45 protein-coding genes are annotated in these 48,946 nt (G+C 55.7%); 30 read left to right on the forward strand and 15 right to left on the reverse strand.

What is annotated here, in order from left to right; all coding sequences use genetic code 11:
• Window positions 1-206: 206 nt before the first annotated feature.
• Window positions 207-956 (forward strand): alpha/beta hydrolase, encoded by a 750-nt coding sequence (locus tag AS89_RS16710; RefSeq protein ID WP_010130677.1) that lies wholly within the window; start codon window positions 207-209, stop codon window positions 954-956.
• A 153-nt stretch (window positions 957-1,109) separates the two neighbouring features.
• Here AS89_RS16710 and AS89_RS0102305 read toward each other — a convergent pair whose 3' ends face one another.
• Complete coding sequence (locus tag AS89_RS0102305; protein ID WP_010130678.1) at window positions 1,110-2,444, reverse strand: MFS transporter; 1,335 nt, start codon at window positions 2,442-2,444, stop codon at window positions 1,110-1,112.
• 288 nt (window positions 2,445-2,732) lie between these two features.
• On the opposite strand from AS89_RS0102305, the gene AS89_RS0102310 reads away from it, so the two are divergent.
• The 13 genes from AS89_RS0102310 to AS89_RS18085 all read left to right on the forward strand — a co-directional run bounded on the left by AS89_RS0102310 (window position 2,733) and on the right by AS89_RS18085 (window position 16,723).
• Window positions 2,733-4,445 (forward strand): nitrilase-related carbon-nitrogen hydrolase, encoded by a 1,713-nt coding sequence (locus AS89_RS0102310; protein ID WP_010130679.1) that lies wholly within the window; start codon window positions 2,733-2,735, stop codon window positions 4,443-4,445.
• Window positions 4,446-4,550: 105 nt separating this feature from the next.
• Entirely contained in the window at window positions 4,551-5,297 is a 747-nt protein-coding gene (locus AS89_RS0102315) for a hypothetical protein (RefSeq protein WP_010130680.1), read from the forward strand.
• Between the two features lie 113 nt (window positions 5,298-5,410).
• Window positions 5,411-6,694, forward strand: coding sequence for an acyl-CoA dehydrogenase family protein (locus tag AS89_RS0102320; protein ID WP_010130681.1), 1,284 nt, complete (start codon window positions 5,411-5,413; stop codon window positions 6,692-6,694).
• Between the two features lie 11 nt (window positions 6,695-6,705).
• Window positions 6,706-8,148, forward strand: a complete 1,443-nt coding sequence (locus AS89_RS0102325; RefSeq protein ID WP_029249724.1) for an aldehyde dehydrogenase family protein — start codon at window positions 6,706-6,708, stop codon at window positions 8,146-8,148.
• Window positions 8,148-8,966: an alpha/beta fold hydrolase gene (locus AS89_RS18080; RefSeq protein WP_010130684.1), complete on the forward strand. Its 819-nt coding sequence runs from the start codon at window positions 8,148-8,150 to the stop codon at window positions 8,964-8,966. The genes AS89_RS0102325 and AS89_RS18080 overlap by 1 nt, the downstream gene beginning before the upstream one ends.
• 44 nt (window positions 8,967-9,010) lie before the next feature.
• Window positions 9,011-9,625 carry an isochorismatase family protein gene (locus AS89_RS0102335; protein WP_010130686.1) on the forward strand — a complete coding sequence of 205 codons (615 nt, stop codon included), beginning with the start codon at window positions 9,011-9,013 and terminating at the stop codon, window positions 9,623-9,625.
• A gap of 66 nt (window positions 9,626-9,691) precedes the next feature.
• The gene (locus tag AS89_RS0102340; RefSeq protein WP_010130688.1) at window positions 9,692-10,906 is read left to right on the forward strand and encodes an FAD-dependent oxidoreductase; all 1,215 of its coding nucleotides are present in this window, start codon (window positions 9,692-9,694) and stop codon (window positions 10,904-10,906) included.
• A gap of 20 nt (window positions 10,907-10,926) precedes the next feature.
• Entirely contained in the window at window positions 10,927-11,760 is an 834-nt protein-coding gene (locus AS89_RS0102345) for a maleate cis-trans isomerase family protein (protein ID WP_010130690.1), read from the forward strand.
• Window positions 11,761-11,828: 68 nt separating this feature from the next.
• Window positions 11,829-13,040: an MFS transporter gene (locus AS89_RS0102350; RefSeq protein ID WP_010130691.1), complete on the forward strand. Its 1,212-nt coding sequence runs from the start codon at window positions 11,829-11,831 to the stop codon at window positions 13,038-13,040.
• A 64-nt stretch (window positions 13,041-13,104) separates the two neighbouring features.
• On the forward strand, window positions 13,105-13,881 hold the full coding sequence (locus tag AS89_RS0102355; protein ID WP_010130692.1) for a maleate cis-trans isomerase family protein: 777 nt from the start codon (window positions 13,105-13,107) through the stop codon (window positions 13,879-13,881).
• Between the two features lie 65 nt (window positions 13,882-13,946).
• Window positions 13,947-15,146, forward strand: coding sequence for a CaiB/BaiF CoA transferase family protein (locus tag AS89_RS0102360; protein WP_010130693.1), 1,200 nt, complete (start codon window positions 13,947-13,949; stop codon window positions 15,144-15,146).
• A gap of 23 nt (window positions 15,147-15,169) precedes the next feature.
• Window positions 15,170-16,087 (forward strand): hydroxymethylglutaryl-CoA lyase, encoded by a 918-nt coding sequence (locus AS89_RS0102365; RefSeq protein WP_010130694.1) that lies wholly within the window; start codon window positions 15,170-15,172, stop codon window positions 16,085-16,087.
• A 105-nt stretch (window positions 16,088-16,192) separates the two neighbouring features.
• Window positions 16,193-16,723 carry a DUF2141 domain-containing protein gene (locus tag AS89_RS18085; RefSeq protein WP_010130695.1) on the forward strand — a complete coding sequence of 177 codons (531 nt, stop codon included), beginning with the start codon at window positions 16,193-16,195 and terminating at the stop codon, window positions 16,721-16,723.
• A 14-nt stretch (window positions 16,724-16,737) separates the two neighbouring features.
• On the opposite strand, the gene AS89_RS0102375 is transcribed toward AS89_RS18085, so the two are convergent.
• The 4 genes from AS89_RS0102375 to AS89_RS0102390 are packed head-to-tail and all read right to left on the reverse strand — an operon-like array spanning window position 16,738 to window position 21,330.
• Window positions 16,738-18,210 carry an aldehyde dehydrogenase family protein gene (locus AS89_RS0102375; protein WP_010130696.1) on the reverse strand — a complete coding sequence of 491 codons (1,473 nt, stop codon included), beginning with the start codon at window positions 18,208-18,210 and terminating at the stop codon, window positions 16,738-16,740.
• Between the two features lie 17 nt (window positions 18,211-18,227).
• A complete protein-coding gene (locus AS89_RS0102380) occupies window positions 18,228-19,094 on the reverse strand; it encodes an isocitrate lyase/PEP mutase family protein (protein ID WP_010130698.1) in 867 nt (288 codons plus the stop codon).
• Between the two features lie 46 nt (window positions 19,095-19,140).
• On the reverse strand, window positions 19,141-19,956 hold the full coding sequence (locus AS89_RS0102385; protein WP_010130699.1) for a red chlorophyll catabolite reductase: 816 nt from the start codon (window positions 19,954-19,956) through the stop codon (window positions 19,141-19,143).
• Window positions 19,957-19,968: 12 nt separating this feature from the next.
• Window positions 19,969-21,330 carry an MFS transporter gene (locus AS89_RS0102390; protein ID WP_010130700.1) on the reverse strand — a complete coding sequence of 454 codons (1,362 nt, stop codon included), beginning with the start codon at window positions 21,328-21,330 and terminating at the stop codon, window positions 19,969-19,971.
• 222 nt (window positions 21,331-21,552) lie between these two features.
• Between AS89_RS0102390 and AS89_RS0102395 the strand changes: the two genes are divergently transcribed.
• A complete protein-coding gene (locus AS89_RS0102395) occupies window positions 21,553-23,268 on the forward strand; it encodes a carbon-nitrogen hydrolase family protein (protein WP_010130701.1) in 1,716 nt (571 codons plus the stop codon).
• Window positions 23,265-24,002 (forward strand): hypothetical protein, encoded by a 738-nt coding sequence (locus AS89_RS0102400; RefSeq protein ID WP_010130702.1) that lies wholly within the window; start codon window positions 23,265-23,267, stop codon window positions 24,000-24,002. Before AS89_RS0102395 ends, AS89_RS0102400 begins: the two co-directional genes overlap by 4 nt.
• Before the next feature lie 50 nt (window positions 24,003-24,052).
• Here the strand turns inward: AS89_RS0102400 and AS89_RS0102405 are convergent, their stop codons facing one another.
• From AS89_RS0102405 to AS89_RS0102420, 4 genes are all read right to left on the reverse strand, one after another.
• On the reverse strand, window positions 24,053-24,835 hold the full coding sequence (locus tag AS89_RS0102405) for a GntR family transcriptional regulator (RefSeq protein WP_010130703.1): 783 nt from the start codon (window positions 24,833-24,835) through the stop codon (window positions 24,053-24,055).
• Window positions 24,836-24,905: 70 nt separating this feature from the next.
• Complete coding sequence (locus AS89_RS0102410; RefSeq protein WP_010130705.1) at window positions 24,906-25,904, reverse strand: polysaccharide deacetylase family protein; 999 nt, start codon at window positions 25,902-25,904, stop codon at window positions 24,906-24,908.
• Window positions 25,901-26,860, reverse strand: a complete 960-nt coding sequence (locus AS89_RS0102415; protein ID WP_010130706.1) for a polysaccharide deacetylase family protein — start codon at window positions 26,858-26,860, stop codon at window positions 25,901-25,903. Before AS89_RS0102415 ends, AS89_RS0102410 begins: the two co-directional genes overlap by 4 nt.
• 18 nt (window positions 26,861-26,878) lie before the next feature.
• Window positions 26,879-27,550, reverse strand: coding sequence for an isochorismatase family protein (locus AS89_RS0102420; RefSeq protein ID WP_029249727.1), 672 nt, complete (start codon window positions 27,548-27,550; stop codon window positions 26,879-26,881).
• A 187-nt stretch (window positions 27,551-27,737) separates the two neighbouring features.
• Between AS89_RS0102420 and AS89_RS0102425 the strand changes: the two genes are divergently transcribed.
• The 11 genes from AS89_RS0102425 (at window position 27,738) to AS89_RS0102475 (ending at window position 37,674) form a co-directional block, all read left to right on the forward strand.
• A complete protein-coding gene (locus tag AS89_RS0102425; RefSeq protein ID WP_010130708.1) occupies window positions 27,738-28,403 on the forward strand; it encodes a hypothetical protein in 666 nt (221 codons plus the stop codon).
• A gap of 45 nt (window positions 28,404-28,448) precedes the next feature.
• Window positions 28,449-29,120 carry a glutathione S-transferase family protein gene (locus AS89_RS16725; RefSeq protein WP_010130709.1) on the forward strand — a complete coding sequence of 224 codons (672 nt, stop codon included), beginning with the start codon at window positions 28,449-28,451 and terminating at the stop codon, window positions 29,118-29,120.
• A 244-nt stretch (window positions 29,121-29,364) separates the two neighbouring features.
• On the forward strand, window positions 29,365-29,676 hold the full coding sequence (locus AS89_RS0102435) for a hypothetical protein (protein WP_010130710.1): 312 nt from the start codon (window positions 29,365-29,367) through the stop codon (window positions 29,674-29,676).
• A gap of 25 nt (window positions 29,677-29,701) precedes the next feature.
• Complete coding sequence (locus AS89_RS0102440) at window positions 29,702-30,553, forward strand: SDR family NAD(P)-dependent oxidoreductase (RefSeq protein WP_010130712.1); 852 nt, start codon at window positions 29,702-29,704, stop codon at window positions 30,551-30,553.
• Window positions 30,554-30,577: 24 nt separating this feature from the next.
• Complete coding sequence (locus AS89_RS0102445) at window positions 30,578-31,477, forward strand: polysaccharide deacetylase family protein (protein WP_010130713.1); 900 nt, start codon at window positions 30,578-30,580, stop codon at window positions 31,475-31,477.
• Complete coding sequence (locus tag AS89_RS0102450) at window positions 31,477-32,310, forward strand: HpcH/HpaI aldolase/citrate lyase family protein (protein WP_010130714.1); 834 nt, start codon at window positions 31,477-31,479, stop codon at window positions 32,308-32,310. Before AS89_RS0102445 ends, AS89_RS0102450 begins: the two co-directional genes overlap by 1 nt.
• 20 nt (window positions 32,311-32,330) lie before the next feature.
• Window positions 32,331-32,849 (forward strand): MaoC family dehydratase, encoded by a 519-nt coding sequence (locus AS89_RS0102455; protein ID WP_010130715.1) that lies wholly within the window; start codon window positions 32,331-32,333, stop codon window positions 32,847-32,849.
• Between the two features lie 25 nt (window positions 32,850-32,874).
• Window positions 32,875-34,044, forward strand: a complete 1,170-nt coding sequence (locus AS89_RS0102460) for an acyl-CoA dehydrogenase family protein (protein ID WP_010130716.1) — start codon at window positions 32,875-32,877, stop codon at window positions 34,042-34,044.
• Complete coding sequence (locus tag AS89_RS0102465) at window positions 34,044-35,240, forward strand: CaiB/BaiF CoA transferase family protein (RefSeq protein WP_010130718.1); 1,197 nt, start codon at window positions 34,044-34,046, stop codon at window positions 35,238-35,240. The genes AS89_RS0102460 and AS89_RS0102465 overlap by 1 nt, the downstream gene beginning before the upstream one ends.
• Window positions 35,241-35,279: 39 nt before the next feature.
• Complete coding sequence (locus AS89_RS0102470; protein WP_029249729.1) at window positions 35,280-36,395, forward strand: CaiB/BaiF CoA transferase family protein; 1,116 nt, start codon at window positions 35,280-35,282, stop codon at window positions 36,393-36,395.
• A 106-nt stretch (window positions 36,396-36,501) separates the two neighbouring features.
• Window positions 36,502-37,674, forward strand: coding sequence for an aromatic ring-hydroxylating dioxygenase subunit alpha (locus tag AS89_RS0102475; protein WP_010130722.1), 1,173 nt, complete (start codon window positions 36,502-36,504; stop codon window positions 37,672-37,674).
• A 178-nt stretch (window positions 37,675-37,852) separates the two neighbouring features.
• Here the strand turns inward: AS89_RS0102475 and AS89_RS0102480 are convergent, their stop codons facing one another.
• Window positions 37,853-39,298 carry a sodium/proline symporter gene (locus AS89_RS0102480; RefSeq protein WP_010130723.1) on the reverse strand — a complete coding sequence of 482 codons (1,446 nt, stop codon included), beginning with the start codon at window positions 39,296-39,298 and terminating at the stop codon, window positions 37,853-37,855.
• A gap of 231 nt (window positions 39,299-39,529) precedes the next feature.
• On the opposite strand from AS89_RS0102480, the gene metK reads away from it, so the two are divergent.
• From metK to AS89_RS0102495, 3 genes are all read left to right on the forward strand, one after another.
• A complete protein-coding gene (metK, locus tag AS89_RS0102485) occupies window positions 39,530-40,747 on the forward strand; it encodes a methionine adenosyltransferase (protein ID WP_010130725.1) in 1,218 nt (405 codons plus the stop codon).
• A gap of 114 nt (window positions 40,748-40,861) precedes the next feature.
• Window positions 40,862-42,244 (forward strand): adenosylhomocysteinase, encoded by a 1,383-nt coding sequence (gene ahcY / locus AS89_RS0102490; RefSeq protein WP_010130726.1) that lies wholly within the window; start codon window positions 40,862-40,864, stop codon window positions 42,242-42,244.
• A 421-nt stretch (window positions 42,245-42,665) separates the two neighbouring features.
• The gene (locus tag AS89_RS0102495) at window positions 42,666-45,245 is read left to right on the forward strand and encodes a TonB-dependent receptor (protein ID WP_010130727.1); all 2,580 of its coding nucleotides are present in this window, start codon (window positions 42,666-42,668) and stop codon (window positions 45,243-45,245) included.
• Window positions 45,246-45,541: 296 nt separating this feature from the next.
• Here AS89_RS0102495 and AS89_RS0102500 read toward each other — a convergent pair whose 3' ends face one another.
• The 5 genes from AS89_RS0102500 to AS89_RS18745 form a co-directional block, all read right to left on the reverse strand.
• Window positions 45,542-46,543, reverse strand: a complete 1,002-nt coding sequence (locus AS89_RS0102500) for an adenosine kinase (RefSeq protein ID WP_010130728.1) — start codon at window positions 46,541-46,543, stop codon at window positions 45,542-45,544.
• Entirely contained in the window at window positions 46,536-47,207 is a 672-nt protein-coding gene (locus AS89_RS0102505; RefSeq protein WP_158217335.1) for a hypothetical protein, read from the reverse strand. The genes AS89_RS0102500 and AS89_RS0102505 overlap by 8 nt, the downstream gene beginning before the upstream one ends.
• Window positions 47,200-48,312 (reverse strand): cobalamin-independent methionine synthase II family protein, encoded by a 1,113-nt coding sequence (locus tag AS89_RS0102510; RefSeq protein WP_010130730.1) that lies wholly within the window; start codon window positions 48,310-48,312, stop codon window positions 47,200-47,202. Before AS89_RS0102510 ends, AS89_RS0102505 begins: the two co-directional genes overlap by 8 nt.
• Before the next feature lie 131 nt (window positions 48,313-48,443).
• On the reverse strand, window positions 48,444-48,683 hold the full coding sequence (locus tag AS89_RS16730; protein WP_010130731.1) for a Trm112 family protein: 240 nt from the start codon (window positions 48,681-48,683) through the stop codon (window positions 48,444-48,446).
• A gap of 37 nt (window positions 48,684-48,720) precedes the next feature.
• The coding region (locus AS89_RS18745; protein WP_029249731.1) for a hypothetical protein at window positions 48,721-48,946 on the reverse strand (226 nt) is incomplete at its 5' end.

Consider the following 48,946-nt stretch of genomic DNA (forward strand, 5'->3'; position numbering starts at 1 on the left):
CGACTCCGCGATATAAGAAAAATTATAAAGATATAACGATATGCTGTTATGTCTTTATTTGGTGGTCTGGCTGTTGTTTCGGTGCTTTGCCGGCGTTACGCGAGGCGAATTTTCGTGGGGTGGGTGTTGTATACGAAATACACCGAGGGGCCAGAGGGTCGAGGTTGAGTTGCCAATATTCAATAAAATCTAAAAGGGAGATAGCCATGAGGCTGACCAAACTTGTCAGAGGTTTCGCGCTGATCGTCGCGATTTTTACTTATCAGGTGCCCGCGTTTGCGGATGCACAGGCCGAAGTCGATGCAGCGATGACTTCGTCACCTACCGTTAAGGTATTTCAGAAGCGCGATTGGGTCGGCGTTTCACTGTTTTTTGGCTTTGAGCCCGCGCAGCCCGTTTCTTCCAAGGGGATCATCATTTATCCCGGCGGCTTTGTTGATCCTCGTGCTTATGCCCCGTTGGCCCGTCACTTTGCGGAGCAGGGGTATCATGCCGCCGTACTGACTCTGCCATTTAACCTCGGCATACTTGGCACTCACTATGCGAATTATCCAAAACATTACTGGAAGGATGAGGTCAGCGGTTGGGTGATCGGTGGTCACTCTCTGGGTGGTGTTGTTGCCGCCGATTATGTCAATGTCAACCGCGCTTCCTGGGATCGTGTCGATTCACTTTTCCTTCTTGCTGCCTATTCCAGTGACCTGGCTTATCTCAACACTCTGGAAATTCCGGTAGTCTCCATCTGGGGCTCTGAAGATGGTCTGACCACTGCGCAGGATATCGAAGGCAGCAAGGCTCGTCTGCCGGCCAACACCAAGTATGTGCGCATCGACGGCGGTAATCATACGCAGTTCTATTACAGTGATACGCTGCAGGATGGCGATAACCCGGCGCAAATCTCCCGTGAACAGCAGCAGGCAATGGTTCAGCAAGAGCTTGGCTTACTGTTGAATTAATCACTCTATCAGCGTTTGACTCTCGCAACCATTCAGCCTTGATGCGGTGAGAATCTTCGATTTTGGGTGGCTGCTGAATTGATATTTGAGTTACAAAAAGCCCGCTGAACGCGGGCTTTTTTTGGTAATTCAACATTGCAGCAAGGGTGGTGGCTATACCGGGGCGTCACCTGCTAACTGGGATGGCTGCTCGGTATTCGCCAGGCGCTTTTCCAAGACGATGGCCCAGCACAAGACGAGTAGGGCTACGCCGGCGAAGAACACAAACGGCCCGGAAGCGCGCCAGGCATCGAACAGGTAACCACCAGCCACGCTCGCAACCAGAATACCCACCGCACCGGAGAGGGTGAAGAAGCCAATTACCGCACCTCGATGCGACTGCGGCGCCTGCTGCGCAACCAATACACCGCTGGTAATGATGCAGCCAATTTCACCCAGGCCAATCAATGCGGCACAGATAATCATGCCAGTGGTAAAGGGGTCGGTAATGAAAATGGTTGAGCCGTAGCCGATTGCGGAAATCAGCAGTGCGATGATCAGTGCGCGAATGCGCGATATCTTGTCGGCGAGTATGCCGAATACCGGTGCGGTCAGTAATGCGCAGCCCTGGGCGATGCCCACAATCATACCCGCACGCGCAAGTGCTTCGGCCCGGCTCATGCCCAGTTCCGCGGTGCCGTAGTTGGTGACCCACAGTGTGAAAAAGGTGCCGACAATCATCAGGTTGCCGCGCGCTACAAACGAGGCGCCGTAGGCCAGCGCGATGCTCGGATCACGCGCCGCACGCAAGCCGTTGCGGGTGATGCTGATCAGGCTTTCACTGTGTTCACTTGGTTCGGCCTGGCTGCTGCCAGGCTTCAGTCCAATTAACATCAGAACGCCGGTGACAAACGAGACGATGGCTACAAGGCCGTAGGTCTGAATGCCGGCTTCCTGCGCAGTCGCACCGTTGTTTTGCAGGATCGCCGGCAGTTGCAGCAGCAAAAACACACAGATCATTGCGCCCACACCATTCATTACGCCTTGCAGGCCGGTCGCACGGCCGCGGCTTTCGTTGCGTACATAGTCTGCAATGAGGGCAACGATAGTGGTGGTCACTGCGGCCAGTCCCACGGAATAGCCCAGTCGAACGGCCAGCAACTCGGTGACATTCTCTGCGTGGGGGTAAAGCGCGATGCCTGCAGACATCACCAGGAAGCCGAACCCGGTGATAGGGCGGCGGCCGAAGCGGTCGGACAGTGGGCCGAATATGGCGACCGAGATGATAATCACAATCTCCGCCCAGAAATTGAGCAATCCACTCACCATGCCGTGGCGTTCTGGCGGAATATTGAGAAACTCTGTGAGCAGGAAGGGTTGGCTCTGGGGAATGAAGGAGGCGAACATGATGGTCGCCAGACACGCGAAGTAGAAGGTGAGCACATTGGAGCGGGAGACATCACTCTCCAGATCGAGCCCTAAAAACCGGAGTTCCTGCTGGTTAGCCATGGCGGCGCCTCGTTATAACGGTTTGATCAACATTGGTACTGATGCGAACGGTGTTGTCTTGTCAGACCTGTCGATCTTATTCGGGTTTGGTTCGAAATGATATAATGATAGAGTTTTATAACAATTGGTAGTAGGTTAGTAGCAGTTTGCTAGTAGATTCTTTCCGGTAGCCTACTACGAGTCCTACCGCACGTAACTACTGAACAGATCTACTGCAAGTCGCTGATTGATTGGTAACCAGACTCCCGTCCAGTCGGGAGGAGAGCATTCGCAAAGGCAGGTCGTAAAATGAACAATAAATCCATTCGTGTCGCAGCCGCACAGTTCCATGTAGGGACTGATGTCAGTGAGAACCTAAAAACGGTATTGCGGATGCTGGATCAGGCTGCGGAAGTTCGCCCGGATTTGGTGGTGCTGCCCGAGTTCTGTAACCACCTGTCGTGGTATGACGGCCAGGAGCATTGTGCAGAGGTATCCGTCACTCTGGACGGTGACTTTTTGCAGGCGGTAGCCGCCAAGGCGCGCACTCTGAAGGTCTATGTTGTGGTTAATTGCACCGTGCGCCGGGAGGGTGGCACGGTAACCGGATCGAGCTTGATGTACTCGCCGGCGGGCGAGCTGATTGCCGACAATACCAAGCAGATCTATATCGGCCATGAAAATGATTTTCTCGAGCCCGCCAAAGAGCCGGGCCCTGTAGTTGAGACACCGCTGGGGCGTTTTGGTCTTTACTCCTGTATGGATGGTGTTATCAACGAACCACCGCGCACCTTGGCATTGCGTGGGGCGCAGGTGCTTTGCAATAGCCTGAATTCGTTTGCCAGCGATGAGGGATCTTTGCATGTCCCAGTGCGCGCGCCAGAGAATCATGTGTTTATTGTTGCAGCGAACAAAGTGGGCCCACTCGTGCCCGAAGCCATCCTGGTACCGGTGAGTGAAGCTACAGGTATTCCGCAGAAGTTCCTGCACGGCGCCGGTGAGAGTCAAATCGTAGCGCCCGATGGCACCGTCCTGGCCTGTGCATCCCTCGACAAGGAAGAGGTGATCTACGCGGACATTCAGCCCGCACAGGCGGATGACAAACGTCGCCCGGACGGAACAGATATTTTTTCCAGTCGCCGCCCAGCTTTGTACCAGTCCATTGGCGAAAACCCGAGTGCGCAAACGTACCCGGAATGGTCGGGGGCTGAGTCCGTGCAAGCTGCGGTCATCAGTCTTGCTACCGATGGGCGCGACGGCCTGCGAGAAGCGGCGGATTTGGCACGCAAAGCGATTGAAGATGGTGCCAATCTGGTGACGGTGCCGCCATTAATGGGTGCGGCTGCGATTGCGGCAGATCTTCCTGCGGCGCTGGATTTTTCTGGTGAAGTGATCGAGACGTTGCGCTTGTGTTGCAGTGAAGAAAGTTATATCTCCACCGCGTTACCAATGCGTTGCGAAGACGGGCAAGATCGCTATTGTGCCGTTGTGATTGGTGCGGGCGGTGTTGTGTTCAGCCAGGGCCAGGTGCATCGCAGTGCGCGTTTCGAATGGTCTGCGCCCGTTGATCGTTTTGACAATATTGTTTTGCCATTTGGTCGGTTGGCGGCGGTTACGTCTGATGACAGCCTGTATCCAGAGACCTTCCGCTTGTTGGCGATGGCCGGTGTCGATACAGCTGTGGTTTCGCTGGAGCCTCTCGGTGCTTGGGAATTGCGTACCGGGCTGCTGGAGCGCTCGGCAGAAAACCGGATTAATTTGCTGGCGGCTGCCATTGCTTCACCGCTGGGATCCGGGTTTGCAACAGCGTTGCAGCGAGATTTTACTGTGCTCACGCCGTGGCAAGAACGTGCCTTTGACGGTTTGTTGAGCCAGCCCGAGCTTTATCGTGTGGCAGGTCAGCAGCCAATTTTAGCGGTGACCTTGTATCCAGCGGCCGCAGAAAATAAAGAGGTTTCCCGAAATACCGATCTTGTGGTCAATCGACCCTGGAATTTGTGTGGCCCAATTACTGCACATTAATCACTTCTTTATGGCGCGGTGTCTTATTGAGAAATATCAATGTGACACCGTGCCGGCTTGCCCAAAATCTTATCCTATCAACGGCATCTTTCTTCGGAGTCACCTATGAGCGCAACGTCTTTGCCTGAGTCTCTGGCCAATAATACACGCGACCGACTAATCGAAACGCTCGGCCTTAAGGAAGTTTATGGCGCCGATAACGGCCCATATCTGACGCTGGAAAGTCACATGCCGATGGCCCAGGGCAAGGTTGGCGAGGTGCGCCTCTACGAGGGCGGTCCGCTACAAAAAGTGGTGACCTGTGCCTTGGTTGTTCCGCAGATCGGTCTCGACTCCCATATGCTGTTCGCCTTCACTCCGAGCGAGAGTGCGGTACCGCATTTCACTTTGGATTCCGTCGGTGCTGGTGAGCATTGCGCATTCCATCTGGATCTTGTGCCGCGTCTGGATCTCGGTGCAAACCTTGCCTACATGGATGAGGTTTATGCCCCGCTGACAGAAACCTGTACCGCTACCCGCAATATGGAAGGCATGAGTGCTGCGCACCTGGATATTCGCCAGCTGGCGATTATGTCTCCATGGATGCTGGTACAGCGTGCCACCAAGGAAGCGTTTGCCAAAATTGACGGTGCTGTCGATGCCTATCTGGACCACTGGTTTGCCGTGCTGGAGAAAGGCGTTAGTGAGAAGGCTCTGGAGGCGGTAGACAGCGCGGCGCTCGCTGAGCGCGACCGCCGCAATCGCGAAATTGTTTTCGATCCAGACGTAGACAAGGTTTGGAATCAGATCAGCGGATTGATTGGCGCCGAAAGTAGTGAAGCACTGCGCGGATTGCTGAAGGCTGTCGATTAATTGCCTGATCGAATAATCGAAAGCCGGGTTTTGTATTAAGAGGGCAGCGTGCGCACTTTCATTTGGGTGCGCATGTGTTGAGTGAATAAGAATAATTGGGGTAGGGAATGTCGATGAAACTGACGGGTGAAATTCTGCTGGAAGGTATGACTGAGGCAGAGCGTGCGCGTGCCGAAGTGGTCGAGTCTGTGTTGCCCGCGGTACGCGAGGCCGCACGTGAAGTCGACGCCAACGCCCAATTTCATATGCCGCACGTCAAGCAGTTCAGCGAAGCCGGATTGCTGGGGTTAATCATTCCCACCGAGTACGGCGGTCTGGGTGGCGGGTTGCGCGATATGGCTGCGGCCTGCTTTGCGCTAGGTTCTGCCTGCCCATCAACTGCGCTGGCATTCTTTTTTCACTGCAGTGCTGCTTCCCGCGGACTCCTCGCCATCGAGGCGCTGGAAGCGGGCCTGTTTAACGAAGAGGAATCTGTACAGGTTCGCAACTTTGCCGAGCAGGTATTGCACGGAATGGGGCGGGACGGATTCTGGTTCGCAAATTTCGCCAGCGAATCCGTTAAGTCGGAAAAGGCTGCTGTTACCATCAGCACCAAGGCGCGCAAGGTGGAAGGCGGCTATCTGCTGAATGGGGTCAAGTCCTTCGGTACCGGCACCGGAGTAGCGGATAAATACCTGGTGACCGCGAGTCTGGAAGGTTACGACACCGCAGAGGGCCTGTGTACATTTTTTGTGGATCGCGATGGTGAAGGCGTACGTCCGCGTGCACCCTGGGACGCAATCGGCATGCGCGGCACCAGCTCCGGCGGTATTGTTCTGGAAGATTACTTTGTGCCAGATGAAAAATCCCTTGCTATTCCCGGCGCTTTTACCCGCTGTATGCAAATGAGCCGCGGTAGTTTTGTAGGCAACCAGATGGCAGCGGTATGCGGTTATGCCGGTTCCGCGCATTCCGCGTATCAGAATGTACTGAAGCACCTGACCGAGAAAAAATTTGCCGATACCGGCAAGCCAATAGGCACTGCGCCATATCAGCAAGAGCTGATCGGCAAAATGATGGTCGATGTGCAAACCTCACTGTTGTGGCTGCGCCGCCAGTTAGAGCTTGAAACCAGTGAGCCACCGATCGCCGATAAGCATGAAGTTGTGAAGCAGTGGCGACTGTGTAAGGGCGTTGTTGCGGAGGCGGGCTTCCAGGTGGCAGCCAATGCACTCAAGGCCAGCGGCACCTCCGGAACCATGGGTGATCCGGCGCGCTATCTGCGTGAAATGACGATGGGTATTGTGCAGGCATTCCCTGCGGAACGCGGCCGCTTGATGGCGGCACAGATGGAAGTAGAAGGCGCTGAGCAGAGTCTGTTCGGTGTCGGCGAAAAGTCTTCCGCGCAGCCAGCCTGAGCGGGGCCACTATGCAGAATTACGACATGCTGATCGGCGGGGCAGAAGTTCCCTCCGCGAATGGCACCACCTTTGCGGTAACCGCGCCCGCCAGCGATGAAGTCTTGGGCTATGTGCCGCGCGCAGGGGCCAAGGACGTGGATGATGCGGTCGCGGCCGCCGCGCGCGGGTTCGATGTCTGGTTCCGCCTGCGGCCAGCCCAGCGAGAGGCCGCCCTGTTACGCGCGGCGGAACTCGTCGCCGCGGAAGGCGAGACGCGCTTTCTGGATACACTGATTGACGAAAGCGGCTCGACGATTACCAAGGCTCGCGGTGAAATTTCCTATACCGTCGACTTGTTGCGTACCGCCGCAGGTGAGGCGCGCCGCCTTTATGGTGAAACTTTCCCGAATGATGATCCGCACCGAATCTCCATGGTTTTTCGCGAGCCACTGGGGGTGGTCGGTGTGGTGTCTCCGTATAACGCACCTCTGTCGTTGCTGACAAAAATGTGTGCCTTTCCGCTGGCGGCGGGCAACAGCCTGGTTGTTAAGCCCTCGGAAGAAACCCCATTAACGGCACTCGCCTTTGGTCGCCTGCTGTGGGATGCCGGCGTGCCATCAGAAGCAGTGAATATCGTTACCGGGTTTGGTGCGGAATGTGGTTCCGAGCTGGTGAATCACCCCGGCGTACGCTGTATTGCGCTTACCGGTTCGACCAATACCGGCATTGCAGTAGGGCAGGCCGGGCTGAAACAAATGCGACGCATGCAGCTGGAACTCGGGGGCAAAAGTGCGCTGCTGGTGTTGCGAGACGCTGACCCCGCAGAGGCCGCGAAGATCGCCGCGCAGGGTATTTTTACCCATAGTGGCCAAATTTGCATGGCCAACTCGCGCATTGTGGTGGCCAAAGAAGTTTATGAGCCATTTATCGCCGCGTTAAAGGCCGAGGCAGAATCGCTGCATCTTGGCGACTTGCGTGATGAAAAAACTGTATACGGGCCGCTGATCAACGGTCGCGCGGTGGAAAAAGTACTCGAGCACGTTAAGGAAGCCATCGATGGAGGCGCGGGCTTGTTGACTGGTGGTGAGGTGCTGCAGGGGCTGGTGGTGAAGCCCACGGTACTGCTGGATCCCCCGCGTACCAGTCGTGCCTGGCGCGAGGAAAGTTTCGGTCCGGTTGCCAGCGTGGTGCAGGCCGAAGACCTGGAGCAGGCGATCGTCATTGCAAACGACTGTGACTATGGGCTCTCCGCAGCAGTGCTGACGAATAACCTGCAGTGGGGACTGCATGCCGCGCGGCGGATTGCTTCCGGTGCGGTACACATCGGCATGCACGCATTCCAGAGTAATGCACTGGCGCCTATTGGTGGTGTCGGTCTTTCAGGTGTTGGACGCAGTGGTGGCCACTACAGCACTGAGGAATTCACCGAGATGAAATGGATCAGTGCGGATGTTGGGAGTCTGCCGCGCTAATGGTGGATTTCACAGGGACAGTGCGCAGAGGCTATCTCGACCACGCGGCGGGGCAAATCCATTATCGCTATTGCGGCAGTGCGCATTTGCCGCTGTTGCTGCTGCTACATCAGACCCCCAGCTCATCGGCAATGTACGAGCGCTTGATGCCGCTACTGTCGGACACATTTTTTGTGGTTGCAGTGGATACTCCCGGGTTTGGGGAAAGTGACGGACTGGCAGGGAGTATTTCGATCGCGGCGTTTGCGAAAGCGATCTATCAGGCGGTGAGCACAACCTTTGATCGCCCCGCGCTGGTATTTGGACATCACACTGGCGCCGCTATTGCGGTGCAGTTGGCCTTTCAATATCCGGAATTTGTGCGCGCGATGGCGCTGAGTGGGCCGACGCTGTTATCCGAGGTCCAGAAGCAGGCGCTGCCGCTGGCAGCCAAGACCATTGCAGCAGACGAAGAGGGCAATCACTGGCAGGCGATGTGGCAGCGGCTGCGCGCCAAGGACCCACAGGCGGATTTGGCACTGAGTATGCGCGAAACACTTTCCGCGTTTGCGTGTGGTGAGTATTACCTGGCCTCCTACAAGGCGGTCACCGAACAGGCGTTAGCTGAGCAGCTGGCGGCCATTGATTGTCCTGCTGTGGTGTTTGCAGGTGGGCAAGATCAACTGCGTTCGGCGGTGGTGCCCACCGTGAAGCTGTTGCCACGCGGCATGGCATCGGCCTTGCCACAAGATGCCGGTACCTACGTATGCGAGCAGCAGCCTGCTGCGGTGGCGACATTACTTCGCCGATTTTTTATGGAAGTGGTCGAAGAACACTGAACGACCGATTTTACTTCCGCCAACTTTGTCAAGGGGGCTTGCAAGTGGATCTTGAGCGAAAAAATCTCGGTCTGGGCGCCAGGCCTGCACTGTTACTGGTCGATATGATCGTCGGTTTCACCAGTGCCCGTTGCCCCCTCGGTACCGATTGCCCGGATGTGGTACAGGCGAACTCTCAACTGCTCGAGCGTTTTCGCGCACTTGGCTTGCCGGTGGTGTTTACCACCGTGGTGTATCACCACGAGCAACAGGCGCGCGTATTTCGCGATCGCATTAATCACTTGAATGTGTTGACGCCTGATTCTGAATGGGTGCAGGTCGATCCACGGCTGCAGCCACAAGATGATGAACCGGTGATCGCCAAGCAATGGGCCAGTAGCTTCTTCAAGACTTCTCTGGACACCTGGCTACGAGCGCAAGGAGCGGACTCCCTGGTGGTGACCGGTCTTACTACCAGTGGCTGTGTGCGCGCGACGGTGGTCGACGGTTTGCAGTACGACTATCCGGTAGTGGTACCTCGCGAAGCGGTGGGGGATCGCAACCCGGAAGCTCACGAGGCCAACCTGTTTGATATGCATGCAAAATATGCCGATGTCATGACTTTGGAGGACGTTTTGCAGTCGCTGCCCACTCTGCAGCAGGCGGAACAGCAAACCTAGATGCCTGAGATCGGCAGCGTTTTACTGCGAATCATCGATAACAATAATTGAATTTGGCGAGTCATTATGTCGAATCAGTCTCCAGTAATTATTGCTGGCGCCGGCCCGAGCGGCGGCGTGCTGGCGCTGTCCCTGGCGAAGCAGGGCATCCCTGTCCTGCTACTGGAAAAGTGCGACAAGTTGCCCGTCGATTTGCGTGCGTCCACCTTTCATCCACCATCGTTGGAAATGATTGCCGATCTGGATGAAGGAGTGATTGGGAAAATGCTGGAGCGCGGCCTGCGTGCGGATCGCTACCAGTATCGCGATCGTGCCACCGGTGAAGTGGCCACCTTCGATATGTCCATGATCGAGGAAGATACGCGTTTTCCGTTTCGCCTGCAGTTGGAGCAGTATGAACTGACCGGGTTTATTTGCGAGGCGCTAAAAGAATACGCCTGCGCAGAAGTACGCTTTGGTTGCGAGCTGGTGGACTACGAGCAGGACAATGGTGGCGTGACGGCGGTTGTACGCACGGCCCAGGGTGAGCAGCGTTTGGCTGGCTCCTATCTTATCGGTGCCGAAGGTGCGCGCAGTGTGGTACGCAAGCGCTCGGAGATCGGCTACTCCGGTTTCACCTACGATGAGAAGTTTCTCGTGGTTAGTACTAGCTTTCCCTTCGAAGAGGTCTTTGATGACTTCTCCTATGTGAATTACGTATCTGATCCGGAAGAGTGGTGTGTAATCCTGCGTACCGACAAGTTGTGGCGGGTACTGGTACCGGTATTCCCTGCCAATGAGGCAGAAGAAAATTACTATCTTTCCGATGAGTTTGTGCAGTCGCGCCTCAAGCGTCTGCATCCCCGCGAGGAAGATTACGATGTGCATCATCGCAGTATCTATGCGGTAAACCAGCGTGTAGCCGAAACCTACTTTCAAGGACGCGCGCTACTCGTGGGCGATGCCTGCCATATCAATAATCCTCTGGGTGGTATGGGAATGAATGGTGGTCTGCACGATGCCTTCAATCTGGCGGAAAAACTCCAGAAGGTCATTCAGGAAGGTGCTGACGCGGACGCGGCCTTCTCCCTGTACGATCGCCAGCGCCGTGAGTTGGCGGTGCAGTTTGTGCAGCGCCACACCATCGAGAATAAAAAACTGATGGAAGCCCGCGATCCGAATATCCAGCGCAAGCGCCAGCAGATGCTGATGGAAACCGCCGCCGATCCGGACAAGGCCAAGGCCTTTTTGCTGGAGCGTTCCATGATCAATTGCGTGCGCGATAGTTTGGCCGTCCAATAAAGCATACGAGGCTTAGTCTGATGACATTCCCTGAGAAAATAGACCTGTCCAAAACCCGGGAGAGATCCCAGCTGAGCAATGGCCACCGCGATAACTACATCGGGCATCGCGCGAAAATTGGCGTGGTGATTCCCTCGACCAATACCTCGGTGGAATACGACTGCCAGCGCCTGTTGCCGCGGGGTGTTACCTGGCATACCACACGCTTTATGATCGACCACCCGGATCTTAGTGATGATGCCAACTTCATGCGCTTCCTTGAGCGTTTGCGTGAAACCATTGGTGACTCCATTGAGAGCTTGATGACCTGCAAGCCTGATCACGTGATGATGGGTATGTCGGCGGAGACCTTCTGGGGTGGCATTAAGGGTAATGACGGCTTCGTTGATCGTATTCAGGAGCTGGTGGGTGAAGACACGGGCCTCACTACCGGAGCGAACGCGGTTATCTCGGCGCTGGAGGCGCTGGGCTTGCCGGAAGACAAAGGCAAGACCTTGTCGATCATTACTCCGTATCAGCCGGTGGGCGACAAGAACGTTCGCCTGTTCTTTGAAGACGCAGGTTATCGAATTAAACACCTCGTGGGCCTGCGCTGTGCCAATGCCCACGATGCCATTGCACTGGTACCGGAGCCGCACGTTTTGGATATCGTGCGCGAAATTGATGGCGACGATGTGGATGCCATCGTACAGGTGGGGACCAATCTATCGACCGTAGGTGTGTTCCCGGCCATGGAGAAAATGCTGCAAAAGCCGGTACTTCCGATCAACGTGGCCACCTGCTGGCATGCGCTGCGCAGCTGCGGTATTCACGATAAGTTCGACAATATGGGCTGGCTGCTCGAAGAACACTGATCGCAACACCGATAGCAATACAAGTAGTAACAAAAGTAGTATCTAGGTTTTCGGGGAGACAAGGCGGCATGTATATCGCGGTAGCTATTGTGTTATTGGACATGATTGGCTTTGCCATCATGTTGCCCATCCTCGCGTACTATGCGCTACAGCTCGGCGCCACACCGGGTATTGCCACACTGTGCATGGCGTTATACGTAGTGGGTATGTTTTTCTCCACTCCCATATGGGGGCGCTTGAGCGATCGCTTTGGACGCAAGCCCATTCTGGTGTTCAGCCTTGCCGGTGCGGTTTTGGGTTACGTGCTGCTGGGCTTTGCCACAACTGTCTGGATGGTTGCCATATCGCGACTGTTTAGCGGGCTGATGGCAGGGAACCTGTCTGTGGCCCAGGCCTACGTTGCGGATGTCACGACCGATCAGGATCGCGCGAAAGCCATGGGTATGCTCGGGGCAGCGTTTGGTATCAGCTTTATCGTGGGCCCAGCCTTGGGCGGCTTTTTAGCCGGCGATAGCTTTGAAGATGCCAACTTGCAGCTTCCGGCCATGGTGTCTGCGGGGTTGTCGCTGTCCGCGTTACTGGTGGTGATATTTTTCCTCAAGGAAAGCCTGTCTGGCACTGCAAAATCAAATACGCAGTCACAGTCCTTTTCCCAGCTACTGGGCTGGGTGGCCGAGCGGCGCGGTTTGTGCCTGCTGCTGGGCGCGGTGACCGTGTACAACCTGGCGGCGGGGTTCGTTGAGTCCATCTTCCCGATTTGGGCGGACGCCACGGATATTGCCCATGGCCCCAAAGATCTGGTGCCGGTATTGATCGCAGCGGGCATTGCCATGGTGATTGTGCAGGGCGGGCTTATCGGGCCTCTGTCCCGGCGTTTTGGCGAGCGTCGCCTGATGCGTGCCGGAGCTATTCTGTTCGGTGTCTCTGCCATTCTGGTTACCGTGGCTGGCGGCTACGCCAGCGTCCCTGGAGTCGCCGCTGCGCTGGTGGGGCAGGGGATTGGTGCGGCGTTTGTGCTGACCTCAATGCAGTCACTCACCTCAAAAGAGGCGCAGGCGGATAACCGGGGCGCTGTCATGGGGCTATACAACGCCTTGGGTACACTTGGCCGCGGTATGGGTACCGCGATTACCGGCACTGCCTTCGCTGGTATCGGTATTCACGCCCCTTACTACATTGGCACCGCCTTGATGGGGCTGCTGCTCCTGCTCGCCATAGCGCTGCGCGCACCACGAGCCAAAGAACCTGTACCGCTAGCGGCAGTCGCAGAAGGTTCTTGATAATTATCATGCCGGTCAGCACGGGTGGCCGGTATAACTCCGTTAAGTATTTTCCGGAGTCGTTATGGATAATTATCAGATCGCCCGCCGCGCCCAAATCGGCGTCATCATTCCTTCCACCAATACCGGCGTCGAATACGACCTGCAGCAGCTCAGGCTGGATGGCGTAACCTGGCATCCATCGCGGTTCTGGATCGAGTTGCGTAATTGGTCTGATGAAATGAGCCGCAGTGGTGATGATGAGAATACGGTGTTTGAGCGTTTTCTCGATATTATGCGCGGCGAAATTCCGGTCTCGATTCGCAATGTGCTGTCCGCAAAGGTCTCCCACATCATGTTGGGCATGTCTGCGGAAACCTTCTGGGGTGGCCTTGAGGGGAATATCGCGTTTGAGCGTGAGATCCGCGATCAGATCGGCGATCTCGGCCTGACCACCGGTGCAGGTGCCACCAAAGACGCGCTCAATTGCTTTGGTGCCAAACGCATTTCTGTGATTACGCCGTACCCACAGGTGGGTGACGACAATGTGCGCCGCTTTTTCTCCGACATCGGCTTTGAAGTGGTGAACGTCAAGGGGATGAATCGCCCTTCGGCGACTGCGATCGCCGAAACGCCTATCCAGCAGGTGCTTGACGCTGTGCGCAAAGTGGATGGTGATGATGTCGACGCAATCATCCAGTGTGGTACCAATCTCTCAACGCTGGATCTTTTCCCCACCCTTGAGCATGTGCTGCAGAAACCCCTGATCCCGATCAACATTGCGACGGTCTGGCACGCGCTGCGCGCCTGCGGCATCGAAGATCGAATTATCGGGAAAGGTCGCTTGCTCGAAGAGTTTTGAGCAATGCCCGCACTGAGTAATAAGTTTCAACGATTGATGATGGATATTTTCGGGAGGTTTCACCAATGAATAAAGCACTAAACGGTATACGCATACTGGACCTGACACACATGCTGTCTGGCCCCTATGGCGCGATGCTTCTCGCCGATTTGGGTGCGGACATGATCAAGGTGGAACCTCTGGCTGGTGAGGGTACCCGCAAGCTATTGGCGAAGGATCCGGAAAACTCTATCGACGGATTTGGCGCTTACTATCTGACCCTGAACCGCAACAAGCGCAGTGTGGCGCTGAACCTTAAGAGCGAGCGCGGTCGTCAGGTTTTTTATGATCTGGTGAAGCAGGCGGATGTGGTTATCAGCAATTTTGGCCCCGGTGTTCCGGAGCGCCTGGGGATCGATTACGCCTCACTCAATGCAATTAATCCGCGCATCATCACCTGTTGTGTGTCGGGCTTTGGATCTGACGGCCCGGGGGCCAAGCGTCCGGCGTTTGACCAGGTGGCGCAGGCGTACGGTGGCGGTATGTCGATTACCGGCGAAGATCCGGCCAACCCGGTGCGTGCTGGTATCCCCATCGGGGACCTGGGTGGTGGCATGTTCGCGGTGATGGGTATTCTGGCGGCGATTGCCGAGCGGGCAACGAGCGGCAAGGGCCAGCATGTAGATATTTCCATGGTGGATTGCCAGATATCTATGCTGAACTATATGGCCACCATGCATTTCCTGAGCGGCAAAAATCCATACCCGATCGGCAACGCGCATTTTGTGCATGTGCCGTACAACAGTTACGCCACGTCCGATGGCTTCGTGATTATCGCAGTGATTACCGATAATTTCTGGCAGAACCTCAAGCCGGTGGTACAGGTTCCTGAGTTTGACGATCCAAAATACGATGGGCAGCCGGGACGCTTTGCCGACAAGACGTTTATTGATGAAAAGCTCGCGGAAATTTTTGCCACTGGCACTACGGATGCATGGCTGGAAAAACTGGAAGCTCAGCGCATACCGTGTGCACCTATTAATAATCTGGAGCGAGCACTGAACGATCCGCAGGTATTGCATCGCAATATGGTGGTGGATATCGCGCACCCCAATGGCAAGAAAACCAAGGCGCCAGGTAACCCGATCAAACTGTCCCGAACCCATGAGGACTCCTTCTCGCCGGCACCACATATTGGTGAGCACACGGATCAGATCCTGAGTGAACTATGTGGCTATACCCAGGCCGATATCGATGCACTGAAAGATGATGGCGATGCGGCTTGAGTCGGATACAACGGAGCTGACCGATGCGTGAAAAGGTACTGATCAACGACGTGGGCCCGCGGGACGGATTGCAAAATCAGCAGCGGGTTCTGCGGGTTGAGCAACGGGTGCAAATAATCCGAGGCTTGCTAAATGCCGGCGTCCGCTCGGTGGAAGCAGGGGCATTTGTGTCGCCAAAGGCAGTACCGGCGATGGCCAATACCGATCAGGTGCTCGCCGGAATTGCCGGCGACTCCAGTGTCGATCGTCAGGTGCTGATTCCCAATGCCAAGGGTTATGAGTTGGCCCGGGATGCCGGTGCAAACACGGTGGTGCTGGTGATCTGCGCCACTGAGACCATGAATCAGCGCAATGTGCGCATGTCCGTTGAGGATTCACTGGCGCAAGCACAGGGGATTTTCCAGGCAGCACAGGCGGACGGTATTCGCGCAGTGGGATGTATTGCTGTGGGTTGGCAGTGTCCGTTCGAGGGCGCTACGGATCCGGGTAAGGTAATGGATCTTGCCGGGCGGCTATTCGAGTTTGGTGCGGACGATGTGAATATCGCAGACACCATTGGTGCAGCCAACCCGATGGCTGTGCGCAGCTTGATGGGCGCGCTGGCACGTGAATACGGGCCGCAGCGTCTGGCCTGTCATTTCCACGATACCCGGGCGTTAGCGCTTGGAAATATTTGCGCTGCACTGGATGCGGGTGTGCGCAAGTTTGACAGCGCCATCGGTGGAATCGGCGGTTGTCCATTCGCCCCGGGCGCCACCGGCAATGCCGCCAGCGAAGATGTGGTTATGCTGCTTGAGCAGATGGGATTCGATACGGGAATCGACCTGACTGCGTTGATGGAAGTCGGCAGCATGGTAGGATCAATGCTTGATGTGCCCACCGGTGGCAGGGCGGATACCTGGCGCCGGTTGCAAGTTGAAAAAGGCGCGCCATTGACCTGAGGTTGGTTGATGTGTGTTGGTTTTATCGGCGTGTGAATGACAAACTGTGTGTGGCTGATGTAACCCCTGAATCGATATTCCTTTTACACCAAGGAGAGCTCTGTAATGATCAATCGAATCCTATGTGGTTGTTTTGCCGGGCTTGTCGCCCTCTACGGCGGCGCGGTTGTTGCTGAAACGACAGAAGCCGCTGAAGACGTTTCTGCTGAGGTATCTGGTGGTGAAGAATCTGGTGCTGAAGTTTCTGGTGAGTCTTTTGCAGAGAATACCGCAGCCGTAAAGCTCACCATCGCCAATATCCAGTCCCAAGTCGGGAAGCTGTATATCTCCGTATACGATTCCAAAGACACGTTTCTTGGCGATACCAAGGTTTATGCCCAAGAAACCGGCCTGGAAAACCTGCAAGACGGTCAGCTTGAAGTGTTATTGACACTGCCGTATGGCGCCTTCGCAATTAGTGTGCACCATGACGATAATGCAAACGGTGAAATGGACCGGAATTTTATCGGCATTCCGAAAGAGCCGGTGGGCCTGTCTAATGGGCATGTGCCGAGATTTGGCCCGCCCAAATTCTCCAAGGCAGTGATCGAGATTTCACAGCCCGAGCAGCAGACATTTATTGCGCTGGTCGATTAATGCTGTTGGGCGCATTAGCGCCCACCCAGTGGATCCTGTGGAGAAAGGCCAACCACCCGGGCTCCAGTAAAGAACTCGATGGATTGCCCATGCCCCTCTTCACCAAGCCCTGACAGCCCCCAGGCGCCACGCGGTGTACCTTCACCGATACTCAACAGGCTGTAGCCGTTAATCTTGACCCCACCGGTACGCATCTTGCGCGCAAACGCAAAGGCCTTTTCTTCATTCTCGCTATAGACATAGCCGGCAAGACCAAGGTCGGTGCCGTTGGCCAGGGCGAGTGCCTCGTTGTCATCACGGAACGTGTGGATCGTGGCAACGGGGCCAAAAATTTCCTCGCGGGTATCCTCGGGGCGACAACCGTCGATCAGGGTTGGGGCAATAAAGTTACCTTCCAGCTGTGGTAGTGGAGTCGCCGTCAGGATTTGTCCACCGCAACTCCGCAAACGCTCGATGTCCGATTGCACTTGCTCAAAGTGACCGCGGTGTACCAGCGGCCCCATATCACTTTCCTCATCGAGGGAGTGGCCGATACGAATATTCGCCAGCTGGCTCATAACCTTATCCAGCAGGCGATCTTTTACTGATTCGTGTACCAGAAGGCGCCCAAGCGCGCGGCACCACTGTCCATTGAGATTTGTCATCCCGTAAACGATGCCGGTAGCGGCGAGATCCAGGTCGGCATCGGCAAATACAACCAGCTGGTTGTTGCCGCCGAGTTCCAGTTGCGTTGGTACGAAGTCGTCTGCACATGCACGCGCGATTGCGCGTCCACCGGCAAGTCCACCAGTAAACGACACGGCCTTGATGCGCGGGTCTTCCACCAGCTGAGCGCCGACGGATCGATCTCCCAGTGTCAGCTGAAATACACCTTTGGGCAGTCCTGCCCGATCTGCAGCGCGCGCCATCATAATGGCCGAGTGCGGAGTAAATTCAGAAGGTTTGAGAATACATGGCGCACCCGCGGCGAGTGCGCTGGCTACTTTGTGAGAGCCGATCGCGGTCGGGCCATTCCATGGGGCAATTAGCAGTGCGGGGCCCCAAGGGCGGCGCAGGTAGTCTACCGAGCCGTGCGGGCCGGGGACTTGTTTGTCCAGATGTCCTTCGCGCAGATAAGCAGCCGCGCCGCGGAATACGAACGGTAGCATCTGCGCCATTTTTCGGGTGGTGCGTACTATCGCGCCCGAGGTGAGACTGTCGGCGATACTGATGGTTTCTGCGTATTCTGCACTGCTCAGTTCTACCGCGATCGCTTCCAGGTGCTCTGCGCGCTCCTCTGCAGGCGTATCTTCCCAGGTGCCTGCCTGATAAATGCGGTCGGTGGTGGCAAGTGCGGCCTGAATCTGCTCCCGGTTGGAGTTGCGGCGTCCCTGAATGGGTTTGTCCGTATTGGCGTCGTGCAAGCTGCGCTCGCGGTCGATAGCCGGTGTGGAAAATGCACCGTCGATGTAGTTTGCAAGTTCCGGAAGCGAGTGGTCACGGCTCATAATTGCGTACCGTCTTTTTATTCGTATTGATATTTTTTGCCCGCCGCCAGCAGCTCGTCGGCGCCGAGCAGGTCGTTCACTGTGGCCAGGTCAATCATCTGATTGCGCAGTTCGTTCAGGTGGCCGCTATGAGCTAATTGCGCGAGTAATTTCTGTGCGGCAGGAATGAACAGGTGGAGCAGTGACGCTGGGAACAGTGCGATGCGGTAGTTCAGCGCTTGCAGTTCATCCGCGGACTGGACAGGGGATTGGCCACCTTCAACCAGGTTATGGATAAGGGGCGTTCGGCTGCCCAGACGCTCGCCAATAATCTGCATTTGTTCGAGGTTTGCCGGTGCCTCAACAAAGATTGCATCGGCACCAGCCTCCAGATAGTGCTCGGCGCGCTCCAGCGCGTCGTCAAACCCATTGACCCCAAGGGCATCGGTTCGGGCAAAAACCAGAGTCTCGTCGCTATGTCGCGCGTCCAGCGCTGCGTGAATCTTGCCCACCATTTCCTGTCGGCTGATAACCTGTTTGCCACGCATATGGCCGCAGCGCTTTGGCATCAGCTGGTCTTCCATTTGCAATGCAGAGGCGCCGGCGCGCTCAAAGGTCGTCACGGTACGCTGTACATTCAACGCATTGCCAAAACCGGTATCGATATCCACGATCAGCGGCATAGGCGTGCGTTCGCGAATCACCGCTACCGATTCTGCCACCTCGGCGGCGCTGACAATGCCCATATCCGGACGACCGAAACGGGCGAAAGACAAGCATGCCCCGGACAGGAAGGCCGCCTTGAATCCGGCTTGTTCCACCAGTCGGGCGCTCAGGCCATCGTAGATACCGGGTACGGAAAGTACCTGATCTCCGGCCAGTAACTGCCTCAATGAATCCGACATACTTGCCTCTTGCTCTTGCTCTTGCTTCTGCTCTTGGCGAGGAAAGTTATTCGCTGCGTTCTTCGGCACACAGAATGCGGACCAGGCGATCTGCCAGTGGCTTGCCGACCAGGCGCTCGGCGATCGGGTTGGCCGGGTCAAGGTGCACGATATTGCGGCGGATCAATTCGTCGCGCTGTTTCAGTTGCGCGCGTGCTTCCGCATCCTGCACCGCCTTAGCTTCGTGAACCAGTTTCAGCCAGTGGTCTACGTAAGCGAAAACTTTCGGTTCCACTTTTTCGCGGTAGAAGTCCAGTGGAACGATACCGGCCAGTGCCACAGGCGACAGGGAACCGCGGATAAATGGCATTGCGGCGTTAAATGGCTTTACACCGGCCTCGAAAAGTTCTGCCTGCAGGCTCATGTAAATGTCATTCAGGGGCGTCAGGTATTTCTGCAAATGCTCCGGGTAGCTCAGCGGCTCGTAGCGCGGCATCGGGTCAATGTAGAAAAACGCATCGGGCAGGGTGCCAAACGCCATACCCAGATGGGGTACATCCACAGATTCATCCAGATAGATAGTTAGGTGAATATTGGTAAACGTATTTTTCGGTGTGCCGATATTGGAGTGAATGATCCAGTCCACCGGGGATTGGTCGCCGGTGAAGGTACGCATGCGGCCAATGTGTTCGCCATTCAGATTGTCGAAGTTGTGCAGGTCCGCGCACCGCAGGTCCTCTTTCAGCGACAGGCTATTCTGAATCTTTTCCCAAATCCGATCGCGGGTCGTCATTACCGCGTCAAAAGTTTCACTGGTGTCGATCTTTACATCGCCGGCGAGATGGGCGACAAATTCTTCTGTCAAATTTTCAGTGTTTTCCATATCAATAGCTCTCTATTGGCTGGTTGCAACGGCAGAGACGGTCGACGACTCAGGTGTTGTGGTTTGACGAGTTAGCCGCTTGCTGAGCCAAATACTCCAGGCGCAAACGGCAAAATTGAGAAAACCGAACAGCACGAAGGGCGCGCTGGGTGAAACTTTTGCGAACAAGACACCGCCGCCAGAGGTGCCGAGTAAAATACCAAATGCACCGGCAACGCCGAAGAAGCCGATGGTCGCACCGCGGTAGGCTTCCGGTGCCTGCTGGCCCACCAGTGCCTGACTGCTGACGAAAGCACTGATTTCAGCAATACCCATCACAAACAGCAGGCCGATCACCCAGTTGGCGGTCGGGTCCTGGATCAGGAATACCGCGCTGTACACAATCGCGGCGAGCCCGGACGCCAGGGCGACAGCGTTTACGCGCGAGGTGCGGTCCGCAATGTGCCCCATGATCACCGAGCCCAGCAGGGCACCGGCGACGGTTGCCAGTACCCGCGGTACCGCCAGTTGAAACATTGCTTCACTGGCGGTCATGCCGAGTTCGCGCGTGCCGTATTGCACCAGCCAAAGGGAGATAAAGGCTCCGGTTACCGCAAGGTCGCCGCGGGAAATAAAAGCCGCACCGTAGGAAAGGGCAGTCTGAGGGTCGCGCGCGGCCTTGAGGCCGCCGAGCAGAGTTTTTGCAAGAGACTCTCTGGCCGCAGAGGCAGTCTGAATAACTCTCGGTGCCAGCCCGATCAGCGCCACAACCGCAGCGACGATTCCGAGGGCGCCGCCTACGGCAAATGTCAGTTGCTGCGCTGCCAGTTCATCCATGCCGCGCCCACTGAAGGCTTGTGGAAAGCTGGCGAGAATAGGGGGGATAAAGGCACCCAGTGTCGCGGCCAGGGCCTGCAGGCCATTGGCGCGGCCGCGGGAAAATTCGCTCGCGTAGTCGGCAACCACCGTCACCATCATTCCGATCATCGCGGCACTGCCAACGGCGACCAGCAGGCGGTAGGCGAAAAGCTGGGTGATCGAACTGGCGTGGGGGTAGAGGACAAAGCCAATTCCGGTGAGGGCAAGACCGAACACGTAGACCGGACGGCGGCCGATACGATCCGACAGTGCTCCCGCAGAGCCAAGCAGCAGAATGAACACGAGCTCCTGCATGGCACTGAGGTAACCAGTCACCATGGCCTGGGTGTCCTGGGCAATGCCCATTACGTGGAGTAGCCCGGGCTGCAACACCGCCAGGGCTCCCGCATATCCGGAGGAAATAAATACGGCGAACAGGTAGGTGGCAAAGTTGCCGCGGGAAATGCCCGCTGCCAATTGGGCACCAAGCCAGGAACGGGAAGCCTGGTAGTTCGGGGTCAGGTTATTTGTATCCATTGTGCAGCGCCTCGCTGTTGACGGATTTTCCCAGCTGTTTTCTTTTTATTACGAGACCGTCCATGAGTGTACATGGCTACTGCAAAGCCGGTCTAAATTAGTCGGTCTAGAAGGGGTAGTGTAATAAAGTTATATCAATAGTACAATTGGCTCGAAAGAGGAATTTATCCAGTGTACCGGCGGAGAATGGCTTTGCCGGGAACAAGCCACGCCGGGGGAACTATGCCTAAGGTCGCCGCACTGCAATTTGCTACCGGAACGGATGTTGATAAAAACCTAGCCACCTGTATCCGCATGATTGATCGCGCGGCTGCGGACGAGGCAAAGCTAATGGTGTTGCCGGAATTCTGTAACCGGATCTCCTGGTACCAGGATCTGGACCAGGCCTGGGAGTATGCGTTAGACCTGGATGGCCCTTTCCTGCGGGCGATCGCGGAGCGCGCACGGATGCACAAGAGCTATGTGCTGATCAACGTATCGTTGCGGCGTCAGTACAGGAAAGGAGAGAAGCCGGTAATTACCGTGACCTCGTTGTTGTATGGCCCAGATGGTGATCTGCTGGGTGAGGCAGACAAGCAGAGTTTGATGGGGCATGAGAACGACTTCTTTACCCCCGCGACACGGGCGGCAGGACTCGTGGATACGGAGCTCGGAAGAATCGGGTTTATCGCCTGTCGCGATGGCATCAGCTTTGAGCCTGCGCGACGTCTGGCATTGGCCGGCGCTGATCTGCTGTGCAACTCCCTGAATTCGTTTGCGTTTGACGAGGCGAGCCTGCATGTGCGGGCGCGTGCCGCGGAGAACCGGCTGTTTATGGTGGCGGCGAACAAGGTTGGGCCGCTGGTGCCGGAACAGGAGCTGGCGCAGGTCAGTGCAATGACATCGATCCCCGAGTCGTCGCTCTACGGCGCGGGCGAAAGCCAGGTCGTCGGCGTGGATGGGCGCCCAGTGGTTGAGGGCAAGCGGGGTGTTGAGCAAGTGGTGATGGCGGAGCTGCCTGATCGAGATGCCCGGCTGCGATTGAGCATGGGCACGCTTGCCCGCCGTCAGTCTTCGCTGTACGAGGGGCTCAAGCAGAGTGCATTGACGCCCTCGAGTGACGCAGAGGAAGAAGTAAAAGTCGCCTTGATAAGCCCGCAGGGCACTGGTGTTGAGGCGATAGAGCGTGCCGAAGAGCTGGTTATGGATCTGCCGGAAAATGTCGCGCTTGCGGTATTGCCGGTGTGTTTCCCGGTTGCGGACCCCGCACAAGATTGGGCGCGCACCATGCGGTTGTGCGGCTTGGCAGAAGAGCGCCTGGCAGAGGTAAGCCGTAAAAACGGCGTTGCCATCTGTACAAGTGTGATCGACGAAGGTGTGCACGGCTGGCACCACGTCGGCATTCTGCTCGATGAAAGCGGGCGCAGGCTGGTGCAGCCGCAATTGCATCGCTGTGCCATGGGGCTGGCGCCGGCGGGCAGTGTGTTACAGGTGTTTGACTTGCCCTGGGGGCGGGTTGCACTGTTGGTTGGGGAAGATTGTTTCTACCCAGAGCTATCCCGTATGGCGGCGCTCAAGGGCGCGCACTGTGTATTGGCGGTGCCCTCGCTGCGAGCGAGTCGCGGCAGCAGAAAAGACGAAAACGTGCCGCTACTGATGGCCGCGCGGGCTGCGGAAAACCGGATCTGTCTGGTTGCGGCAATGCCCGGTACCGATGGTGGGCTTGTGGCCAGCCTGGAACGGGAGTTTACCCTGTTGGAACCGTGGCGTGAGCGTTACTTCGACGGCAACATCAACAAGCCGATTATGACGCGCCAGCAGGGGGAGCTGACGGTGGCGGCGCTGCACCCGCGTGCTGCGGTCAACAAAATGCTTTCCTCCAATACGCATCTGTTGCGTGATCGCGCGCATCAGTCGACGGATCACTTGCTGCAAGTCGCTGCGGACACGGTGGAATGATACCGAACGACGTTTCTTCTCCTCTGGCAACTGGACGCTATGAATATCAATGCGACGGCAACCCGGTACCACTCGCGGAGACATGGCAGCTGCGACAGTCTGGTAGCGGCTATGAAATCTCCAGTGCGCGCGAGGTGCCATCCCTGTCTTTGCGCATAAGCGCCTGCGTGAGGATCGAAGAATCCGGCGGTATGCGGGGGCTGCTGAAATGGTGTGAGGGTGGTGATGTACCAGTCGCAGTGGCGACCTACCGCTGCGATCCCAGTAATCGAGGTAAGCCCAGTAACGCACTGTATCGTTTTCGCCGCCCCGGCTCACCAGCGCAAAGCTTTTCTGCGGCTGAAATGCACTTCTTCCCGCTCATGCGAATTTTTGCGGGCCAGCTCCTTACCGGACTTGCTACCGCTGGCGGACGCGGGGAAATTCTAGTGCCGTGGATTCAGGACCCGGGGCGGCGAGACAAGCTGTTTATGCCGGATGTCTCCAGCCGCAGGTTGGACTACTTGGGGCACGAATCGGTAGGGAGTTCGGTAGGGGAATCGGTAGGAGTTAGCAGTGAGCAGGTTGAGCGCTATCGCTATTCCGGTGGCCAGTATGATAATGGTTCCGAATATCTACTGCACGATGGCCTGCTGCGGGAATACCGCTGGGTGCAGGGTGAAAAAGAGTGGCGGGTACAGTTGCAAGACTTCAGTGGGCAGTGGCCGGGTGCAGAAATTTGGGGCTATGCCTGATAAAACCTATTTATAAAAGCATAGCCCGCTAAACAAATTTCTTGTCGGGATTAGAATTCGTCCGCTTTCAGGTCCATCTGGTACTGGAAGCGGTCGGGGTGGTAAAGCACGTGCATCAGGTCCACCAGTTGCTCCTGGCCATTCACTTTCGTGTAGGAACGTCGCGTCAGGCTAAGCAGTGGGGAGCCGACGGTGGTTGCCAGTTCGCGCGCGCTTTCCTGAGTGGCGGCCTCGGCACTCAGGGTCTGGGTTACGTGGGAAATTTCCAAGCCCTGCTTGCGGAACACTTCGAGTCTCGGTGTTTTCTCAAACTGCTTGGCGGTCACTTTCTGCCTCAGGCCCGCGGTCCAACTGACGTAGTAACCAAAGGGCGCTCCGTCACGAGAACGCGTACGTTCTAGTAGCAGTGCGGTGTCACCGGTTTCCAGGCCCAGCTCCTCGCGAATTTCGGCAGAGGGCTGCAGGAATTCGCAGCTGCGCACTTCAACTTCGGAGTGCCGCGCCATGCTTTCGATTTCTTGCAGCATGCCTACCAGCGGGGCCTTTACGGGCTGTTGCTGATATTCATAAATGACGTGGGTGCCTTTACCGCGCCGGCGTTCTACCAGGCTCTCTGCTGCCAGCTCATCCATGGCGCGCTTGGCGGTAATGCGCGATACGCCGAAAGATTCCGCCAGCTGCAGTTCCGTAGGCATTTGATCACCGTGCTCAAGGGTTCCATTTAAAATGGCATTCTTCAGCAGGGTGTAAAGCTGGAAATACAGGGGGGAATGCGACTCTTCCGACAGCGATTCTAATTGTTGCTTGCTGAAAAGCGTATTGATGGCATCCATAGCATCGAGACCTTCTGCCCGGCGAAAAGCGCTAATGATATATCATTTTATATCAAATGCCAGCCAACGTTTACGCCGGCTCCGCAATCGCCTGTTCACATTGCTGCAGAAGGGTATGTGCCGGTGCGCTAAACACGCCTGGCTGCGCGGTGATAAATTCGAGTGCGCGCTCAAGATACGTAATTCGATGAGGTTGCCCCAGCATCCACGGGTGAATGTTGAGGGCCAGAATACGGCCACCCTGAGTCTGCGCTTCAGAAAGTAGAAAACGGCATGCATCTTCCATCTGTTCCGCGTAGGAGGCTTCGGAGTGCAGGTTGTTGCGCAAGATGAACTGGTCTTCCAGCTCTGTCGAAAGAGGCATCGCCCAGAGTGCACCGCTGTTGGTGTTAAAGCGGTAGGGCATGTCATCGTTCACCCAGTCACAAAAGTACTCAACGCCTTGTTCTGCCAATAGCGTGGGGGTGTTTTCGCTGTGCACTTTGCCGGGGCTCAGCCAGCCGCGAACCTCGTGACCAGTGGCTTTACGCAAGGAACCGAGGGTGCGGGAGATCAATTCTTTTTCCACGCCTTTGGATTGCCCGCCGTAGTGGGGGGTGTCCATATTCCAGCCGTGGGCGATTACTTCGTCACCGCGTTCGCGCAGCAGGTGAAGCAGGTACGGCGCGCGTTGAACCAGTTCGCCGTTCACAGCAAATGTCGGCTTGATATTGTATTTGTCCAGTGCGCGCAGAATGCGGTAGATACCGACCCGGTTGCCATAGTCTCGCAGGGAAAAATGGCGCAGGTCGGGGTAGGGCATGGTCATGCCCCCGGCCGGTGGAAATGGCAGGCCGCGTTGATTGAGCGGGAAAAACTGCAGGCTGACGTTGACCCACAGGGCCAGTTTGCCCTGTTGCCAGTGTACCGGTTTGCGATCGGTCAGCATTTCCCAGGAGTAGAGTTCGTGGTCCATGCCGTAATGACGCTCGGGGTATTGGAGGTGCTCTGGGGGCAGGGCTTTCGTATCGCTCATGGCCCTCTTGTCGCTCATGGCTGCTTTCTCGCTCATGGCTGGTTTCTGGCTCATGGCTGTACCTCCAGAGTCGCAGAAGCTTTTTTTGCTTGGATGTCTGCCCGCGCGGTGTCGTAATAATTCTGCAGGTAGTATTCGGCAATTTCGCGCCCAGTGGTCACCCAAACGTCGGAATGGCCGGTGATGTATTCGAGCGCTTCTTCAAAGGCGCGCAGGCGGTGGGGGCAGCTTACCTGGTAGTTGTGCGTGGGGATGCACATCACGGTGCCACTCTCCGCACCTTCTTGGTAAAGGCGATCAAAATTATCTCGCAGCATCTGCCCGTAGCGGCGGGGTTCCACTTTGTTGACCACGTAGGCGATGGTGTCGTTCATTTCCAGCGAATAGGGTACCGACACGAAGCGCTTGCCGCTGCGCAAGTTAATTGGCGTGGGTTGGTCATCGTGGAACAGGTCGCAGGTGTAAAAGCCACCTTCATCGCCAAACAGCTCTGTGCCGGTTTCTGCGAACAGGTCGAGGGTTTCTTCCGAATGCGACAGCGCTGGGGCCAGGTATCCGGCGCACTTCTGGCCGGTGTGCCGATGAATCGTTTCCATCGAATCACGAATCATGTCCCGTTCCTGTTCGCTGGACATGCCGTAGGTGTAGCGGGTGTTGTAAATCCCGTGGCTGAAGAACTCCCAGTTGCGCTCCCGGCAGAGCTCGATGATTTCCGGGTGGTGATCGCACAGCGCGGTAGACAGTGAGATGGAGCCGCGAATGCCATATTTGTCCAGCAGGGCCATCTGCCGCATATGCCCGACCCGGTTGCCGTAATCGCGAATGCTGTATCCCGGCACCGCAGGGCTGGGTTGCGGCCACGCTTTGCGGTGTGGATTTGTCGGCGGGTTCAGCTCATAAAACTCAATGTTTGGTGCTACCCAGAATGCTACGCGCGCTCCATTAGGCCAGCGCAGCTTGGGTCTTTCGTGGTAGGGCCAGTAGTCGTAGAAGCCGGGGTCGGATCGCATGGTCAGCCTCGATATTGCTTATTCGTTGTTGCCGTTTTCCAGCCACTGGAACACCTCAGCCACATCCACCACATCGGCATACTTGAGCGACAAATCGGTGAGGTTGGCGAAGTGGTAGCTCTCGTGCTTGTCCGCTACACACTCTTCCGGAACGATGGTGCGGTAACCGCGGGAAAGGCTGTCTACCGCGGTTGCGCGGATGCACCCGGAAGTGGAGCCGCCGGTAATGATTACGGTGTCGACCTGATGCCACACCAGCAGGGATTGCAGTTGGGTTTCAAAAAAGGCGCTGGGCATTTTCTTGCAGTAAATGACATCGCGCTGACGGTCTATCTCCAGCCGGTCGTCGAATTCGGTGCGAGTGGAGTCGAATTTGATGTTTTGCAGGGAGTCCGGCGTGTCGGTGCGCGTACCCCAGATGCCGGCGTCTTCACCGGACTCCATATAGGCCACATGGGTCCAGATGACCGGCCAACCCTTGGCGCGGAAGCTTTTGGCCAGTTCATTGGTGTAATGCATCTGGTTGGGGTCGGTCTCATACGCGGTTTTGAACAGGTCGGTGCGCGTATAGGCCTTTTGCGGGTCCACATTCACGAGTGCAGCCTTGCGTCCGAAACCAAAGCGTTTGCGGGCGGGGTTGGCTTTCACTTCCAGGTAGATTTCTTTGGCTGTTTTCGTTGTGGTTTCCATGGCGAATACCTGCAATGTGGCTGGGTGGTGACTGTCATCCTGTGATTGACGCCGGGGCTCATGGTTCGGCTTACGGCGTCATATCGGAGGATGTTAGCAATCCACCGGCCCCTGGGTTTTGACTTATAGCAATGCGCGGGGGTTTTCTTGCGGTATGGTGAGGGAAAACCAATAAGAAGCGATCCCTATGAGTGCTTATCTGTTTGTGAAGTTGCTGCACAACCTGTGCTTTGTTTATTGGCTTGGTGGTGATTTGGGTACTTTTTACGCAAGTCGCTACGTCACCCGGTCGGACCTTTCCCCGCAGGCGCGGAGTACGGCACTTACCATCATGATGGGGTGTGACCAGGGGCCGCGCTTCTGTATGCCGTTGATCCTGCCTCTTGGGCTGCAGTTGGCGTATATGTCCGGCCAGTGGGCAGTGGCTCCGTTCTGGCTGTGGCTGGCCTGGGGGCTGTGTCTTGCGTGGTTTGCGCTGGTCGCAACCCTGCATTTCGCCCACGGCAAACCCTTTATTCCTGTATTGACCCGTCTCGACTTTTACCTGCGTGTAGTCCTGATCGTGGGCCTGTTGGGGCTCGCGGGCTACGCACTGGCAACCAATTTCATCCTCGCGGCGGATTGGCTGGCGATCAAGCTGGGTATTTTTGCCTTGCTGGTGCTGTGTGGTTTGCTGATTCGTCTGCGCCTGGTGGCGTTTGGCGCTGCCTGGGGCAAGTTGATGGCCGGTGATAGCAGTGATTCTGTCAACCAGACCATTCATGGTTCTATCGCCTCCTGCCGACCATTTGTCTATCTGATTTGGCTGGGGCTGCTGGCAAACGCAGCCTATGGCTTGCACCTCATTTATTGAATTCAGCAAGGCGCTACCTAAGGAAGTCACCCAAGGAAATCACTCATGAAGCTCTCACCCATGAAGCTGTTCAGCCTCCCGCACTCTCCTTACGCCACGCGTGTGCGCATGCAGGCGCGGCTGGATAACCTGCCTGTTGAGGTGTTGCCGCCGCCCGTGCCGCTGCGCACCGAGGCCTTTTACGAGCGGTTTCCGCTGGGCAAGTTGCCGGTTCTTGAGCTGGAAAGCGGGGAGACGATTGCCGAGAGCTGGGCGATTATGGAATTTCTCGCGGAATCACCAGTAAGCGGCGGCAGTACGCTACTCCCTGAATCGCCACTCGAGCGCGCGCAAATGCGTATGTTGGCGCGCTATGCAGACCTGCATCTGGCGGTGAATGCCTTGTTCCCGCTGTTTCGGGCGGTGATGTCCGGTGGCGATGTCGACCGAGAGGAAATGGCAAAAGGTCTCCACGCTGAGTTGGCGAAAGGTGAGCGCTTGATGGCGGACTTTGGCAGTGAGCGCGCGCTGAACCTGGGCGATTTGGCGTTGGCGCCCACCATACGCTACCTGGAAGAGCTGTCCCCGGTAGTGGGGGTGGATGCACCGCTCGCAGCGTTTCCTGCGCTTTCCGCCTGGTGGCAGAAGGTCAACGCCGTGGATGCTATCAGTGAGACCTTGCAGGAAATGGCGTTGGCCTACCGCAAATTCGCAGAAGGGCTAGCTGCCAAGGCCTGATTGTATTGTTTATCGCACCTGCGGCGGCGTTTGTCCGTGGATGGCGTATTCCCTTTTTTAGGTCTCCCGGTTTGGGGCTCTCAGTTTGGTCCTCGCGATTCGATTTCTCGGTGCGAAACGGCGTTTTCTTGGAAGCTTGAAATACGCCTTACAGGGACTCTGGCGTACCAAATGTTATATTGACATAACAATATCTCAAGAATAGGATGTTGGTGACATTCACTTAACCGTCGGAGCGCCTGCCATGGCTACCATGATCGTTGTGCTGTTTAACCTCAAACCCGGTGTTAACCCGTCCGATTACGAGCAGTGGGCTAACACTACCGATTTACCCACGGTGCGCGATCTGGCATCGGTCAATCAATTCTCTGTACTGCGTACCACCGGCCTGCTCGGTGTCGATGCGCCCGCCCCGTACCAATACGTCGAACTGCTCGAAGTAAACAGCATGGAAAAGTTGGGCGCGGATGTATCCAGCGAGACGATGCGGCGCGTTGCGGCGGAGTTCCAGCAGTTTGCCGACAACCCGCAATTCATTTTGACCGAATCTATTTGATCAACGACAACGGAGAGCGTGGCAGATGGAAGCAATGGGCAAGTATCCGGAGCTGAAAGGCAAAGTTGCCGTGATTACGGGAGCCGGCCGCCGCAAGGGATTGGGCGAAGCGATGGCGCGGCGCCTGGCAGCGGAAGGCGTCAAAGTGGTACTGACGGATATCGGCCGCGGGCAGGGCGAGAACCTGCCGGAAAAAGCGGTTGGAACCACGGCGGAAATGGAAGAGATCGCCCGTGAAATTCGCGATGCCGGCGGTGAGGTTGCCACCTTTTCCTGCAACGTACTGGAGCCCCAGGAAGTGCAGTCCGCAGCGGAATTTGCCCTCGGGCATTTCGGCAGTCTGGATATTTGGGTCAACAACGCCGGCATTGGCTACCTGATGGAACCCATCGTTGAAATGGCCGTAGACAAGTGGGATGCCGTTCTGGGCGTCAATCTGCGCGGTACGTTTCTCGGCATCAAATACGCCGCAGAAGTCATGTTGCGACAGGGGCGCGGTGGTCGAATCATCAACATCGGCAGCCAGGCCTCCAAATCGGGCTTTGCCCATGCCGCTGCCTATACCGCATCAAAACATGGAATGGTCGGGCTCACGCGTTCTGCAGCCCAGGAGCTGGGTCCCGAGGGGATAACTGTAAATACCATCTGCCCGAACCATGTAACTACCGGCCTCGGTGCCTGGCAAAACGCACACTTTTCCGAAGTCACCGGGAAAGGGCATGACCGCTACATGGAAGATATGCGTGCGCGCATTCCACTGGGGCGCCCGGGGTTGCAGGAAGATATTGCCAAAGCCTGTGCCTTCCTGTGTTCCGACGAAGCTTCCTACATCACCGGGGAGGCGATGAATGTCTCCGGCGGTGAGGAATATCACTGATCCGCTTGTGAGAGATTATTGGGTATGAGCAAGCAAGTAGCCTGGCCGGACAGTGCACGGTTGGCACTGTCGATTGTCGTTAACGTTGAGGAAGGTTCAGAGAGCACGTTGCTCGATGGGGACCGGGGCCCGGAGCCCGTGGACGAGCTGGGGGTTGCCCCGCGCAAGCCCATTCGTGCCCACGCCAATGAAAGCAACTACGAGTACGGCATTCGCGAGGGTTGGCCGCGCATACAGGCACTGCTGGAGCGCTACCAGGTACCGGCAACTTTTTGTGCAGCGGCGGTGGCCCTTGAGCGGGCGCCAAAGATAGCCCAGTTTATTCGCGAAGGCGCGCACGAAGTCTGTAGTCACGGTTATCGCTGGCAGCATCAGTTTGCCATGGCCGAGGATGAGGAGAGAGCCTTTATCCGCAATGCCATTACCTCCATCTCCGAGACTACCGGACAGCGCCCCCGCGGTTGGCTGAGCCGCTACCTGCACACAGACAACACCCGTCGCCTGCTGCAGGAAGAGGGCTTCGATTACCACATGGACGACTATAGTGCAGACGCACCTTTCTGGGCGCCGGTGCAAGGCACTGACGACCCGATGTTGGTATTGCCCTATGCCATTGATTCCAACGACATGAAATTCTGGACGGCTCCGTCACTTACCCCGGATGCCTGGCTCGACTATGCCTGCCGCACGCTGGATACCTTGTTGCAGGAAGGTGCAGAGCAAACGCGCATGATGTCACTGGGGCTGCATTTGCGAATCATCGGGCGGCCCGGACGTATCGGTGCACTCGATGAGTTCCTGAAGTATGCCCGCGCCCAAGACGGCGTCTGGTTTGCGACCCGGGCGGAAATTGCCGATACCTTTGCCGCACAGGTGCCTGCCAATCAAATTCGCGAACCGCTGCGCGGCTGGGAGCGTTTCTAATGTTTGATGTTCGCAGCCTGCTGTTCGTACCGGGCAATCGTCCAGAGAGATTTGAAAAGGCTCTCGCCAGTTCGGCGGATGTCGTGTGCATCGATCTTGAAGATGCCGTACCGGTTGCAAACAAGGCGGATGCGCGCGCTGCCGTGTGTTCGTTCTTGGCCAGCTGTGACGCTGCGCGTTTGGCGCGTCTGTGCGTGCGTATTAATGCCGTGGCCACGGAAGCGGGCAGGGACGATCTGGTGGCCCTGTCTCAGGGCACACTACCTGCGCGCTTAATGCTGGCGAAGACGGAATCACAGAATGATATCCCTCAAGCCAACAGTGTACTTGCCGGCAAGGTACGTTGGATCGCATTGATAGAAAGCGCCTCCGGTCTGTTGTCGTTGGATGCGATTTGCCAGGCCCCCAACTTGGACGCGGTTATGTTTGGCGGTGCCGACTTCGCCGCGCAAATAGGTGCCGAATTTTCCTGGGAACCATTGCTGTGGGCGCGTTCGCAGATCGTGATGACTGCAGCCTTACACGGTTTACCAGTCATCGATGTTCCGTATTTAAATGTGGAGGATGCTGAGGGTTTGGAGCAGGAAACCCGCCGGGTTTCCGCATTAGGATTCTCCGCTAAAGCGGCAATCCATCCCGCACAGGTTGCTCCCATTCATCGGGCTTTTGCGCCCTCTGAGGAAGCGCTGGCAACTGCTCGAAAAATGCTAGATGCCTTTGAACAGGCGAATGCTGGCGCGGTCGTTGTCGATGGCCGCATGGTTGATCAACCCATCGTTGATAGTGCTCGTCGTTTGATCGCCCGATCAGGCGCGGATAAAGAATTAGTCTGAATCGCAGTAGGAAAATAGCTATGGCTGGAGAAGTAAAACAGGTCGGTGAAAATCGGTACCGGGAAACGTTTGGACGTTTCTTTGACGACTTTACCGTGGGTGATACCTATGAACACCGTCCAGGTCGCACCATCACCGAAACCGACAACACTTGGTTTACGCTGCTGACCATGAATACCCACCCAGCGCATTTCGATAAGGAATACGCCGCAGGTACCGAATTTGGCAAGCCGCTCGTCTGCAGCCCATTTACCGTGGCCCTGATGGTGGGCATGAGTGTGACGGACATTAGCCAAAAAGCCATTGCCAATCTCGGTTGGGACGATATCCGCATGTCAGCGCCACTGTTTGTTGGCGACACACTTTACGCTGAATCGGAAGTATTGGAAAAGCGCGCATCGAAGTCTCGCCCAACTCAGGGCATTGTCACCGTGCGAACCCGTGGTTTCAATCAAGACGGAACCGAGGTGTGTTCTTTTGTCCGCAAGGTGCTGGTATGGAAGCGCGGTGCGGAAATGGAAGACAAAGTAAATTACTGAGTGCGAATAGTTTCAGGAGACGGCGATGAGCTGGAGTGCAGAAGACGAGGCCGCGATCCTCGATACCATTGATAAATTTGTTGCCAATGATGTCGTACCCATTGCACGGGAAAAAGATCTGGCCGATGAGTATCCGCACGAATTGGTAGAGACCATGAAGGAGCTCGGCCTGTTTGGTGCCACCATTGGTGAAGAGTTCGGCGGACTTTCTTTGTCGGCATCGACCTACGCCCGCATCGTGCAGAAAATTTCCGCAGCCTGGATGGCGCCTGGCGGTATCTTTAATTCACATCTCATTATGGCTGCTGCAATCGAGCGTTTTGGCACCGAAGAGCAAAAACAGCAGTATTTGCCGCTGATGGCCGAGGGTACGTTGCGTGGCGGTATTGCACTTACTGAACCGAATGCCGGAACCGATTTGCAGTCCATTCGCTGTGTGGCGCGCCGCGGGGGTGACGAGTATGTGGTGAACGGCAGCAAAATGTGGATCACCAATGCTCTCAACGGTAACTGCCTTGCGCTCTTGGTAAAAACCGATCCTGACGCCGAGCCGCGTCACCGGGGCATGTCCATGCTGATCATCCGCACCAAGGATGATGAAGGTAATCTACTGCCGGGCATCACCATCAACAAAATCAAGAAGACCTGTTATCGCGCGATTGATACCGCCGAGGTTGTGTTCGAAGACTTTCGTGTGTCCATCGATCAGCTGGTGGGTGGTGAGGAAGGTCGCGGATTCCACATTGCCGTGGGCGGTCTTGAACTCGGGCGCATTAACGTTGCCGCCCGCGGAGCAGGTATTGCACAGGGCGCGCTGAAGCTGGCGCTGCGCTATGCCCAGGAGCGCGAAACCTTCGGCAAGCCAATCATTAAGCATCAGGCAATTCAGCTGAAGCTCGGCGAAATGGCGGCCAAGGTTGAGGCGGCCAAGCTGCTGGTAGACCAGGCAGCGCGCATGTATGACAGCGGCCAACGCTGCGACCTGGAAGCTGGTATGGCCAAGTATTTTGCCAGTGAAGCGGGTGTTTTCTGTTCTCAGGAAGCGATGCGGATTTTCGGCGGCTACGGCTTTTCTACCGAGTACGAGATAGAGCGCTATTACCGGGATGCCATGCTGATGTGTGTGGGCGAGGGTACCAACGAGATGCAGCGCATCATTATTGCCAAGCAACTGGCGGCGCGTGAGGCCATCTGATGGAAGCGACAGAACCCCTTGCTGGTATCCGTGTTATTGCTGTTGAGCAGTACGGGGCCGGTCCGTTCGGCTCAATGCAGTTGGCGGACATGGGGGCTGAAGTCATCAAGATTGAAAACCCCGCGACCGGTGGCGATATTGCGCGCAAGTCCGGTCCGTATTTTCTGGGTGACAACGACAGCGACTTCTTTCAGACCTTTAATCGCAGTAAGAAGAGCCTGACACTGGACCTGAAAAGTCCGCAGGGGCGCGAAATCTTCGAGCGTCTGGTGCGCAGTGCGGATGTAGTAATGAACAACCTCCGCGGGGATCAGCCCGCGAAGCTCGGGTTGGATTACGATCACTTGGGTGCGATTAAGCCAGAAATTATTTGTGGGCATTTATCGGCATATGGCCGAGATAATGACCGCGCCAACTGGCCGGGCTATGACTATCTGATGCAGGCGGAAGCCGGTTTTATGGACCTTACCGGTGAACCTGGAACGCCACCTGCGCGCTTTGGCCTGTCGATGGTCGACTTTATGAGTGGCGTGACACTGGCGATGGCGGTGTTGGGCGCCTTGGTGGGTACCTTGCGTGGCGGGAGGGGGCGCGATGTGGACGTCAACCTGTTTGATGTCGCGGTTACCCAACTCACGTACCCCGCTACCTGGTATTTGAACCGAGGCCATGAAACGGAGCGTGTCGCGCGCTCGGGTCACCCGTCCACGGTACCTTGCCAGATTTATCGCAGCGCCGATGGCTGGGTCTTCGTCATGGCGATGACGGAAAAGTTTTGGCAGATCCTGGCGGAAGGCTTGGACAGAGAAGATCTGCTGGCGGATGCCCGCTTTAGCTCACCGGCGGATCGCAGGCAGCATCGTGAGGCGCTATCCGAAATACTGGATGCCGAGTTTGCCAGACAGCCGAACGCCTACTGGATAGAACGTTTTGCCGGCAAGTTACCGATTGCACCGGTAAATACCTTTGCCCAGGCCATGGATAACTCATGGCTGCGACAAACCCAGATGCTGCAGCCAATGGGACATGTTGATAATAGTCAATTCAGAGTGCTGGCAAGCCCGTTAAAATTTGACGGAAACAGGCCCTCAGGTATCGGTTGCTCGGCACTAGGTGCAGACACCAAAGACCTTCTTGATGGACTTGGATACTCAGCGGAAGACGTCGAGCGATTGGCGGCGGATCGAGTTATCTGAGTAGGGCGCGCATCGGCTCTGACAAGAGATAGTCTTTCTATGAAGTTACAAGGTATCCGCGTCGTCGACCTTTCTCTCTTTCTACCGGGACCGCACCTCACCATGATTATGGCGGATCACGGAGCCGAAGTGATCAAGGTAGAGCCACCTAGTGGCGAGCCAACCCGCGACATTGGGCTGCGCAAAAATGGCGAAGCGGTCTGGTTCAGAAACACCCATCGTGGCAAGAAGAGCCTCTGCCTGAACCTGAAAGACCCGGAGCAAAAGGCGCAACTTCTTGCGCTCATCGATAGCGCCGATGTGTTTGTCGAAGGATTCCGTCCCGGGGCAATGGCTCGCTTGGGTCTGGACTACGAGACCCTCATTGCCCGCAATCCGCGGCTGGTCTATTGCTCGATTTCCGCCTTTGGCCAGACTGGGGAGAAGCGCCTAAAGCCTGCGCATGATCTCAGTATCCAGGCTGAATCCGGAACGGTGTTCCTCAATGAGGGGAGTAATGGTGAGCCATGTTCTCCCGCCATGCCTGTGGCCGATATTGCCGGGTCATTGATGGCGTTATCGGGCATACTGATGGCGTTAGTGCGCCGTAGCGAGACCGGGAAAGGCGACCATCTGGATATCTCCATGCAGGACAGCCTGATTGCATGGCTGCCCAATGCGGTGGGGCCTGTCTTCGCCGAAGGCCGATCTCCGGTAGTCAAAGATGAGCGTTCCTGGGGCGGGAATGCAATGTATCGAATATATCGCACCAGTGATGACCGCTATTTGACACTGGGCGGCAGCGAAGTGAAGTTTGCGGAAAACCTGTTTGCCAAATTAGGGCGTCCTGAGCTCGCTGAAATCTGCAAGCGCGCCCCCGGTGAGCAGAGTGAGGCGATTGCTTATCTACAAGCTGAGTTTGCCCGCCGTACCCTGGCCGAATGGGAAACCTGGTTTGACGGTCTGGATGTTTGCTGGTCGCCGGTACGTCAATTGCATGAAGCACTGGACGAGCCGCACTTGAAAAGCCGTGAAATGGTTTTTGAAGACGAGCAGGGAAACCGGCATCTTGGGGTGCCTATTAAGTTTCTCGAAGAGCCTGCAAAAGTAAATACGCGATTACCTGAGCTGGGTGAGCACAATAAAAGTTTGCTCAATGCAGGCCAGGAAGCCTGACAAAAAATGCGTGACAAAACGTAACCTTTATCAGAAAAATAAGTGATCTTTGACGAACAGCATTTCGTAAAAATGTCGAGATCAATAACACACTGAGGTGCTAATCATGTTGACGAACCTTTGGTACGTGGCGGAATGGTCCAAAACGGTAAAAGACAAACCTGTTCGAGTAAAAATGCTTGGCCAGAACTTTGTCCTTTTTCGTGACAAGTCCGGCAAGGTAAATTGCCTCAGCGATATTTGTATTCACCGGGGGGGTTCACTGTCGAAGGGTTGGACCACCAAACGTGATTGTGTTGCCTGCCCGTACCATGGCTGGGAGTTTGATGCCGAAGGTAAGGTGCAATTTATTCCATCCCGTGGCGAAGGCTCTGCAATCCCGGAACGCGCGCGTATCGACGCCTACCCCACAGAAGAACGTTACGGAATGATTTGGGTGTTTCTCGGTGATCTTCCAGAAGAAGAGCGCTATCCGATCCCAGACTTCCCTGAGTATGAAGACAAGGAAAACTGGCGACCGGTCGAAGTAGAGTACAACTGGGAAGGCTCCGTTGATCGGGTAGTCGAGAACGGTATTGATATTGCCCATACCGCATTCGTACACCCTGGATTCGGTTACCAGGAAATGGCCGACAAGAATGAAATTCTCAAGGTCAACCGCGGCGAGTATTGGGGTTCCTCCGACAATGTACTTTACCCACCGCAGTTGGAAGGCAACTTCGGCCTGAACAAGCTTTTCCGCGCGGATAAGGCAGCCACCTATGTAACCCCGGCGTTCTATCTGCCAGGGCACTGTGTCCGTCTGCACATCAAGGTTAACTCCTGGATGGAGATGGTCATCTTTGACGCGAATACGCCGATCGATGAAAACACTACGCGCTCATTCGCGGTACAGGTGCGTAACTTCTTCAAATGGTCCATCTTCGACAACGGTGCGAAAAAGCGTACCAAGCGGGTATTCGGTGAAGACGGCGATATTGTTTCGCAGCTTTCTCCCAACTATCTGCCAGAGTCGCTGGAGAACGAAGTCTCCGTGGAGCAGGACAAATTTATGGGCGCCTGGCGAATGATTCGCCGCAAGCATATCGAAGAGAAAGGCTGGAAAATCGATACCAAGGCGATGAAGCCGTACGAAGGAGAAAAGGTGTTTACCATTCCTTCACCGGCGCGCCGCCTGAACCCACACTTCAAGTGGGCTTTGGATACGGTGCCGCTGATTGCGCCGACTCGACGTGCTGCTGCGCCGGCTGGGGAGCCCGCGTCAACGGAACCGGTCTGATAAAACAAGGGCGACAACTCGCGTCGCCCAAGCTTAGGCAACACATTCAGAGCACAAAAGCTAGAAAACAAAAAAGCCGCGCATTTGCGCGGCTTTTTTTGTGCCTACGACAGCGGCTAGATCGTATCAAACCCGGAGTAGGGGAGTGTCTGGAGGGCACCTGTAGCCCATTAACGCGTCATTCAATCGCTTCTTTACGGTTAACGCGTGCGGACAACCCCATAGCGAAAAAAGGGAATAAAAGTACCAGTGTGGCCGCGGTAAACGGAAGCAAGCGCTCCGCCCAATCGCCGGTGGTATTCGGGAAAAATGAGAGAAGCACGGCGAGTATGAAGCCGGTGGTAATGGAACGCATCACGCTGGCAGGCGCGAGTTGCATCCCCGCTAGTCGAGCCAAAATGGTGGGGCCAAAGGCGGAGCCAATTGCGATCCATGCGAATAGCACGCGCTCGAAAATAGTGGCAGGTAAGAAGAGAGCGATCAGTACGGCGACGACGGTGACCGCCAGCATAGACAAGCGTGATACCAGTAGCGCCCGCTGTGGCATAAGTCGTTGCAAGCGGAGATCGTAGGAAATTGTTGAGGCTACTACGAGTAGCATGCTATCGGCAGTAGACATAATGGCGGACAGTACCGCGGCGAGTAGCACCGCGGCTACTAACGGATTCAGGAGTAAAGAGGAAAGTTCGAAGAACAGTGTTTCCGGGTCTAGCAGGTCGGGCAACAGTATCTTGCCCATAAGGCCCAGGCTGAACATGCTCAGAAATACGATGGAAAACCAGCCGATTGATATGACCCGCGCCTGCTTAAGTGCTTGTGCATCTCGCAGAGCCATAAAGCGGTGCAGGAGGTGGGGCTGCCCCAAGGTGCCGATGCCGATTGCCAGGCTACCGGCAATGAATCCTAGCGCGGAAAGCCCGACATTCTTTCCTGTCAGTGACCATGCTTCGCGGGTGAACAGGGTAGATTCACGGATCGCCTCCCAGCCGCCGATATGCATAAATGCAACGGTGGGCAGTAACACCGCCGCAAACAGCATCAGTCCGCCTTGCACGGTGTCGGTGATACTGGCCGCCCAGAAACCACCGAGGTAGGTGTAAATGGTGATGATTGCGGCACCGAGTATCAGGCTCTCGATAAGCGGCATGTCGAAAGCAGAAGAGAATGTGGTGGCAGCCCCTTGGAATTGCGCGGCGATGTAAACCACGAACGACAGCAAAATCACGATGGAAGCGACCAGTCGTACGCCCTGATGTGCATCCGATTTTTGCTGGCGTTGATCTTCTGCAAGGAAGCTGGTGAGGGTGATCTGGTCCTTGTCGCGGGTGTAGCGCATCAAGCGGGGCGCGATCCATATCCAACTAAAAATGCAGCCCAAAACAGCACCAGCGGCGATCCAGATCGCGGAAACACCCAGTACAAAGGCCACGCCACTCATCCCGAGCAATGTCCACGCCGAAGCGCTGCTGGCGCCGTAGCTGATGGCGGCAACAACCGGCCCAAGATTGCGCCCACCGAGGAAATAGTCCTTGGTATTGCTGGTGCGTTTCTGCGACCAGAAGCCGATTAATAGCAGTAGTACTTTGTAAATCACCAGAGTGTACAGGGCGACCGAAATATCCATGCAGGGCCTACGATGCGTTGGTTTTATTGGTATTGGATGAAGTGAATATCTCAGGTTTCCACGCCGATTACATGCCCCCGCGTGTGAGATATGGAGGGAAATTGCGATTTATCAAAAATAGCTATATCAAAATATTTTGATGTAGATCTGTGTGGGTAGACTGGGTGTATGGCGTCTTCACCGCTGGTTGTCGGCGCCCGCACTAAAGCAATTAATAAGGTAGATGCACCTATGTCTGAATATTCCGTTTTTACCTCGGAGTCTGTTTCCGAGGGTCACCCGGACAAAATGGCCGATCAAATTTCCGATGCCGTACTGGATGCAATTATTGCGCGGGATCCGGACGCCCGTGTGGCGGTTGAATCCGTAGTGAAAACCGGACTTGCCATGTTGGTAGGCGAGGTGACCACCAGCTGCTATGTCGACCTGGAAGACGTGGTGCGGGATGTGATTACGGGCATCGGCTACAACAGCTCCGATGTGGGCTATGACGGTTCAACCTGTGCAGTGATCAATGCCATTGGCAAACAGTCCGTCGATATTAACCAGGGTGTTGACCGTGCGAAGCCGGAAGATCAGGGCGCTGGCGACCAGGGTTTGATGTTTGGCTATGCCACTAACGAAACCCCGACCCTGATGCCCGCACCGGTGTATTACTCTCACCGCCTGGTGGAGCGTCAGTCTTACCTGAGAAAGAAAAACATCCTACCGTGGTTGCGTCCTGATGCGAAAAGTCAGGTGACTTTCCGCTACGGCGAAGACGGCAAGCCGGAAGCGATTGATGCGGTAGTACTGTCTACTCAACATTCGCCAGACATTTCTCAAGAAGAACTCAAGGCTGCGGTGATGGAAAACATCATCCTTGAGGTACTGCCGAGCGAGCTCCTGCATGAAGGTACCCAGTACCACATCAACCCAACCGGTAATTTTGTGATTGGTGGTCCGGTAGGTGATGCAGGTGTTACCGGTCGTAAAATTATTGTAGACACCTACGGTGGTATGGCGCGTCACGGCGGCGGCGCCTTTTCTGGCAAAGATCCATCAAAAGTAGACCGTTCTGCTGCCTATGCTGGCCGTTACGTTGCCAAGAACGTCGTCGCTGCCGGCCTCGCCGATCGCTGTGAAGTACAGGTTTCTTATGCGATTGGTGTTGCCGAGCCCACTTCAGTATCGGTTAACACATTTGGCACCGGCAAAGTTTCTGATGCGCATTTGATCCAGGCAATTCGCGATGTGTTCGACCTGCGTCCATATGCCATTACCCGCGTGCTGGACCTGCAGCATCCGATGTATCAGCTGACGGCTTCATACGGCCACTTTGGTCGCGAGCCGTTTGAGCACACCTACACCTGGAAAGAGGGTGGCGAGGAGAAATCGGCAACCTTTACCGCTTTCAGCTGGGAAAAGACCGACAAGGTAGAAGCCCTGCAGCGTGCGGTAGCCGAATAACTGAGTTTCTCCGGCACGATGCGTGCCGGGGTTTTCATCTCGTTGAGTATTATTCAAGTCGGTTGGATGAGGTATGCGATTTACCTTTAGCGACCAGCGAATGTGGAAATAAAAATGACAAATTTTACAGACTACAAAGTTGCCGATATCAAGTTGGCGGAGTGGGGACGCAAGGAAATTGCGATCGCAGAAGGGGAGATGCCCGCGTTAATGGCGTTGCGCCGCAAGTACAAGCAGTCGCAGCCGCTGGCAGGCGCCAAGATCATGGGTTGTATCCACATGACCATCCAGACTGCGGTACTGATTGAAACTCTGGTGGAGCTGGGTGCCGAAGTGCGCTGGTCTTCCTGCAATATCTTCTCTACTCAGGATCACGCTGCCGCAGCAATCGCTGCTGCCGGTATTCCCGTATTTGCCTGGAAGGGTGAAACCGAAGACGAATTTTGGTGGTGTATCGAGCAAACCGTACTGGCCGAGAAAGATGGCAGTGATGTTTGGGATGCCAATATGATTCTGGATGATGGTGGCGACCTGACTCAGCTGTGCCATGAAAAGTACCCGGGGTTGCTGGATCGCATCCACGGTATCAGTGAAGAGACCACTACCGGGGTTCATCGTCTGGTTGAGATGCTGTACAAAGGCGAGCTGAAGGTGCCGGCGATCAACGTAAACGATGCGGTAACCAAGTCCAAAAACGACAACAAGTACGGGTGTCGTCACTCTCTGAACGATGCGATCAAGCGCGGTACCGACCACCTGTTGTCCGGCAAGAAAGCGCTGGTTATTGGCTACGGTGATGTGGGTAAAGGATCTGCCGCGTCCTTGCGCCAAGAGGGCATGATCGTAAAGGTGACCGAGATCGACCCGATCTGCGCGATGCAGGCCTGTATGGACGGCTTTGAGGTGGTATCCGCCTACAAAGATGGCGTGAACACCGGCGAAATCGCCGATATTGATACCGCGGTACTCGGCACCACAGATCTGTTGGTTACCACTACCGGCAACGTTAACGTGTGTGACGCAGCCATGCTGCAGACTCTGAAAAATGGCGCAGTGGTTTGTAACATCGGTCACTTCGACAGTGAGATCGACACGGCTTTCATGCGCGAGCACTACGAGTGGGAAGAAGTAAAACCGCAGGTGCACAAGATCTACCGTGATCGCACAAATAATGATCACCTGATCCTGCTGTCCGAAGGTCGTCTGGTAAACCTGGGCAACGCGACTGGTCACCCTTCACGCATTATGGATGGGTCCTTTGCTAACCAGGTTCTGGCCCAAATCTACCTGTGGGAGCGCAAGTTTGCCGATCTTCCGCAAGCGGAGAAAACTGCGCAGCTGTACGTGAAGGTGCTGCCCAAGAAATTGGATGAAGAGGTAGCAAAAGACATGGTGGAAGGCTTTGGCGGTGTGGTCACCCGCTTGACCAATACCCAAGCCGAGTACATCAACGTGGATGTTGAGGGGCCTTATAAGCCGGACAGCTACAAATACTGAGGTGATATTCGTTCTGTGGCGCCAAAACCCCCGTTGTGCTTGTCGCAGCGGGGGTTTAGTTTTATTGATTGGTGTATTTGGCCGCCATCTCCAGCGGGATAGGGGACCCGTTTTGGTGCCCGGGAGTAAATTTGGGGCCGGTTCAGCCCAATGATTGGGCGGAATCTTGCAGCACAACAAATGGCAGTTATTGGACAAGCTGCAAAATTGACTTTTCTCAATTAAATCCTGCCTTCAGGGTAAAAGTTATATTGATAGTACATTTACTGCTTGGTACTGTGTTCGTGATGTAAATAAAAGCCGATTACGGGTTACGTCAGCAAAGGGACTTTGGATCACTCCAGTCCAGCATTTACCCTTGAAGTTGTTGCAGACCACTCAGGCATTAATAAAAAATCATAACTGAGCCTCGGAGGGACCAATGTCCAAATTCAAGCAGCAGCCGCTCTACATTGCGGTAGTGGCCGGAAGCCTCGCATCAACCGCAATGGCGGCTACTGATGAAGCGGTCAAACCAGACGGTGACATCAATCGAGGACAGCCGGTATTAGAAGAAGTCACGGTTACCGCCCGTAACCGGACTGAAAGCCTGCAGGAAATCCCCGTAGCCATCAATGCCTTCTCAGCGAAAGACATTGAGCGTTCTGCCATGCAAGATCTGCGTGACGTGGTGCGCAGCTCCCCAGGGCTGGTGTACGACTCTTCTGGCACTATCGCGACTGGTGCCATTACGATCCGGGGCATGAGTCAGCCTGGCCTTATTGGTGACGACACCAACGTGGCGATGTTTGTAGATGGCGTGTACGTCTCCGGCCGCGCCTCTACGTTCATGCCGATGATGGGTTTGGAGCGTGTTGAGGTGGTGCGTGGCCCACAGTCAGCGATCTATGGCCGCAACGCTTTCTCCGGCGCTATGAATTACATCACCGCCAAGCCTTCGGAAGAATTTGAGGCGAAAATCGAAGCGACCACCGGTGCGGAAGGGCAGTCCGGTGTCGAGGCCCGAATCGCCAGTGCCATTGGCGATAAATTGGCGGTCAGCCTGGATGTGGTGGACTCCGAGTCCGGCTCTACCTTCAAGCAGGGTGATACCTATTTGGGCGGCATCGATAACGAAGCCCAGCGACTGCGCGTCCTCTACACCCCAACCGATACGCTCGAATTTGATCTCTCCGTCGCCCATGTGGATGTGCACGAGCACCATAACGCTGGCTACGAGGCCACTCCCAATGCCGAGCACGCCGTGGAGATCAATACTATGGCGACAGGCGGTGCGCCTTTCCTGATCCCGGGTGTGCACTATACCCCCGGTATCAATGCGCTGACGCCTGCTGGCATGGCGGCGGTAACTGGTGCGCCGAGTGCTTACTATGGCGAAGCCAAGGCGGCCGATCCTGACGGTTTCGCTGGCAATGCCTTCGGTGTTACCAATGAATCCGATTTGTACAGTCTGCGTGTGAACTGGGATATTGCCGACGTTACCCTGACATCCATCACCGCGGCATCGGACACCGTGACCCGCTCCCTGCAAGGCTATGCCAACGCGTATATGGCGCCTACCATGGTATTTGCCCCGGTAATTCCGGTAAGCAACGGTTTTTCCCCGGTAACGCCCACTGAAGACATGCCCAACCATGTTGCCACCATTAATCTCGGTGGCACCAACGCGTATCTGCTGAATGTGCTTGCCTACAACTACGGTGGTCAGCCCAATGATGACCGCACCGCGTTCAGCCAGGAGTTCCGTATTCAGTCGAATGACACTGGCCCGCTGCAGTGGAGCGCAGGCTTACTGTATTCAGAAGTGGAGCTTGATCAGTGGTTGACCTCCAGCGCACTGCCGGCGAGCGGCAGCCCGTTTGGCGATGAGATCAACTCCGCCTCCATTGCATCTTCCATCCTGGCGGTGGACGAAAACGGCAATGCAACCAAGATTACCCAGACCAACCACAGCACTGAAATGACCTCCGCATTCGCGGCACTCGCGTATGACGTGACCGACAAGCTGAACGTCGGCGTGGAAGCGCGTTATACCCGTGAAGACAAGGTTGCGGATAATGTTCTGCACTTCACCGGTGCCCAGGGTGAGGTTCAGGGTGATTGGGATTGGGTGTCGCCGCGTCTGATTGCGACGTACACCTACGATGAATACACCAACTTCTACCTGAATATCGCCCGGGGTACCAAGTCCGGCGGTATCAATGGTGGTACACCGGTAGAGTCCGAGCTGCTCTACGACCCGGAAACCAACCTCACCTTCGAACTGGGCGCTAAGCGTACTGTTCTGGATGGCCGCGGTTACATGAATATCGCTGCCTACCATATCGATTGGGATGACCAGCATATTCGCCAATTCTCCCAGTTCAGTAACGGTGCCACTATTCCTGCGGCGATTACTACGAACCTGGGTGCGGTAGAAATCCGTGGTATCGAGATTGAGACCGCCTTCCAGATCAGCGATAACTGGGCCTTCCACTCAGCCTACACCTTCAACGATGCGGAGGTGGTGAAGGGTGTGCAAAGTGTGACCTTTGGCTACGTGGACTACGAAGCGATGGGGCTTGATGCAACCAACTACCCCTTCTGCCTGCCGGTGCTGGGTGGCGGCTGTGAAGTGATGAGTAACCTGATGGTCTCCGATGGTGATCTGTCCGGCAAGACGATGATCAATAACTCTCGGAACACCTTCAATGCAGGCGTACGCTACTCGCGCGACATGGCCAATGGTGCCGAGTTCTACATGGACCTGAGCTCCGTGTGGAAGGACAAGCGTTACATCAACACCGTGAACACCCTGTGGATTGACGATCACTGGGATACCAACCTGGTAACCGGTATCGAGGGTGACAACTGGTATGGCCAGCTCAGCGTGAAAAACCTGATGGACGATGACACACCCTCCAGTGCCTACCGTCCGTTTATCTGGACCCAGAATCAGGCCCCGTCCATCGTTAACCGTATGGGCCGTTTGAGCAGCCTGACAGTAGGGTACCGCTTCTAATCATTCTCGCCTTATTGAGTGTGACTTTGCCCGCTTCGGCGGGCATTTTTGTGCCCGAATATTTTCCACGCCCTCCCAGCTAGTCTTTTTTATGCACCGTAGAAAGAGAACCTTGAGAGGGCTCTGAGAGAATTAAAAGACGCCTAAATGGAAGTGAAGCGGGTTGAAGCGGGTTAAAGCGGGTTAAAGCGGGTTAAAGCGGGTTGAAGGTGAGTGAGGGGGAGATGAAGGGGGCGAAGGACGAGGTAAGAGGGGTAACCTGATCGCTCAGGAATACCCCTTGTGTAGACTTGCCGTTAGACCGCAACCGGCTCCAGCAAAATCTCCTGGTGTTGTTCCGCGTTTAGACGAGGGCCGAACTGCGATACCACGGTGCCCGCGGCGCGATTGGCCAGCGTTGCTGCATCGGTGAAGTCGTGTCCATGGGTGATCGCGTAGAGAAACGCTCCCGCAAACATGTCTCCGGCGCCATTGGTATCGACCGCTTTCACCGGGCTGGAGGCAACTTTTACCGCTTCGTTGCCATCAAACACGAGCGCGCCCTCGGCGCCCAAGGTAATGGCAAAGCAATTGGCATATTGCTTGAGCTGTTTCGCCGCTGCGTCTAGAGAGTCCGCCTTGGTAAAGGCGGCGGCTTCGTCTTGGTTACAGAAGAGCAGGTCGACGCCCTCACCAATCATTTCAAGCAGTCCTTCATGGAAGTACTGCACGATACCCGGGTCGGACAGGCTGATGGCCACTTTAGTGCCGTTGGCTTTCGCGATTCGGCTAGCCTCGATGGCTGCAGCGCGCCCGGTTGGGGAGGTCACCAGGTAACCCTCCAGGTAGAGGTAATCTGCAGCTGCAATCGCCTCTGGGTGCAATTCTACGGAAGAAAGCGTCTCACTGATACCCAGGTAGGTCACCATGGTGCGTTCCGCATCCGGGGTAATCATTACCAGGCATTTCCCGGTGTCGCCGGACTCCCGCTGGAGGGTGCGGTGATAGTCGACACCGGCAGAGTCCAGGTCGTTGAGATAGAAATCGCCATTGTCGTCGGCCGCAACTTTGCAGCTGTAAAAGGTGTTGCTGCCAAAGTAGCTGGCGGCGATCACGGTATTTGCTGCGGAGCCGCCACTGGCGCGCTTCGCGGCGATCAAGTGATCTTCCAACTGGCCGAGCAGTTGCTGTTGCTGTTCGCGATCTGCCAGTGTCATCAGGCCTTTCTCAAGCTTGAGCGTCTGCAGATCTTGATCGGATACTTCAATTTCCGTATCGACCAGGGCTGCGCCCAGTCCATACACATGATACTTATTCATCATCTTTACTCATCATACTTACCCATTTATTTCTCTCTTCTACTGTGCGTAGCGTTCGCACGGCAGGGTGGTTTTCGGTTACGAGCTTGATGTAGCAGTGCCCGGCGAAGCGCTCGGGAACATCCAGTGGTGTTTCGATGGCTGGTAACAACCAAGAGTTTTCGTCGCACACCATTGGGCTGCACAGCCACTCGGGGCCGCTGGATTGAATGGCAGACTTTACATTGGGTAATTCGACGGCCCCAAGCAGGGTAGTCTGCAGCTCTGCCAGCGGTAACGCTGGCTTCTCCCGCGGAAGGTCATAAGCGGCTGCCAGGGCCACCCCTGACTTAAATTTTACCCAAAGCTCGCCATTAGGGTGACCGTCATTACCGAGGCATTCCAACGCATGGATTTCAATCACGCCGTCGTTGAAAGACGGTTTAGATAGAATAAACGCGGTGTAGCTTTCCGGGGTGTGCTGAGGAATAGGGAGTTGCTGTTGAAAGCAATTATTCAGGTTGTCTAATACTGCAGGATCAGCTGCATCTCTGTAGCAGTGAACCCGGATGCTCTCCATCACCTCCGGGTCCACTGATATAGCAGGGTTCAGTTGCAGCTGCAGTTGCCGAACCAGCTCCTCAAGGGTATTTCGGGTTCCCACAATTCCTCCAATATCAACCAAACTGGTTTCGGAGGGAGCTTGCAGCAAGACACATGGATTGGATTTTGCGGAAGGCATAGTCGCGCTCGAGGAACCACATACCGCAATCCGGTGCCAGGCTGATACGCTCTTTCGGGATGACTTCCATCGCATCAATGATCATCTTGCGGATGGATTCCACTTCCTCCACCTGGCCTTGTGGGTCCAGATTAAGAACACCGATGGCAACCAACTTGTTACCAACAGACTGCAGGAAGTCTGGGGTATGGCCGGGTTGTGCATATTCTGTATGGACGGCATCGATGTCGGACTCGGCAACCAGCGATACCGCTTTCGGATAAATAGGGCTGGGTTCTTTGAGTGCGATATTCTTTGAGTAGCCGTAGCAAACGTGCACAGAGGTGAGACAGTCTACGCCGCGAACCATGCGGTTGATGGCTTCAACGGCAAAGTCCTGGCACTGGCTGTAACGGAAGTGCACCTCCGGCTCGTCGATCTGGATCAGGTCTACACCGGCCGCGGCCAGTGCCTTCAGTTCCTGATTCAGCGCATCGGCAATCGCAAAGCACAAAGCCGCCTGATCTGGGTACACGCCTGCATCTACCAGTCGGTAGGAGAGGGTAACAGGACCAATCACGGTGATTTTGCTGCGGTTTGCGGCATAGCGCTTCAGGAATGGAATGTCGCTGACAACCATCGGGCCAGGCCACTGGATTTTCTCCCGCACTGCGGGGAACAAAACCTTGTGGGTCTGCTTTGGTGCTTCTTCTTTTTTCAGATCGGCACCGACATTGGTGGCCTTCTGCTTCATTTTCAGATATTCGGTAATATCATTGTGGAAGTTGGTAAATTCTTCCGGGTTTTCCTGGTCGATACCTTTCAGGCCGTAGAAGTGGCCGCTGAAGGTTTGTCGGCGTACTTCACCGTCGGTGGCGAATGTCATGCCGGCCATGTTTTGATCGTAGACGGCCAGGCGCACAGCATCATCGATTGCTTCAGGAAGTAGATCTTGTTCTACGTTCCACCAGGTGCCTTCTTTCTGGTAAACCTTGTTATGGTCTGCGAGCCAGCGGGGTTTTACATAGCTGCCCACGAGCTGCGTTGGAAACAGGTCTGTCTTCCACATATCTCAATACCTCAACCGAACGTGACTGTTTTCAGTCACGTTTGTGATTATTCGTTGTTATTTCTTACGCGGTCTTAACGGTAAATGGAGCGAACCTGGTGGATCTGCTCCATCACCTTGGTGCCAGGATTTCAGTCTGCGCTGTTAACGAAGCGGTCGTGCTCCGAAATGGTGGGTAGCTCGCTTGCCGCAACGCCTTGCCATTTGTCGCCTTCTTCCGGAAGCATCACCGGGATACCTTCAACCATCGGATACTGGCGGCCACAGTCGCCGCAGCACAGCCAATCACTTTTCACTTCAGACAGGAGGCCCTTGTTTTCAGCGGTACAGTGAGGGCAGCGGAGAATGTCCAGGTAATCTTGAATGTTCATTATGTCTCTCCCGTTTTTGGGTATTACTTATTCGGTGTTATTTGGTAGTTGGTTGTAAGTCGGCCGTAATCGGAGCATCAGGTTCTTGTTCTGCTGCTTCGTTGAGGCCTTCGATGGTGACATTGCGTACAACCAGGTAGCTAAAGACAACCATCAGTGCCTGCAAGACAAAGATGAGAGCGAAAGCAATATTGGCGGTCAGTACTTGGCTTTCTACCAGCAGGGAATACAGGCAGCCACTGACGGTAAAGGAAAGGAACAAA

Source organism: Microbulbifer agarilyticus S89, assembly GCF_000220505.1.
Lineage (GTDB): Bacteria > Pseudomonadota > Gammaproteobacteria > Pseudomonadales > Cellvibrionaceae > Microbulbifer > Microbulbifer agarilyticus_B.

Coding starts and splice junctions, on each gene's coding strand:
- AS89_RS0102325 (WP_029249724.1), top strand. CDS start 6,706: ATGCAGAATTACGACATGCTGATCGGCGGGGCAGAAGTTCCCTCCGCG.
- AS89_RS0102390 (WP_010130700.1), bottom strand. CDS start 21,330: ATGGATACAAATAACCTGACCCCGAACTACCAGGCTTCCCGTTCCTGG.
- AS89_RS0102415 (WP_010130706.1), bottom strand. CDS start 26,860: ATGCGATCCGACCCCGGCTTCTACGACTACTGGCCCTACCACGAAAGA.
- AS89_RS16725 (WP_010130709.1), top strand. CDS start 28,449: ATGAAGCTCTCACCCATGAAGCTGTTCAGCCTCCCGCACTCTCCTTAC.
- AS89_RS0102400 (WP_010130702.1), top strand. CDS start 23,265: ATGATACCGAACGACGTTTCTTCTCCTCTGGCAACTGGACGCTATGAA.
- AS89_RS0102445 (WP_010130713.1), top strand. CDS start 30,578: ATGAGCAAGCAAGTAGCCTGGCCGGACAGTGCACGGTTGGCACTGTCG.
- AS89_RS0102365 (WP_010130694.1), top strand. CDS start 15,170: ATGCGTGAAAAGGTACTGATCAACGACGTGGGCCCGCGGGACGGATTG.
- AS89_RS0102450 (WP_010130714.1), top strand. CDS start 31,477: ATGTTTGATGTTCGCAGCCTGCTGTTCGTACCGGGCAATCGTCCAGAG.
- AS89_RS0102320 (WP_010130681.1), top strand. CDS start 5,411: ATGAAACTGACGGGTGAAATTCTGCTGGAAGGTATGACTGAGGCAGAG.
- AS89_RS0102425 (WP_010130708.1), top strand. CDS start 27,738: ATGAGTGCTTATCTGTTTGTGAAGTTGCTGCACAACCTGTGCTTTGTT.
- AS89_RS0102355 (WP_010130692.1), top strand. CDS start 13,105: ATGGATAATTATCAGATCGCCCGCCGCGCCCAAATCGGCGTCATCATT.
- AS89_RS0102310 (WP_010130679.1), top strand. CDS start 2,733: ATGAACAATAAATCCATTCGTGTCGCAGCCGCACAGTTCCATGTAGGG.
- AS89_RS0102475 (WP_010130722.1), top strand. CDS start 36,502: ATGTTGACGAACCTTTGGTACGTGGCGGAATGGTCCAAAACGGTAAAA.
- AS89_RS18085 (WP_010130695.1), top strand. CDS start 16,193: ATGATCAATCGAATCCTATGTGGTTGTTTTGCCGGGCTTGTCGCCCTC.
- AS89_RS0102510 (WP_010130730.1), bottom strand. CDS start 48,312: ATGTGGAAGACAGACCTGTTTCCAACGCAGCTCGTGGGCAGCTATGTA.
- AS89_RS0102435 (WP_010130710.1), top strand. CDS start 29,365: ATGGCTACCATGATCGTTGTGCTGTTTAACCTCAAACCCGGTGTTAAC.
- AS89_RS0102470 (WP_029249729.1), top strand. CDS start 35,280: ATGAAGTTACAAGGTATCCGCGTCGTCGACCTTTCTCTCTTTCTACCG.
- AS89_RS0102305 (WP_010130678.1), bottom strand. CDS start 2,444: ATGGCTAACCAGCAGGAACTCCGGTTTTTAGGGCTCGATCTGGAGAGT.
- AS89_RS0102360 (WP_010130693.1), top strand. CDS start 13,947: ATGAATAAAGCACTAAACGGTATACGCATACTGGACCTGACACACATG.
- AS89_RS0102385 (WP_010130699.1), bottom strand. CDS start 19,956: ATGGAAAACACTGAAAATTTGACAGAAGAATTTGTCGCCCATCTCGCC.
- AS89_RS0102460 (WP_010130716.1), top strand. CDS start 32,875: ATGAGCTGGAGTGCAGAAGACGAGGCCGCGATCCTCGATACCATTGAT.
- AS89_RS0102440 (WP_010130712.1), top strand. CDS start 29,702: ATGGAAGCAATGGGCAAGTATCCGGAGCTGAAAGGCAAAGTTGCCGTG.
- AS89_RS0102315 (WP_010130680.1), top strand. CDS start 4,551: ATGAGCGCAACGTCTTTGCCTGAGTCTCTGGCCAATAATACACGCGAC.
- AS89_RS0102495 (WP_010130727.1), top strand. CDS start 42,666: ATGTCCAAATTCAAGCAGCAGCCGCTCTACATTGCGGTAGTGGCCGGA.
- AS89_RS16710 (WP_010130677.1), top strand. CDS start 207: ATGAGGCTGACCAAACTTGTCAGAGGTTTCGCGCTGATCGTCGCGATT.
- AS89_RS0102410 (WP_010130705.1), bottom strand. CDS start 25,904: ATGAGCCAGAAACCAGCCATGAGCGAGAAAGCAGCCATGAGCGACAAG.
- AS89_RS0102345 (WP_010130690.1), top strand. CDS start 10,927: ATGACATTCCCTGAGAAAATAGACCTGTCCAAAACCCGGGAGAGATCC.
- AS89_RS0102500 (WP_010130728.1), bottom strand. CDS start 46,543: ATGAATAAGTATCATGTGTATGGACTGGGCGCAGCCCTGGTCGATACG.
- ahcY (WP_010130726.1), top strand. CDS start 40,862: ATGACAAATTTTACAGACTACAAAGTTGCCGATATCAAGTTGGCGGAG.
- metK (WP_010130725.1), top strand. CDS start 39,530: ATGTCTGAATATTCCGTTTTTACCTCGGAGTCTGTTTCCGAGGGTCAC.
- AS89_RS0102340 (WP_010130688.1), top strand. CDS start 9,692: ATGTCGAATCAGTCTCCAGTAATTATTGCTGGCGCCGGCCCGAGCGGC.
- AS89_RS0102350 (WP_010130691.1), top strand. CDS start 11,829: ATGTATATCGCGGTAGCTATTGTGTTATTGGACATGATTGGCTTTGCC.
- AS89_RS0102380 (WP_010130698.1), bottom strand. CDS start 19,094: ATGTCGGATTCATTGAGGCAGTTACTGGCCGGAGATCAGGTACTTTCC.
- AS89_RS0102455 (WP_010130715.1), top strand. CDS start 32,331: ATGGCTGGAGAAGTAAAACAGGTCGGTGAAAATCGGTACCGGGAAACG.
- AS89_RS0102375 (WP_010130696.1), bottom strand. CDS start 18,210: ATGAGCCGTGACCACTCGCTTCCGGAACTTGCAAACTACATCGACGGT.
- AS89_RS0102465 (WP_010130718.1), top strand. CDS start 34,044: ATGGAAGCGACAGAACCCCTTGCTGGTATCCGTGTTATTGCTGTTGAG.
- AS89_RS0102420 (WP_029249727.1), bottom strand. CDS start 27,550: ATGGAAACCACAACGAAAACAGCCAAAGAAATCTACCTGGAAGTGAAA.
- AS89_RS16730 (WP_010130731.1), bottom strand. CDS start 48,683: ATGAACATTCAAGATTACCTGGACATTCTCCGCTGCCCTCACTGTACC.
- AS89_RS0102405 (WP_010130703.1), bottom strand. CDS start 24,835: ATGGATGCCATCAATACGCTTTTCAGCAAGCAACAATTAGAATCGCTG.
- AS89_RS0102395 (WP_010130701.1), top strand. CDS start 21,553: ATGCCTAAGGTCGCCGCACTGCAATTTGCTACCGGAACGGATGTTGAT.
- AS89_RS18080 (WP_010130684.1), top strand. CDS start 8,148: ATGGTGGATTTCACAGGGACAGTGCGCAGAGGCTATCTCGACCACGCG.
- AS89_RS0102480 (WP_010130723.1), bottom strand. CDS start 39,298: ATGGATATTTCGGTCGCCCTGTACACTCTGGTGATTTACAAAGTACTA.